The following is a 57,671-nucleotide window of genomic DNA, read 5'->3' as shown; positions in this document are numbered from 1 at the left end:
GATGATTTGCGCAGCGAATTCTTTGCCTTCTTCGAAAGAAACCCGACTACAGGTGTAGACCAAAGACGGGTCGAAGGGAATATCGTGTTTCTCCAATCCTTTTTTATAGCCCAAAAAACGGTCGATGGCATTTTGCGGATTTACGGGTCCGCGAATGTGTGCAATTTTCGTACAGCCTTTGGAAATCAAATGGGCTGTGGCTTCGAGGGCAGCTTTTTGGTCGTCGATGATGACTTTAGAACTATTTAATAACTTGGAGATTTTGTCAAATTGAACAAAGGGAACGCCACGGCGAAGGAGTTCTTTCAAATGTTCGTCGTCGTTGGATTCATTGGATAACGACATCACAATACCGTCTACGCGTTTGTTGAGCAACAATTCCACCTGACTCTTTTCCATCACCACGGATTCGCTGGATTGTTGGATGATAACGAGGTAGCCGTTCTTTTCGGCTTCGGCCACAATACCGTCAATGACACTGGAGAAAAAGTGGTGCACCAATTCGGGAATAATCACTCCGATGGTTTTGGACTCTTTGGTGCGAAGGTTCACGGCAAACGAATTGGGGGTATATTGCAACTGATGCGCAAGGTCATGTACAGCCTTACGGGTTTTGTTGCTTACATCCGGATAATTCTTTAATGCTTTGGAAACCGTAGTAATGGAAATTCCTAAGGTTTCGGCAATTTGTTTGAGTGTCGCTTCTTTCATTGTAACAAATATGGTGAAAAAAATCGATTTCGGAAATCGAAAACGTTTTCGGTATTTTCGAAAACGTTTTCGGTGTGAAATTCTTAATATTCTGTTAACCAAAAAATTAATTTCGAAATAATAATCAACTCAAATTAATAATCAATTAAAAACTGAAAAATGAAAAAAATTACTAATCTTTTGCAGAAATCGCTGTTACTAGCTATGCTATTGCTAGTGTCGCAAGCTTTTGCTCAAAGTGGTGTTTTGTCAGGAAAAGTTACCGATGCGAAAGGTAATGCGGTGGTTGGGGCCAACGTAGCTGCCGGTTCAAAATCGACAACAACTAATGAAAGTGGTGCTTATAGCATCGGTGGATTGGCTGACGGCGCAACTTCAGTAACCGTGTCATTCATTGGTTACAAAACCATTAAAAAAGAAGTATCGGTAAAAGGAAACACGACGGCCGATTTTCAAATGGAAGATGATTCCAAAAGTTTGGATGAAGTAGTTGTAACAGGGGTTGTACGTCAACGTACAAAATTGCAATCGAGTGTTTCGGTGAGTTCGGTGAATACTGCGCAAATCGAACAAGCGGCTCCACGTTCAACTGCGGAGATCTTCCGTTCTATTGCGGGTATTAAAGCTGAGCCAACAGGTGGTGAGGGTAATGCCAACATTACAGTACGTGGTATTCCAATTGCATCTGGAGGAGCTAAATTCTTGCAATTGCACGAAGATGGTTTGCCTGTAATGCAGTTTGGTGACGTAGCGTTTGGTAATGCGGATATTTTTGTTCGTAACGATCAAACCTTAGCACGCGTAGAAGCAATCCGTGGAGGTTCGGCTTCAACGGTTGCGAGTAACTCACCAGCAGGGATCATCAACTTTATCTCAAAAGATGGTAAAAAAGAAGGCGGTACGTTAATGCAACAAGTTGGTTTGGATTTTGGTCAAACCCGTACTGATTTTGAATACGGTTCTCCATTAACTGAAACATTGCGTTTCCACGTAGGTGGTTTCTACCGTCAAGGAGAAGGACCTCGTAATGCAGGATATACAGCGAATTTAGGTGGTCAGTTCAAAGCGAATTTAACCAAAGAATTCAAAAATGGATACGTTCGTTTGTATGTAAAATATTTGAACGACAAATCAATTGGTTATTTGCCAATGCCTGTAAAAGTATCAGGTACCAATGCTAGTCCGAACTGGAGTTCTGTAAGTGGTTTTGATATCTTACACGATACACCGCACAGTGCTTATATGTTAGACAACCTTACTATCGGTGCTGATGGTGAGCGCAGAAGAAGTAATATGGCAGACGGTATGCACCCAATCAACACGTCGTTTGGTGCAGAAATGTCGTTCGATTTAGGTGATGACTGGAAAATTGAAAACCGTTTCCGTCAAAACTTTATCAAAGGTCGTTTTGAATCTTTATTCCCAGCAGAGATTTCTACAGGAGGTGCTTTAGCGAGTGCTTTTGGTGTAGCGAATTTAACGTATGCAAACGGACCTTCAGCAGGTGGAAACTTCAGCAACAATGCGTTGGCAATGCGTATTCACACCTTTGACACTGAAATCAACAACTTCAACAACTTCACAAACGACATGAAATTGTCTAAAAAATTCGGTGATGTTGATGTAACTTTTGGTTACTACAGAGCGTTCCAAAACATTAACATGTCTTGGTTATGGAATTCGTATTTGATGGAAGTAAAAGGCGATAATGCCGCTTTATTGAATGCAGGTTCTGCTACTTCAAACGGTTTATATGCTTACGGTGTGCCACTTTGGGGTAACTGTTGTACGCGTAACTACGATGCCAACTACGATATCACTGCTCCTTATGCAGCGGTACAATGGAAAGCTTCTGAAAAATTAACGGTTGATGCGAGTGTTCGTTTTGATTCAGGTAAAGCAAGAGGAACCTATGCTGGTGCTACTCAAGCCGCTAATTTAGATGTAAATAACAATGGTGTAATTGATGGTCCTGAGGTGAGTGTTTCTGTGGTAGATAATGCCAACCGTAAACCAATCAACTACGATTATGATTATACTTCCTACTCTTTAGGTTTGAACTATTTAATGAATGAAAACCAATCGGTATTTGGACGTTACAGCCGTGGTGGTAGAGCTAATGCTGACCGTTTATTGTTTGGACCAAACATCTTAAACTCAGGTGCTGCCATCAATGGATTAAGCGCGGATATGGTTGATCAAGCAGAAATTGGTTTCAAACGTAAAGGAGAAAACCACACCTTCTATGCAACAGCTTTCTATTCTAAAGTTTCTGAACAAAACTGGGATTTCGGTGGAGGAGCTGGAGGAATTCGTCAAATCCAACGCGAATACAACGCTATGGGTCTTGAGTTAGAAGGAAGCTACCGTGTAAGTGACTTCAACATTATGGGTAACGTTACGTATACCAAAGCAAAAATTGCTTCTGATGCGTTAAATCCATCTGTAGAAGGAAACCGTCCACGTCGTCAAGCGGATTTCATCTATAACATCGTACCTTCTTACAAATTTGGAGGTAAAAAACAACATAACGTAGGTTTCTCAGTAATTGGTACTACAAAAGCTTACGCACAAGATAATAATCAGTTAGTTATGCCCGGTTATGCTTATGTTAACCCATTCGTAAGTGTTGAATTGACAAAAGGTCTTTCGGCTACTTTGAATGTAAACAACGTTTTTGATACTATCGGTATCACTGAGGTTGAAGAAGGAAGCATCACCGAAAATCAAGACAATATCTTACGTGCACGTTCTATCAACGGTAGAACTACAACGTTAACAATCGCTTACCGATTCTAAGATATTTTTCATGTTTATTTTGTTAGCAATTCCTGCGTCAGAAGATGGCGCGGGAATTGTTTTTACGTAAATTGGTAGTCTAAAAATCAATATCATGCGCATTCTATACTTCGTATTCTTTTGTTTTTTGTTTAGCGGATCTGTTTGGGCTCAAACACCTTCAACGGCTGTAACCACACAACCCGCCAAAGAAAAAGTAATGATCATATACGGCAGTGCCGATTGCCATTATTGTATCGACACCAAAGCTTATTTGGACAAGCGCAAGATTGCGTATGTGTTTTATGACATCGATAAGGATACAGTGGCGCTTCGCGAAATGTTGGCGAAGTTGAAACAAGCGGGTATGCCTACGTATGGGCTATCCATTCCTGTAATCGATAAATACGGAGTGTTGTTTATGAATGACATTCCCTTTGACGATTTCCTCAAAAAACTGGACTAATCCATGAATTTGAAACCCCATCTTAGTTTCTGGCAAATTCTCAACATGAATGTCGGCTTCTTCGGCATACAATATAGTTTTGGATTGCAACAAAGTGCGGTCAATCCCATTTACGATTTCTTGGGTGCTAGTCCGGATGAAATTCCGTTGTTGAATCTGGCCGGACCCGTAACGGGATTGCTCGTTCAACCCATCATTGGTGCTTTGAGTGATAAGACTTGGCACCCGCGTTGGGGACGTCGTAAGCCGTATTTCTTAATCGGAGCACTTTTGTGTAGCTTGGCTTTAATCGCCTTTCCGTTTAGCAGTTCGCTCTGGATGGCCGCAGGTTTGCTCTGGATTTTGGATGCGGGAAATAACATGGCGATGGAGCCGTATCGTGCATTTGTAGCCGATAAATTGAATGACGACCAACGTCCGTTAGGGTTTCAAATGCAGAGTTTCTTCACGGGATTTGGGCAAACCTTGGCGAATTTATCCCTCTTTATTTTCCCAATGATTATTGTGGGTAAAACGGGTTCGTTGCCCACTTGGGTATTTGCTTCCTTCTTTTTGGGTGCAATTTGTTCCGTGGGTTCGATTTGGTGGAGCATGCGCACCACTCAAGAAATTCCGCCCAGTGAAGAAGAAATGGCACATATCCATGCGCAAAAAGGGGGCGTGCTCGAACCTATACAAGAGATTTTTTCTGCCATTGTGGATATGCCGAAACTATTGTGGCAATTGGCTTTGGTGTATTTGTTCCAATGGTATGCCTTGTTTTGTTATTGGCAAAATTCCTCAAAGAGTATCGCACTTTCCATTTGGAATGCCACTCCGCAATCCGATCCAGAAGCCTATGAACAAGCGGTGAGTTGGACCGGTTTGGTCAACGGTTGGTACAACATTGTGACTTTTTTGGTGGCTTTTGCTTTAGTAGGATTGGCCAAAAAATACAGTCCGAGAATCACACATGCCTTGTGTCTCACGGCAGCTGCCATCGGATTTCTATTTTTCCCACATATACACGATAAATCGTTACTGTTTTTTGCCATTACCGGATTTGGGATTGGCTGGGCGAGCATGATGGGAATTCCCTATTTGATTGTTGTTTCTGAAATACCCAAAGAGCGTTACGGCGTGTACATGGGCATTATCAACATGATGATCGTTGTCCCCATGATTATCCAAAACTTGACTTTTGGTTACATTATGAAACACTTCTTACACAACGATGCCCGCCTAGCGATTACACTCGCAGGAATCTTGTTGTTATGCAGTGCGTTGTTAACCCTACGAATGAAACCTAAAACTACGACTCAAAGTGCCTAATACCGTTTACCAAAAAGCGCTCGAATTGCTGCATCAGGCTTCGGCACCCCAAGGATTTTTAGCCTCGGTGCAACCCATTACCAACTACAATCGGGTATGGGCACGCGATGGCGTCATCTGTGGATTGGCTGCGCTAACTACGGGCGAAGCTACGCTGATTGAAACCTTTCGAAATACCTTAGAAACGCTTGCCCAACACCAACATGAAACAGGGACTATTCCGTCCAATGTGGCTTTTGGAGAGCAGGGGACTTCAGAAGTAAGTTATGGCGGTTTAGCAGGACGCGTGGATGCGGTGACTTGGTTTGTTATTGGAGTTACTCAATATACGTATGTCACTGGTGATTTTTCATTTTATAAAAAAATGGAATCGGCAGTGCAAAAAGCATTAGCCTTATTACAAAATTGGGAGTTCAACAACCGTCATTTGGTGTATGTGCCTTTGTCGGGCAATTGGGCCGATGAATACATTACCGATGGCTATGTATTGTATGATCAGTTGTTGCGCATTTGGGCTTTACGGGGCGTCCAACATTGTGCTCCAACTGAAATGAATGCAGCTAAAATCGCGGCTATTGAAGCACAAGTACTACTTAATTTTACCCGCAATACTGCAGAAGACCATTATCATGAGCGTGCCTATCAAGAGGTGACTTGGAACCGTTATATGCCGTGTTCGTTTAATCCGGCAGGATACAAAAACCGGTATGATGCGTTTGCCAATGCTTTAAGCTTGTTGTTGAACTTGGGTTCGCCCGAATTCCAGAACAATCAAATTGAATATATGATGGAATTGGCTGGGCAACAACCGCTCGGACTCGTGCCTGCCTTCTGGCCACCTGTTTTTGCCGGGGAAGAAGATTGGCATTTGTTGAAGAACAATTGCAAATACGAGTTCCGCAATCATCCCTATGAATTCCATAACGGCGGGTCATGGCCAATGGTTAATGGTTTTTGCGGAATGGCCTTAGTGCAGCGTGGTTTTATTGCCGAAGCGAATCAATTGCGGGAACAATTGGACGATGCCAATGCCTTGGAAGATTTTGCTTTTTATGAAAATTTCAATACCCAAACCATGGCCCCCAATGGCGTACCGCAATGTACCTGGAGTGCAGCGGGATCGGTATTATTATACACTCATTTATTCTCACAAAAACCCTTATTATTTTAACCTAAATCATGGAATCAAAAACCATAGATATTATAAGTATGGGCGAATTGCTAATCGATTTGATTGGGCATGAAGTCAACACATCGATTAATCAAACTAAAGATTACCACCGTTTTTTAGGAGGTTCACCCACGAATGTCGCTGTTAACGCTGCACGCTTAGGCTTACAATCGGTATTGGTGGCTTCATTTGGTCAAGACGGTTTTGGCGATTATGCCATGCGCAAATTGAAAGCGAATCAAGTGATTACTTCACAAATTCGACGCTTAGAACATTTACCAACCTCCGTTATTTTTGTATCAAAATCGACAGAAACCCCTGATTTTATTCCGTACCGACAAGCCGATTGTGAAATCATTGGCGAACAATTACCGGATGCTGTTTTGGCGCAAGCTAAAATCTTTCACACCACTTGTTTTGCGTTGAGTAAAAAACCGGCACAAGAGACGATTTTAGAACGGGCAAGAGCGGCAAGTGCCATGGGCTTGCAGTTGAGTATCGATTTGAATTTTTCAGAACGCATTTGGCCCAACCGCGAAGAAGCCAAAGCAGTGATTAAAGATTATTTATCGAACAATCCTTTGGTGAAAGTTAGTGAAGACGACTGCTACCGCTTGTTTGCTGAGGTCAAATCAGAAGATTTCATTTTTGAATATTTCCACAGTTTTGGGGCACAAACGGTGTGTTTGACTAAAGGAAAAAAAGGCGTGGTACTCTCCGACACCCAAGAAGGATTGATTACTCAAAAAGCCATGGAATTAAACGATATCAAAGATACAACTGGAGCGGGTGATGCTTTTTGGACCGGATTCTTATATGCCGGTTTGCAAGGTTATTCCTTAACCGATCGTATTACCATTGCGCAGAAGTTAGCCGCAATCAAATTACAAAATGTGGGGCGCTTACCCGAAAACATCGACATTCGATCGTTGTTGCATGTTCACTAAATAAACAGGTCTATTTATAGAAAGAGAAGGCGTTTCTGCGAGGGAACGTCTTTTTTTATGAGATAGAATTAATGCCGTTTTTCGTTGCGAATACGAGCTAATTATTTTTTAGGTAAAGCACAATGGGGAATGTTCGGACTGTTCTTTTGTTTCAGAATTAATTGGCATAAATCTTTGGTAAATGCCACACCGCCAAATTTGTCAATGTGATTCCCGTCGTAGGTTTTGTACTTGTTGTTTTTCAATAAATTGAAATAGGAAACGTTAGTCGTTTTTGCCAATTTCTCGATAGTCGTATCAAATTCGGGCCAAAAGTTGGTTTCAATTTCTTGCAATTTTTCATCGACAGGCATACGCACAAGCACCACCGTTCCGTGTTGTTCTAGGAACTGAATCATTTCCTTTAAGGCCCTTATGCGGTAGTCGCATTTTTTCCAACGTTGGGCAAATCCGTTATAAATTTTGTATTGGTTTTGTTTCCAACCCACAAATGTAGCGCTGTCTTTAGGGAGATTGCGTTCTTCCATCCAACCGTCGGGATGCAATTCTGAGTTTTGTTTGAATAAAGCCCGAATGTGTAAGTAGTTGAAATTTTTCACTACATATTCAAAATTGGGATTCATATTCACCCACCGCATATTGTGGGGCGGATGGTCGGCTTCCATGAAGATGCCGTTCTCAAAATCGTCTTTTTCGCGTTGTGCCAAAACCCACGGATTCACATTGATAATGAACAATCCGTTTTTGGTATCGGGGTCCATTTTACGTTTCACACTTTCTGTGTAAGCCGGTCCATAAGCCGCTTGTGTAATGGTAAAACTGTAATTGAACATGGGGAGTTCGAAGCCTTTGTCTTTTAATTCTGCATCGACAATTCGGGGTTGGATGCCTTGAAAACTTCGGGAATCGCCAAGAATAAAAGAATGTTGTTTTGGGGTGGTGAATTTTAAATAAAAATAATCGATATAGCCTCCGTATTTCATCAATACCAGACTGGTCGCTAATAGGGCGATGCAACTAAAAAGGCTTAAGCGAATTAAGAATTTTTTCATCAGAACTGGAAATAGATAAATGTATCGGAGCTCACTCCAAAAATTAGAAGCATTAAAAATACGAATAAGTACAAAAGCCATCGCACCCAACGTTGGGAGATGTAACTAATTTCAAAACCGTGATTTTTATGACGGTGTAGCCATTCGACAACTAATAATACCGCTATAAATCCTAAAGAGGAAAGACTTACTTCAGGTTTAAAACCGCGAGAAAAGTCAAACAGTTTTGTCAAATAACGGATGGCTTCCGTTACATTGATGGCTCGGAAAAAGACCCAAGCAATTACGGTAATACCAAAAGTGATCGCTATTTGTAAAGTTTCTTTTATCGAAGGTAAAAAAGTGTTTTGGGCTACAGTGTCGGTATTGGCTCGGTTAAGTTTGAATACGACCAACGGAATAAAGCACAAGGCATTGATCCCGCCCCAAATGATAAACGTCCAATTGGCGCCATGCCAGAGTCCGCTCACCAAGAAAATAATCAACACGTTTCGGAGTTGACTGTAGAGTCCGCCTTTACTTCCGCCTAAAGGGATGTACAAATAATCCCGAAACCAGCTGGAAAGGGAAATGTGCCAACGCCGCCAGAATTCGGCGATATCTCTTGAGAAATAAGGGAATGAAAAGTTTTTTAGCAATTCAAATCCCAATAAACGTGCGGTTCCCAAAGCGATATTGGAATACCCTGCAAAGTCGCCATAAATTTGAAAAGCGAAGAAAAGTGCGCCAATCCATAGACTTCCCGCATTGTATTGGTTGGGATGGTTGAACACTTCGTTAACGACCATTGCGCAATTATCAGCCACCACCACTTTCATAAACAAACCCCACAGAATTTGACGCAAACCATCTGCAGCTTTGTACGGGTCAAAAGTCCGGTCTTGTTTAATTTGCGGGAGTAAATGTGTAGCGCGTTCAATGGGTCCGGCCACTAACAACGGGAAAAAACTCACGAAGACACTGTAGTCTACAAAGTCTTTTTCGGCTTTAATTCGGTTGTAGAAAATATCAATAACATAGCTTAGGCCATGAAAAGTATAGAAGGAAATCCCCACAGGGAGAATGACATTGAGTGTAGCGGCATGGCCTTGAATGCCGAAAAGGGCTAGGAAGTCAATAAACGAACTTACAAAGAAGTTGTAGTATTTGAACACTCCTAAAAATCCAAGGTTAATGAGGACACTGAGCCAAAACCAAAAGCGCTTTTTTCCTAATGACCCTGATTTTTCCATTTGGAGTCCGGTGTAATAATCCAAAAGGGTTGAAAAAATCAGTAAAAAAAGGAATTTATAGTTCCAACAGGCATAAAAATAGTAGCTCGCAACCAGCAATAAAATATTCTGAGCTTTCCGATATTTCTGGGTAAAAAACCAGTACAGGATAAACACTGCAGGGAAAAAATACAGAAAACTGAACGAGTTAAAAATCATGCAGGATTGGTTTTGGTAAGCCCGCTACAAACATATAAAAAAATATGGTTTTGGAATTCGTTTAACCGTTTCTTTATACAGGTAGTTTTACAACAGCAAACCCATTGATTAGATATACAAAAAAACCACCCGTGAAGGGGGTTCTTTTGTGTGGGTTTAATTATAGCGATACACCGCATAGCCCCAAGCGGGTAGGGTGCGGGTTTTTGCATCGAGCTCTAGGGTTTTTTGGGTAAAAATATCGGTGACCTTGCCGTGCAGTTTAGGGTCGCTCAACTGTAAATTTTGGGGTGTTTTCGAAAAATTGAGCAGTACTAGGATTTTCGCACCGTCTTTTTCTCGAGTATAGGCATAGACCGCTTTGGGGTCGCCTGTTTTTACTTTTGCGAATGCGGCATTGGCGGCTAAGGCTTTGCAGTTTTTGCGCAAGTCTTGTAGGGTAGTGTAAAAAGCGGCACGTTTGAATTCTTTAAACGACATGGGGTCTTTATCAAAGAATTTTAGGGCGCGCAACACGGGTTCTTCTTGGCCGCTATATACCAAAGGAACGCCGTTTTGCATGGTTTGGGTAAATACCGCAAATGGTGCGTGGACTTCTTTAGGGAAGGTGCCGAAGTCGGCGTGGTTCCAACTGTTTTCATCGTGGTTGCTAGTAAAATAGAGTTGAATGGTATTCTTTGGGTACATTTTTGCATTTTCAGCAACGATACTATCGAGTCCGAATGCGGGTCGGTCGCCTTTGGCAATTTTCTCCATCATTTTAAACATGTGCCAACCGTACACGGCATCAAAACCACTTTTGGGAAGGTAGGTGCTGTCACCTTCTGCGAGGAAGAACATGTTTTTCATTTTCTTAAGTTGGGGAATTGATTTTTTCCAGAATCCGGCAGGGACATTCCACGCCACATCACAACGGAAACCATCGATATCGGTTTCTTTTACCCAGTATTTCATGGCGTTAATCATGCTGTCCTGCATGACCGGGTTTTTAAAGTTCAACTGACGAACATCGGCCCAGTCAAATGCTACGGCAGCCTTTCCGTCTTTGCCTTGCACATAAAAATCAGGATGGTTTTTTAGCCAGGCATGGTCGGCACCGGTATGGTTGGGTACCCAGTCGATGATAACTTTCATGCCGCGATCGTGAATGGCTTTCACTACGTTTTTAAAATCGGCCAAAGTCCCAAACTCGGGATTGATTTTACAATAGTCGGATACTGCATAATAGCTACCGAGCGACCCTTTACGATCCACTTTACTAATGGGGTTGATGGGCATAAACCAAATGGTTTGCACGCCCATTTTTTGGAGACGGTCCAAATGTTTGGCAAAGGCATTGAGGGTGCCTTCAGGAGTATATTGACGAATATTGACTTCGTAGATATTGCCCTGCATGATCCAAGTGGGATGACCGTCGGTGCGCTCAGGCACTTCAGCTTCTGTTTTGTTGGGTTGGCACCCGATAGTAGCGAGCGTTAAGGCAATGGCCAGGAAAGAAAAATAGAGGTTTCGCATATTTAATGTTTTGAAGCTCTAAGATAGGGAATTTTTCGTGACTAGTCTTTATACATTGGACGTTAGACGTTAGACGTTAGACGTTAGACGTTAGAGTGACTAGTGATTAGTGACTAGTGATTAGTGACTAGTATGATTGTGGATTTTAATTTGCGCTAAAGATTTATTGTTTTATCAAAATATACTCCCCAAAAGGCAAACTAAAGCTTGTGAAATTAAAAGGATTTCCATTTTCATCTTCGGGCTGAACCTGAATTTGACTGTAAAACCATACTTTTAATTTATTAACGCCACCGTCTTCATAACTCCTAATAACAAAACTATTTGAAAGACCACTAATGTTTGAAAAAATTGGTTCTGATAATCTCATTTCTAATCTTTTCTCATGTTGCGCACATTCATTACACTTTGGTTTATAATTGGCATGATAAAGACAACCTTTTTCTAGTAAATTATATTTCCTCATGTCAATAACGTTTGATCCAAAATCAGTATTGATTTGATTTAGGGTATTCACTTTTTCAATTCCATTTTCTATAAACTGATATTCACCAACCAGTAAGTCTGTGTAATAAGAAATTGTTCCAGGCATATATTTATGTTCTCTTTTTTGAAAAATAATTTTTAGAGAGGTATTACCATTCGTATACAGCCATGTGCCTACATATTGATTAAGAAAACCGTTTACATCTTTATAATAGGCGTTGTTGACTGTACCAAAAGGTTGGTTTCCATACAGTTCTATGACTTGGTTTTGAGCTGTACAGAATGTAAATAGCAATAAACTAGATAGATAAAATATTTTTTTCATAATGTTCTTTAATTACAAGGTTGTTTAATTGGATTTTCGTTTGGGTTTTGAGGATCAAGAATTAATTCTTGCCAAGATGTAAATCCCACTGTGCAATTCCTCCAGACTTTATGCTGTATTTACCGTTTCGAAAATATACGAATTAGCTGTTTGTTTTTTGCGATTAGCAAATTATCAATACAATTTGATATACGCTTTAATAAGTATTGCGAAAAGTTTCCTGACTTTGCGCAACTGGGATGTTTTTCTGCGCTAGCAACCGTTAATCATTTCTCCGCCATGGATTTGGTTGCGGGGTTTTAGAGAAAACTTAATGAGGAGGCTATTTTTTTATTTAAATTACTTTAATTCAATATTTTAGTATTACAATTTATCGTTTCAATTTATATTATTTTAATAAATTTGTTACAATCATAAATCGTATTTCTTTCAGGCAAATTATATAGCTCATTTTATGAAATATTTATTTTTTTTATCAACAGTATTAATTACCTCCTGCACTAAAAATTCAAATGAAAAACTAGAATTGAACAATTTGAATTGGATTGATTTAACCTATAGTTTTGATAGTACAACCTTATATTGGCCAAATAATAAAACGACTTTCGAACATCATACAGATGCGAATGGAATTACACGGCAGGGCTATTATTATTCTTCCTATTCTATTTGTGCACCAGAGCATGGAGGAACGCATTTAGATGCTCCAATTCATTTTGCAAAAGGCAAATACACCGTAGATCAAATACCTTTAAAAAATTTAACTGGAAATGCAGTGGTTATTGATGTTTCGAAAAATGCATTAGCAAATAGAGATTATCAAATTTCAATTGCAGATATTACAAATTGGGAATTGGAAAACGGGGAAATTCAAAAAAACACAATTATTTTATTTAAGACCGGATACGGAAAATATTATCCCAATCGAGGCGATTATTTTGGTACTCCAAAAACTGGAATTGAGGCTATTCCTGAATTACATTTTCCAGGAATTGATCCCGAAACAACATTATGGTTAATTAAAGAAAGAGCTATAAAAGCCATAGGTTTAGATACCCCAAGTTTAGATTACGGTCAGTCGACAGATTTTAAAACCCACCAGATTTTAATGGGCAACAACAAACCCGGCTTTGAAAATCTAGCAAATCTGGACCAACTTCCTGCTACTAAAATCTATGTAGTAGCTCTGCCTATGAAAATCGGTAAGGGTAGTGGCGCTCCATTGAGAATAATTGCAGGAATTGCTAATTAATTGTATTAGTGCCAAAAAACAACAAAATTCGAATTTTCAAATACATTACCCATAATTAGAAAGAGTTACTATAAAATATAATATTGTATTGTGAAAATGGGACAAACACGAAAAAATAAAAATCATTTATTTATTCTAACTTTAGTTACTGTTATGGGTTTAAAAAGCTGTAAAACAATTGACGAATCACTTACATTAAATGTCCGAAAAACAGCATTAGAAGTAGTACAACAGATCCCAATAAATCACGAAGGAAGAGCAAAAAGTGCTTTGTATTTACCACCAAGAAGAATAACGGAAAAAGAATTTAATTCCCCTATGCTGAATGAATTAATTGACAGTATGTATATTGTGATGGTAAAAAAATCAGGGGTAGGTATAGCAGCAAATCAATTGGGTAAACGATTACAAGTTTTTATTATTGAGGCAAAATCGGACAATCCGCGTTATAAGATTTTAGGTCCTGTGCCAAAACAAGTATTTATTAATCCTATAATTACTAAAGTTTCCCCAAACAAGAAGAATTTTTGGCACGGATGTTTGAGTGCTGATGGAGAAAAGAGAGGTAATGTGGCCACCTATGAATGGATTGAATACCAATGCCAAAATGAAAAAGGAGCTGTCATAAATGGACGACTTGATGGATTTGCGGCTGTAATTTTTCAACATGAATTTAAGCATTTAATGAACGGGACGTATCTTGATGTGGCGAACCATTTTTTATCAAAAAAACAATTGGATCTTGAGGTTGAAATGAAAAAAGTACCTTTTTTTGAAACAGCATCAGATACTTTACCACTACTAATCAATGGCTATGTAGTGGGAGAAACTTTAGAAAAATACCACTCAAAACAACAATAAAAACGTACGATACCGAAATACTAGTTCGCTTTGGGAAACAAGTACGTGCTTATGTAAAGATAATTGGCGCAAAGATTAATAGTTTACTTTTTGTTACTTACAACTTAATTTTTAACTCATAACCATTAACCAAAAAAAGCCCTCACATCACTGTGAAGGCTTTCTGTTGCTTTCTATAACTGACGAGACAAACTAAAGTTCGTGGTACCTGACTGCCACTGGCAGTCCTCCTTTTAATTTCAAATCCCTCTTGGGCTCCCCGAATCGTTCCTCTCGGGGTAAACTTCTCGCCCTGCGAGGGAAATAAAAAAACCCGACACTTTCGTATCGGGTTTTTTGCTCCCCCTCTTGGGCTCGAACCAACCCCGATAGCTATCGGGGCTCTGATTAAAAGTCAGATGTTGAATTTTAAAAGAAGTTTATGCTTTATTTCGGGATACTTGACAAGATTTTGAATATAGGTTTTGCTTTTCATGGATTTTATGTGTTTTTCAATCGCAAGAGCTTGTTCTTTAGATTTGCATTCTATAGTGAAATAAAGAATCCAATCATCCGCTTTGTAAGTGAATTTTCTAGCTTGCGTATCATTGTGATGAAAATTTAATCTTTGGTCAAGATTAGACGTGAAACCGATATAATAACGGTTGAGCTTTTCTGAAAAAAGAATGTAGACAAAAAACATAGGCGAATAGATTACATAAACCAAAAAAGCCCTTACATTTCTGTAAAGGCTTTTTCTGTCTGCTCCCCCTCTTGGGCTCGAACCAACCCCGATAGCTATCGGGGCTCTGATTAAAAGTCAGATGTTGAATTTTAAAAGAAGTTTATGCTTTATTTCGGGATACTTGACAAGATTTTGAATATAGGTTTTGCTTTTCATGGATTTTATGTGTTTTTCAATCGCAAGAGCTTGTTCTTTAGATTTGCATTCTAAAGTAAAATAAAGAATCCAATCATCCGCTTTGTAAGTGAATTTTCTAGCTTGGGTATCATTGTGATGAAAATCTAATCTTTGGTCAAGATTAGACGTGAAACCGATATAATAACGCTTGAGTTTTTCTGAAAAAAGAATGTAGACAAAAAACATAGGCGAATAGATTACATAAATCAAAAAAGCCTTCACATTGCTGTAAAGGCTTTCTGTTGCTTGCTCCCCCTCTTGGGCTCGAACCAACCCCGATAGCTATCGGGGCTCTGATTAAAAGTCAGATGTTGAATTTTAAAAGAAGTTTATGCTTTATTTCGGGATACTTGACAAGATTTTGAATATAGGTTTTGCTTTTCATGGATTTTATGTGTTTTTCAATCGCAAGAGCTTGTTCTTTAGATTTGCTTTCTAAAGTAAAATAAAGAATCCAATCATCCGCTTTGTAAGTGAATTTTCTAGCTTGGGTATCATTGTGATGAAAATCTAATCTTTGGTCAAGATTAGACGTGAAACCGATATAATAACGGTTGAGTTTTTCTGAAAAAAGAATGTAGACAAAAAACATAGGCGAATAGATTACATAAATCAAAAAAGCCCTCACATTGCTGTAAAGGCTTTCTGTTGCTTGCTCCCCCTCTTGGGCTCGAACCAAGGACCCTCTGATTAACAGTGGCTTTTTAGGGATATACTGTAATTGATTTCCACTCACTTAACACAAAACTTTACTACAAAACTTGACATTTTTTTACAAAAGTGCACTTAGAAAGTACACTCAATAAATGAACTTTAATATTACACAAAAACTATACATTATGTTATCAATTACAAAATGCAAACAGATTTTAAATCGAAATGGAGTTTATTATACAGATGAAGAAATCGTAGCCGTCCGAGAAACACTTTATAAATCGGCAGAAATAATATTTGAATCTTGGGAAAAAAAAGATAAACTTAAACAATCGTAAATGAGTCTAAAACAAACATGTTATTGTAATAATTTGATAATTTTTCTTATTTTCGAGAAAAGTAATTAACTATAATACTTCGTTAAGTTCTTATAGTTTATACATTAGCAATAAAAATACAGTAAGCAAAATTCCCATTTAATTTTATGAATAAATTAAATTATATAGACCTCTTTGCAGGAGCTGGTGGGCTCTCAGAAGGATTCATTCGCCAAGGGTTTGTGCCAATTGCTCATGTTGAAATGAATAAAGAAGCATCCGACACATTACGAACAAGAGTTGCTTTTCATCATTTGCAACAAAAACAAGACTTAACAAAATATTACTCGTATTTAAAGCAAGATATTCCAAGAGATAAATTGTGGAATTCTATACCTGAAGAGTTGCTGGAATCAGTCATCAACGAAGAAATAGACGATAATAGTATCAAAAACATTTTTTTTAAAATTGATACTCTTTTAGATTCTAAAAAAGTAGATATAATTATAGGCGGACCACCGTGTCAAGCCTATTCTTTAGTTGGACGAAGTCGTGACCCGAATAATATGAGAGACGATAAAAGGAACTTTCTCTTCCGCTACTATGCAAAGTTTCTAGTTCATTATAAACCGAAATATTTTGTTTTTGAAAATGTCTTAGGCCTATTAACGGCTGGTAATGCGAAATATTTAAATGAGATGCTAGAGTTATTTTCTGAAATTGGATATTCTGCGGACTTTAAAGTGCTAAAAACAGATGAATTTGGGGTGTTACAGAAGCGTAAACGTGTAATTATTATTGGAAGAAAAGGAAAGAAAAAATTTAATTTCCCAGAACTTAATACAATCGAAAATAAATGGGAAATTAAAAAAGATTTATTTTTTGATTTACCCGTCCTGAAACCAGGACAAGAAATGTCGGTTGCCAAATATACAAAACAGGCAAACGAGTATTTAAGTAAAACCGAAACTAGAAATGGGATTAATTATACAACGCAGCATATAACTAGAAATCACAATGAGAGAGATTTAGAAATTTACTCCCTTGCTATTGATAGATGGCTTAACGACAGAGAGAGACTAAAGTATAATGATTTACCAAAAAGATTACAAACTCATAAAAACACAACTGCTTTTTTAGATAGGTACAAAGTTATTGACCCTGTTGGACATTCGCACACTGTTGTTGCTCATATTTCTAAAGATGGTCATTATTACATATATCCTGACGAAAACCAAGTCCGTTCCATCTCAGTTCGGGAAGCTGCAAGAATTCAATCTTTTCCAGATAATTATTTTTTTGAAGGGGGGAGAACAGCATCTTTTAAACAAATTGGAAACGCTGTACCTCCACTCATGGCAGAAACCATCGCTAATAAATTAAAGCATCTATTAATGAATGGATAAGTAATTTTGTATAAAAACAAGCTAAATATATGAATGAGGAAGTGATTCAAAAAATGTTATATAATTGTAAGGGAGATAAAGTAGTTCATCCCCTTGCAATGCCACTTAAGGAATCTCTTCAACTAATTTCAAATTTTTTTACTAACAATTCCAACAATAAATTGTGTTTAGTTTTTCCTGTTAAGGAATTTGCGGCACAATGGATTGCAATTCCTTCTGCTTTATTTCTTATTGAATCTGATTTTGACCAGTTCAAAAATGAGATATTAGAGACTTTGAATAAATATAAAAAAGGAGATAGATTAATCTTAAACAATGACGCAATTGTTGAATGGAATGGAAGAAATACAAATGGATTTGTTTTTAAACACAAAGAGTATAACAGCGTTGATGAAATAACAATAAATGTAAAAAAAATATCCAAAATCCAGCCCGCTCCATCAAATAGGAAGGCATTATCAAGCTATTCAAAAGTCGTTGAGGCTATTAATAAGAAGAATGTAAATCCCACAGATAGACTTTTAGGAATTCAGACAGAAGGAAACAAATTATTTAACAAAAATTCAATTTGTTTAATTAGTAAGCATATAGCGTTTGGAAATTCAGTTTCAGAAATTTTAATCAATGATTTTCTTATCGAAGAATACTTTAAGTTAGGTAAAATTGATGATAGTGGGCAAGCTAGTAACAAAAGTCCTCTTTTCATTTCAAACAATCTTTCAAATCTAGCATTATATGTTACATTATCGGAATCCATTTCTAAGATTATAATTGATGGTTTCTCAGCTATTAGAGAGCGTGGAACTGATTTTTCAGATATTGATGTCAAAAACATTCCAACTATTCTAATTACAGATTTGTCAGAGATTGAACATTTCGAAACAATTGCTGATTATGGCTTTGAGTTTTTCAATTTTACAAAAGAAAATTTGGTGCTTGATAATCCAACTGAAAACTCACCTTTTAACTTTCTTAACAAGAAATTAGAAAAATACAAATCATTTCATATCGTAAAAAATATTAGTGAAAATAGTGAGTTAGAAGCAATCGTAAAAAAAATCCATTCAATCCAAAAAGATGATTCTAACAACGATTTGATTTCTTTGAAAATTTCACTTATCCAACTTATAAATTCACTTTCAAGAGTAGTGCATGTTCTTGAACCAAATGAAATTAGTGGTTTCAAAGCCAAAATAGATAGCATTGAAACCTTTTTTAACCGCTCTAAAATGTGGCTGGGTGATTCAAAACAACTAATTGAAGAGAGTATATCACTATTGAAGTCTGTAATAAAAAAATTTACTGAAAACCCATCAGAAAAGTGTTCTCGATTAGAAGAATTAATCCGTAAAAAACAATATGATTATATTATTTGCCCGACTGAAGAGGAGACTAAATCTCTAAAGAATTTTTTTAGAAATTCTTATCATTCAAATTACCCATCGATAATTTCTATTGCTGACGTAAATGACAATTTGATTTCATCAAAACCATTAAAAGCAATTCTGACAGGTTGGGCTAAATCAAATAACATTAACAGAATTCTTTCGTGTTTTCTTTTCTCGGAGCTGACATTTTTGTTTTATCAATTTGAAAACAGATACTATAATTCTCTTCAAAAAAGAAATAAAGTACACTCTGAGAAAGTTAATTCTACTGTTAATGTGAAAGGTCTTCCTTCAAGAAATGAAGCAATAAAATCGAGAAGCTTTGCGGCGTTGTATTCGAACGATACGATAGACGACCCAAGTTCTGAAGATTTAATTGATATCGTAAATTTTGAATTAAGACTAGATAATGCACAATATTCAAAATACTATGCCAAAGGAAATATTATTGAAAGTATTAAAGCTAAGCGGATAGATTTTGAAAATAGTTATTTTATATACACGAACGAATCACACAAATTCTTGGTAATAAATGAATATTTTGATAAAAAAATAGAGCATGCAAATCTTTATAGAAAAAAAATAGAGGGATTAAAAACGGGTGACATAATTGCGGTTATAAATACGGATAGGGATATTCTAGTAGAATTAGTAGAAAAACATACAAAACCAGAAGTTTTATCGTCATTAAAACAATGGACAAATCTTTGGAAAAACCTTTTGAGAGACCACTATGCCTCTACAGGGAATGACTTTAAAAGATTAGTAAAAGATTTGCGAAAATATGATTGCATCAAGCATGAAGTTACTATTAAGACTTGGTTGCAAGACGAAGCTCGGATAGGCCCCGATGATGATGCTGATTTAATTAGTATTGCCTTACTCACAAACTCCGAATTATTAAATGACAATATTAAAAGAGTTCGAGAATCAATTACAAAAATGAAAGGGTTGAGACATGATGCTTCCGAATTTATTATAAATAAAATCAAGGCTCAAATTTACACTTTAGCAGACAGTTCAATCATCAATACGAAAGTAACGATAGAGGGATTGGGAAGCGTGTTTATTTTAAAAGTTGTTGAGGTTTCTAATAGTTTTGAAAATATTGATGTAAAATACGTAAATAGGTTATTGGAAAAAGAGATTATTTAATGGCAAAATTATTACCCCCATATATAGACAAAAATTGTAAAAGTACTGCTGAGAAGTTGATTTTTGATATTTTCAAAAATAGTCCTTTTACCAAAGACTGGATTGTCCTTCATTCTTTAAATCTTTCACAACACACGGTTCGATTGTACGGTGAAATTGATTTTTTGATTATGATTCCTAATGCTGGTGTCTTTGTAATGGAAGTAAAGGGTGGTGATGTAAAATGTATTGATGGTGTTTGGCATTTCACTAACAGGTTCAAAAACACAAACACAAGTAATATAGGTCCTTTCAACCAAGCAAGAGATGCTATGTTTTCCTTACGTTCAGCAATTGAAAAGGAATTTGGGAAAAAGCATAAGTTCTCAAAAATATTATATGGATTTCTTTGTGCATTCCCACATATAAATTTTGATAAGCATAGTGTTGAATATGAGTCATGGCAAATATTGGATAAGGATTCTATGCAAATTAGTATAGAATCGTATTTTAATAATTTCATTCAAAAATTCATCCAAAAGCACCAGTCTCAAAAATGGTTTTCAGAAAAAGATTGTTTACCCAATAAAAATGATTTAATTGTGCTTTGTGACTTTTTGAGAGGAGATTTCGAAAGAATTAGAACTGTTAGAGAACGATTAGATGAATTTGATAATCAAATAAAAACATATACAGAAGAACAGTTTAGAATCTTAGATTCTATACAATTTAATGAAAGAAGTATTACCCAAGGAAGTGCAGGAACTGGAAAAACAATGATTGCGATTGAATCTGCCATAAGAGCAGCTGAAGAAGGCAAGACAGTTTTTCTGACTTGTTATAACAGATTAATTGGGGAATGGATGGAAAAGCAACTTGAAAATTGGAAAGATAGGATAACTGTTTCAAATTTACATAGCTTTCTATTTGAACAATTAAGAGGTTTTGACTATGACCAAACCCAAAAAAATAAACAAGATTTTTACAGTAAATATTTGCCACTTTTATTGAGAGATTTTTTTGAGAAGGGAATTAAGGAAAAATTTGATTTGTTAATAATTGATGAAGGACAAGACCTGATTCGAGAAGAATATTTGCAATTGTTTAATTCAATGGTAAAAGGTGGATTGTCTAATGGGAATTGGGAAATTTATGGAGACTTTGAAAGACAAGCAATCTTTGCACAACTGGATAAAGAAGAAATGTTTTCTCTAATCCATAAAACTTCACATCCTACAAAATTTCTTTTAAAAATAAATTGCAGAAATACAAAACAAATTGGCGAAGAAACTGCCTTGATTTCAGGGTTTGAGAAATCCCCTTTCCTACTTGAACATCTTGAAGGAATTCCTGTAGAATATATCTTTTATAAAGATAAGTCAGAGCAAAATAAATTACTAGCAGAACAGTTGAAAAAACTTTCTGGAAATAAATTACCGTTAAGTGAATTGATTATATTATCTCCTAGAAAATTTGAGAATTCAACTTTAAATTTAATAGATGATTTCACAATAAAAGAGATTAAAAACACTAATGAGATAAATACAGAGCAGGACTTTATTGGTTTTTCAACAGTACAATCCTATAAGGGAATGGAAAGTAATTATGTATTGATAACTGATATTGAAGATATGTCGAGCGAAATTGCTAAGTCTCTGTTGTATGTTGGAATGAGTAGAGCAAGATATGGTTTGATAATGATGCTTTCTGAAACAATGCGAAACGATTACAAGGAAATCTTAAGAAAAAAATTCAATTAAAATGAGAGAGGATATTCTAAATTTTATTAAGCGTGAATTAATCGGTCCAGACCCTATAAAACCTCATCTCCAAGAGAATGGAGAGGAAATACTTTTCAATGAACCACCTAGGTTGAGGTATGGTGCAGGTATTCTATTTCCTAAAGCAGCTTTTTTTGATTTGGCGGATTCAACATCTACCGAAGAAAAAGCTGTTTTAGACAAAGACGAAGATGATAAGAAGAACAACGAGGACCCAATAAAGACTGGAGATAGTATGTCTCCTGTTGATATGAGTGAGGACTTTGAAGAAGAAATAGGTTTAGCTAATAGCTTTCTACCATCAGCTATGGGATTTAGTTGTTTTACTCAAATTCCACAGGAGGGTTTTAATATTAAGGTTAACGTTGCGACATATCACATTAAAGATTATACGTATTCAAGAGAAGACCGAACTATGGTCACGAGAAAGGCATACTATAGAGTTCCTTTAGACCAAGAATTTATTGTCAATAATAATGAAATTCCATCTGAATCTGGCAAATCAGTTGATAGAATTCTACTTGATAAAGATGGTAAAGAAATAAATCTGAAACTTAATATAAGAAATAGAACGCACGAAGAAGGTCTTGGAGACAAAGTACATTTATTAACTTTCACTTTGATAAATTTCAATACAGGAGGAGCAGAAAACATAAAAAATGAAGATTGTTTTTTTCAAGTTTCCTTTTCGGTAAGTGCGACTAAAAAGTGTTTTCATCCATACAAGATTGCTTCTGCAAGCTCTGATAAAGAAGATGAAAAATCTAATCTACTACTTTTTAGAAATAAAAAAACCTTTGCTGTTGGTCACGGCTGCTCTCCTTCATGGAATGACAATGATATTGATTTAACGAATGTAATTACTACAAATGCAATTCCATCCTATGAAATAAAACCAATAGTCCCTAATGAATTAAAAAGTGTTGAACTGAAAATGTTTGACCTAAGCAATCTCTCATCAAATGATGTAACAGTCAATCTAATCAAACTTAATTCAGAATATGAAAAATGGATTGATGAACAAGAGGCAATTGCGAATAAAGAATTCCAAGGGATGCCAGAATTTTTAAGTACAGCTAATAGACATATCGAAAGTTGTCGATTGTGTTTGTCAAGGATGGAAGACGGAGTTCAATTATTAAAAAGCAATAAAAAGGTTAATCGTGCCTTTAGGTTGATGAATCACGCAATGTTACTTCAACAACTTAATTATAGTATTGAAACTAGAAATTGGATAATCGAAAAAGGAAATATTACAGGACTTAAGGATGCAATTATACCTAACATACTTGATTCTTCAACATGGAGTCAGGGCCTTGGAGCGTGGAGACCATTTCAACTAGCGTTTATTTTAATGAATTTGAATTCCATGTTTGATGTAAATCATCAAGATAGAGAGATGGTTGATTTAATATGGTTCCCAACAGGTGGTGGAAAAACGGAAGCATATCTCGGTCTTTCTGCATTTACAATTTTTTTAAAAAGGCTGAAAAACAAAGGCGATTCTGGTACAACTGTACTAATGCGTTATACATTAAGACTATTAACAGCGCAACAGTTTCAGCGTGCAGCATCACTAATTTGTGCATGTGATAAAATTAGAAAAGAGAATGAGGAAGAATTAGGAACGGAAAGAATTACAATTGGTCTTTGGGTAGGCGAATTAACTCCAAATAAAAGAGATGATGCAAAAAAAGCTTTTTTAAAAATGGAACAAGGCAGAGAGGAAGATAATCCATTTATTGTGTTGAAATGTCCGTGTTGTGGTACTCAAATGGGTTATTTGAAAGATGCTAAAATGAACAAAGTTAAAGGTTACAAGAGAAGAAAAGTCGGAACTAAAGAGTCTATTGTTTATCAATGTGATAATGTAAAATGCGATTTTTCTAAAGCTGATTTCAATTTACCTTTATTAGTAATTGATGAGGATATTTATGACTATCCTCCAACTTTATTAATTGGAACGGTTGATAAATTTGCTATGCTCACTTGGAAACCTGAAGCCAAAACACTTTTTGGATTCCGAGGTAATGATAGACCATTTTCACCTCCCGAATTAATTATTCAAGATGAGCTGCATTTGATTTCAGGTCCTCTTGGCTCTATGGTTGGGCTTTATGAGACGATGATTGAAGAGTTGTGTACTGAAAACAATATAAAACCTAAGATTATTGCATCATCAGCAACAATCAGTAGAGCAAAAGAACAAATCAATTCACTTTATGGTAGGGGTACAAATAATGTAAATATTTTTCCAGCCCAGTGTTTGAATGCTGGAGATTCATTTTTTGCAAAGGAGGATAGCTCAAGTACTGGGAGAATATATGCTGGTATATTTGCGTCTGCTCTACCTTCCCATGCTACAGCTCAAGTAAGAGTAATATCCGCTTTACTTCAATCAGTCAAGTCAATTCCTGTTCCAGATGAAAAATTAAGAGACCCTTATTGGACTTCGTTAATTTATTTCAATAGTATCAGGGAATTAGGACATGCAGCAACTCTTATAAGAGCAGATATAAGAGAATACATGAATTCTATTTGGATTAGGAAAGGGATTAAGGGTGATGAGAGGAGATTCATTAACCGAGATATTGAGTTGACAAGTCGTATTAATAGTAATGATATACCCGAATATCTAGAACAACTTTTGAAATCTTGGACAGGAGATAAATCTGAATTTCCAGTAGATGTTTGCCTTGCTACAAATATGATTTCTGTTGGAGTAGATATTCCACGTTTAGGATTGATGACAGTTATTGGACAGCCTAAAACAACATCTGAGTATATCCAAGCAACAAGTCGTGTTGGTCGCTCGAAAAAAGGACCTGGAGTCGTTTTTACAATATACAATTGTTCTAAACCAAGAGACCGCTCTCACTTCGAACATTTTCAAGAATATCATTCTAAAATTTATAGTAAAGTAGAACCAACAAGTGTAACTCCCTTTTCAGCACCAGCAAGAGAAAGGGCGTTACATGCAATTCTAATTGGTCTGATAAGATATTATTCAACTGACCAAAGCTCAACTTCTCCTAGACCATTTCCAAACAAAGAACTTGTTGATAGGGTTACACAAATAATATATGATAGGGTTAATTTAATAGATGAAGAGGAATATGATAAAACCTATGAACTAATAGAAGAAAAATTAGAGTATTGGAAAAATGAATTACCTCTCATTTATGGTTCATTTGGACAAATGATAAATATCCCTTTAATGTATCCTGCAGGAACAAATCCTTCAGAGGACATAAAAGAAAGAGCTTGGTCGACACCAACATCAATGCGAAATGTTGATTCTACTTGCGAAGCTTATGTTATACCAGCCGAATATATTAACATAGACGATTAAATTATGCCAGCAAAAAAACCAATTAGAAGAGCTCAGCTAATCTCCCCATGGGGCGTTGGACAAATGATAAATTTTCCAAAAGATGAATCGTTAATGGTCTTAGGACTTGATATGTGGGAGGAAAAGTTCAGAACGATATCAGAATTAGAAGAGTTTAAAATCCAAGAGCCTAGACTTGCAAAACGATTAGGTGTAAAAGATTTTAGGCTACCCCCTGATTTCAGAGACCCTGGACAAGGAGTAACCAATCCGTCTCTAAAAATCCCTTTTATTAGATTCCCACGTTGGCATTATTGTACAAGATGTGGTAATATGGAAAAAGTTTCAATCTATAACTCCGTTAAACCAACCTGTTCTGGAATTTCATTTGACTCAGGAAGGTCATGTTCGGAAATACCTGAAAGCAAACGACAAAGATTGATTCCTGTTCGTTTTATTGCTATTTGTCATGAAGGGCATATCCAAGATTTCCCCTTCTCAGAATGGGTTCATGGAGGAAGTAAGCCTGAGGGTCATCATCGCCTAAGATTAAGGGCGGGAAGAAATTCAGGAGCATTGACAGGTATTGAAATTACATGTAGTTGTGGAGCATATAAAACAATGGCTGGTGCGTTCAACGAAAAATCGTTAACTAAAATCGGAGTTAGTTGTTCTGGTGATAGACCATGGTTGGGAGAAGAATCAGAGAGAGGCAATTCACATCATTGTGGTCAAGATTTAATTGTTGTCCAAAAAGGTGCATCCAACGTTTATTTTTCTAACGTAGCCAGTTCTATTTATTTGCCTCAATGGGAAAAAACTGTTGATAGAAGACTGGTTGAGGTTCTGGAAAAAAATTGGGTGTTTCTTTCTGCAGCTATGGAAAATGGGGATTTTCAGAGAATGAGGTTTGAATTAGTCGCTGAAAGAAATTTTGGAGATGAGAATAAAGAATTTTTCACAGAAAAATTATTAGACGCAGCAACAAAAAGAATTTCACGAGATGAAAACACAAACTCTGATGATTCCGAAGAAAATTACAGAAGAATGGAATATGATGCTATCCTGTCAGAAGCTGGAGGAGAAAATCAAGATTTTTATGTCACCAAAAACCAAGCAACAAATTATGATGATTCAGAATTAGGTGGGTTAATTAGCAGAGGGTTAAAAAGTATTGGATTGTTGCATAAATTAAGAGAAACTAGGGCATTTTTTGGGTTTTCAAGACTCTATTCTTTTGATGATAAACCGCTTGAAACAAAAAAAGATTTTATTAAGTTAGGAAAAAGTATTAATTGGTTGCCTGCAATTGTAGTTAAAGGAGAAGGGGTGTTCTTCGAATTTAATGAGAAGAAAATTAAAGAATGGGCATCTAAAGAAGAGGTTAAAAAAAGGGTTCAATTTCTTTCTCAAAATTATAATAAGCCAAGACAAGCGAAGGGACAAAGTATAAGAGAGATAAAGCCAGAATTTGTTTTAATTCACACTTTTGCCCATTTGGTTATAAATCAATTCAGCTATGAATGTGGATATGGGAGCTCAGCTTTAAGAGAGAGAATTTATTGCAATCTCGAGACATCCAATGAGAATATGAACGGTGTTTTGATTTATACCGCATCGGGTGATTCAGAAGGGTCACTAGGTGGTCTAGTACGACAAGGGAAACCAGGTAACCTCGAAACAATCGTTTTTAATGCAATTGAAAATGCAAAGTGGTGCTCAAGTGACCCTATCTGCATTGACAGCCATGGTCAAGGGCCTAATTCTTGTAACCTTGCCGCATGTCATAATTGTGCATTATTACCTGAAACATGTTGTGAAGAATCAAACATGCTGTTGGACCGCGCAATGCTAATAGGAGAATTAGACAACCCTTCAATTGGATATTTTAATTTTTTGTGATTTATTTCACCAAATTTTCATTAAATACTTGCGATGACACGTATAAGAATTAACCTTTTAGCAATCCAAATTTATACAAAAGCATCGCAAATAGCTTAAAATGTAAGGCAATACTCCTGTATTCGCTCTTAATACCAAAATAGTATTTACTACATTAAGCACGATTAAAAGGTTATTATATCAAGGTCTTCAAGAGGTCTGTGATTCTTTTATTTTAAATTAGCTACTAGACCAGCAATGACATCAACTGTCATTGCCAATCCTATAGCTTTTAACCTATTGGTTTTTGAAACATTCGTAACATTTGAAACATAACCATCAGGAATCGTCATAAGCCTTTCACATTCCAAAATACTTGGTAATCTATAACAACCATTAGGAAAGTCGTATTCGCCAAATCCACTCCTCGATTTACCTAAATATTTAGATTGCTTTAGTATTAACGGATATGTCAATAGTTTTTCTTCGGTTGTTGAGTTAGCAAATTCTTGGTCTTTATATACAAGGTTTCCAATATTCATTTTATAGTATCTAAAAATACCATTGGTAAGTGTGATATTGCTTCCTAATAACACATTCGCTTTTTCTTTATCAACATATCCATTCACTACAATATCTTGGTATTTGATATCTTTAGGTTCAGGAATTCCAACATTGGGAATATTGGTCCAGTATAACCTTCTTCTGTTTGCTGGTGCTATATCAGCTGAATTTATCATAACAAGTTTGGTATCATCAAAAATTGATGTGAGTTCTTTGGTTATATTATCTTTATCTTTCTTGTACATGCTAGCAACGTTTTCCATCAGAAAGTATATTTTTTTTCTAACTGGAGCAAACACATATATATCTTTTAGTATTCTTAATGCTTCGTAAAATAGTTTAGACTCATTTCCTTCAAGACCGCTTCGGTCCTTAGAATTAACACTTGAAAGTTGGGTGCATGGTGAACCGAAAATTATAAAGTCAATTTCTTGACTAAGTGTTATTGCATCAATCTTGCAAACATCACCTAATTGGATATGGTTTGTATCACCTGAATAGTGATGATTTTGAATTGCTAGAGCATGTGGACAAATTTCACTACTGTAGTATTTGTTGATTTTGATACCAGCTTTCTCTAAAGCTAATTTGGCGCATGATATGCCATCGAATAATGATAATACATTTATTCCATCTTGGTTGATTTGGGTTGTTGTTGACATGATATTTATCTGTTTCTAGATAAATATTTGCCCAAGTCAAAAAAGACAAGTTTTGCCGTGGGGAAATGCAATCAATTTTCAACAACTCCCTAATCACGGGGGATACAGGGTGGAAAAAAATAAAAATATTTTAAGAAAAGCTGGCGTGGGTTATATATTCCTTGTACACTCGCGGTGTTGTTATAAAAAAAGGTTTACCTTTTCATATAACAACAAATGAGTGAAAAACAAGCTTTGAAGTCAGCAAAATGACCTCAAAAAGTATAGAACCTTTTTTTATAACACTTATGAGTAAAATACCAGTTGCAATTTTCGGGAGAGTAAGTTTAGATTCGATGGACTTTCAAAGACAGATTAGTGATTTACAAAAAGTCGCTGATAGATTAAATTATGAAGTAGTTAGTATTATAACAGAAAAAATTTCGGGAGCTAAAAATAATGATGAACGAATGGGCGTTCAGCAATTACTGCAAGAAGCCCGACAAGGAAAGTTCAAAAAAATATTATGTACAGAGGTTTCTAGATTAGGGAGGTCAACCATTCAAACTTTAAGTCTTTTGGAAGAGTTACATCAATTAGGGATTAGTGTTTATCTACAAGACCTAAATTCTGAAACCTTAAATGAAAATGGAGAAATAGGTTTTCAAACAGAAATTATGCTTCATATGTTAAGTTTGTTTGCAAAAAATGAAAGAAGAAATTTGATTGATAGGATTCGCTCTGGAATGTTGCAAGCCAAAAAAAATAATATTCATTGCGGGAGGCCCAAAAATATTAAGGAAAGTAAAAATGAATTCTTATCTAAATATCCCAAAGTTATAGATGGTCTTATGAGAGGTTTTAGTGTTAGGGAGTGTGTTAAGCTATATGACACTTCTTTGGGAACTGTTGCAAAGATTAGAAAAATGATTGAGATATGAGAAAAGCAGATATCACAGGTATTCACAGAATACTCACTCGATATTATGGTAGCCGTCACATGACCATGGAAACAAATGTCGAGGATAAAAATTTTATAAATCCCTATAGTATGAAGTTGATATTCGACTATAACCCAAAGATTGAGATTGACTATATAATTCTACTGAGAAAGTTAAGAAGATACATTTTTGGAGTTCATTTCAACTTAAACATTATCCAAGAAGAAAACAAGATTCAAATCTATGTGATAATGTATGATAAGTCAGAGTATAAGGATTATGATTTTGAATTTAGCCAGAACTAGGTATGAAGAAGACAAGAATAACAATCACGCATCAGCTTGAGAAAACCCAGCATCACTTTATGGTGGTTAATCCTGATAAGCTGACCAGTTCGGAAGTTTATACGATTATGATGGTAATGGGTAGAGATGGTGTTCGTGAATGGTAAGTTATATAATTACTAATCATTTACGATTAAAAATAAGTATATTTGAAATATTAAATTAAGAAGTAAAATGGGGATTTTTAAAAATAGAACCGAACACGAAAATTATGTGAATTCAATTTTAAATCAGCAGAAAAACACTATGTCTGACAAATTATTACATTTATTTTTGTGGGAAAAGATTAAACTTATTTTTAAATATGATGACTCTGTAAGAGAGGAATATCTAGACAATGATGACAATATTATTATATTGAATGATGAGAATGGAATAATGATAATTGGCTATCTTCAAATTGACAAGAAGTGGAATTTCAATAGTTCTCATGATTCTAATACAATTATCAATGCTCTAATTGATTTTATAAGTGATATTAGAAAATTAGCAGTAGAAAAAGAAATTACTTCATTTAGATTTATTATTATTACAACATTTAAATTAAGTAATTTTAAGAGTAATATTTTTTCTAAATTATCCAAAGATGTATCGTACTTTTATTTAGCAGAGACCGATGAAAACAATAACTTACTTTTAGACTTAAATAGGGATGAAGAATTGATTGAACTTATCAATGAAGATTTTAATATAAAAGGTTTTTTCGATTTTATGTTAAATAAAAATAAAAAACACGATGCAGATTGGAACTGTGAAATATGTGACGGTAATAATTATACTGGATGTCAGTTTTTTGACCCAACAGAATGCCCTAGATTCTCATAGTTAATAATTTATGATTTCAACTTATCCCTTTTTCTAAAGTACCGAAATCATCATTATTATATAAAAAACTATTTTCCCCAAGTTTGGTTTTATAAGATATTTCATTTACAAAAACATTTCTCTGCTCTAAATGATACTTTAGAGAAATATGTTTTTCAACATCATCTCCAAAAGGAGTAAAATTATCTTTCTCCTCAATTTCTACTTTATATTTATCAAACATGATATAATAATGGGTATCTATAATATTTTGAAAGTGAATACAATTTTTTAAGTAAATCAAATCAATTGAAATGTTTAGCTCATCATTAAAAACTAATTTTTTCAATTCACCTGACTTTTCATCTGCATATTCTGGATAAAATAAAATTAATTCATCCTTTAGATTTTCATGTTCCGCGAGCCATTTAAGCAAATTCATTTCAATATCCTTAATCAATGTATTATACAATTGCATTGCTTTAGCACATTCATGCTCAAGTTCTAAATATTTTTTTATTTCATCTACTTTATTATAAACTTTATAAAATCTATGCTCATTTTTGAATCTAAAATCAAACAAAGGCTTAGAAGCATAGAAATCAGAATATTTCTCATACCAATTCAATAATTCAGCTTTTGATATAGTTTTATTCTTAAAAATTGATAACTCAGTTATTGCTTCTATTGATTTTCTGTTCAAATACTCATAGTGAGAACTTGGTCGAAACTTAACCTTTTCATCTTCATAGATGAACAACTCTAAAGATTGACCGTTTTTATTTACTTTATCCTCAAAATTGCATTTAAAGACATTGCAATAGTATAAATCCTTTACGTTTTCATTCTCATCTTCTTCAATTATTAAATTGAAGTGATTGCCTGAATTTCTGCCACAAAACAGCATTCCATTTTTATCAAAATTTGAACAATCTTTTGAACCGCATCTCCCTGAATATGATTGTAAAGTATCATTCTTCTTTTTGAATTCATAAAAGATTTCTTCTAACTTAATTAGAAACATTTCTTTCGAAGCATCTTGATATGTCAAGTTTTCATCTAAAATTAGATTTAATGACTCTAAATTCATTTCTGTAATTGCTTTAACAATAGTTTCCTTTTTTCTGTTAAACATAATAACATCTCCCATTTGCAATAATTTGGACAATAATTTTCTTTGTTCTGGAGTCATTCTATTTCATAGATATAAATTTCTTAAAAATACTATTTTTTTCTCATCTAGAAAAGCTTACCCCTCCTACCCCTGAGTGTAGGTTACCAGCCCCTACCTCCCTGCTTAATATCAACCTTAAGCGACACCCATAATACCATTCGAGAAAAAATTTTTTTCCAAAATTTTTCACCCAAAAATTTAAGCTCCTTTCCATATCCACTGATATTTATAATAAAACACACAAAATATTATGGGAACACCAAAAACTTACTCAGACAAACTAACTATTGTTATCCCATTAATTGAACCATATGGAGAGTCGATGGAATCAGCAATTCAAATAAGTGGGATTCATATAAATTATTTGATACCCATCCAGAAGAAAATAATTCAATACCTATTTGATAATGAACCATGGACAAAGGTGGGGCAATCACTTGTTTTTGCTAATCAAAAAACTTATGATAAAATTGAGGTGGTAAGGCTATTATTGGAGGATGGAGAAACCAAACGATATGAATTTTGGTTTGATATCTCAGAGTGCTATGGCAGATAATATCCGTAAATAAAAATCAATCATGGACATACAAAAATATATCTACAACCAAACAAACGTAATCCTACCCATTACAGGCTCTGGCAATGGCTCATCAAAAGACAAAGCAGTTATAATGACCGTTGATGCTAAGCATATATTTGTTGGGGTTCAGAACGAATACATAAGCACCATTCTTGATGATGTACATTGGGATAAGGTGGAGCAATCACTGATTATTGAGGATGATAAGAAATTAGACAAGATAACCATCCAGCACTTCACGAGTGATGGTGAAGTTGTTGAGAGGTTGTTTTGGTTTGATATTACAGAGTGTTTTGGTATTTACATCTCTACTTAACTATTAAAGTCGATTTATAAGATATTTGGATAGTTTTGATTTGAGTTAAGTCTGTTCTTTCTAAAATCCAAATCCTGTCAGCTAGACGAGATACATTCTCAATAGTAGTATAAACTGAGGATTTTAAACAATACATCAAAAAGACTGAGTAATAAAAAAAGTTGCTATTTTGAAATAAACTTCTACGTTTTGTATTAGCTTTAATAAATAGTTACTTTTATTATATAAAATAAAAACAAGTAGTGAAAAAATCAAACAGCAATGGAGAATTTAGATGACATATTAAAAAATGGATTAAGTGACTTTGATAGAGAATATTTAAAAGAGCTAGAAAATAGAGATGAGTCTGAAGAAGATAAATTGTTTTTCAACCTTTTTGCTATTTTAAAGAGTAAAATTATCCTAGCTGATAAACTTTCTATTATAATGAAGAACACTATGGACAAGTGTGATGATGAGATTATATCAAATTCGTCCGATGATTTTTCAATAAAACTTACAGAAAGTATTTCATCTTATAGTAATATAACAAAAGACATCAATGATATTGTTATGCTTATATATAAGGTAACTGATGATATTAATTATTTTTGGAAAGATTGCTCTATTGAAGTCTATCAAAATAATTACAATTTAATTAAAACAAAATATCTTCAAAAGTATGATAATGCAAATGAAATAGATTTTCTTTTATACGAATACCAATATTTTTTAGATGAAGAAAATATCGAAACTAATACTGCTCATTCTGAAGTTAGAAGTAACGATTATATGAGTTTACTTAACTACCGAAAATTTCTTAATTATGATAACAAACAATTTTTTTCGTTATTAAATAAGAAGAAAATGGATTTCCTAGAAACAGAGATTGATAAATTGGGATATTCAATTAAAATAAAAGGGAAAGGAGATAAACAAAAAATAACATTAATTAATACTCCTAGCATTTTAGAACCAGATTTACAACTTAAGGACTTACCAAATTTTAATGTTCAACAACGATACGAACTATTTAGAAGATTAGGTTTTGATAAAATAATCGATACTTTAGATACTAGTCAAATGTCTAAATACAAAATAATGGGTATTATTTTGAATCTTAGTCCAGACAATACAAAGAAATTATACAACAGAAGTTACAAAGAACTCACCGATAAAGATATAGAAGTTATTGAAGAATACCTTGAAAAACAAGCAGTTAAGTTAAAAAAATAAAAAAGGGGTCGACCCCTTTTTTGACCCCACATACATTTGCACCATAGAAATTGAAAAACAAATAAATATGGTGCAAATGAAAAGACAACGTACTTAAGTTTCATATCTGAAACAAAAATTCAACTAGTCGGGAGATAGATTGAATTACTTCAAAATACTTTCCTAATCTGGGAAGTTATTAATCAGAAATTTTATTAAAACAAAAAAAATCTATTTGAATATGGACAGGAAGAAAACTGCCATAACTCAAGTATACAGAATTAACTTTTAAAAATTATATGTTATGGCTAAAAATAGCAAAATCGAGTGGACCCACCACACTCTGAACTTATGGATGGGATGCACTAAGGTTAATGAATTGTGCGATTTATGTTATGCATGTGATGCAGCAAAACGAACAGGCAATGACATTTGGGGAGATGAAAATCCAAGACGTATGGTAATAAGTACTTTGAAATCTCTTGCTAAATTTCAAAAAGACGCTGAGAAAGCAGGTGAAATCCATCGTGTTTTTGTAGGCTCAATGATGGATATTTTTGAGAAGCCCAAAGAAATGATAAACCATAAAAAAAGGCTCCTTGTTGAAGGTCAGGACGAATTTTGGAATACTGGGCAACTCAGAGATAGGTTTTTTGAAATAGTTCCAAACTATCCGAATCTTATGTTTTTGTTGCTAACAAAACGGGCGTCCAACATTAACAAATACATTCCTGAATCTTGGAAGGAGAACCCTCCTAAGAATGTAATGTTCGGAATATCAGTGGGGAATCAAAAAACTGCTAACGACTGGATTCCATTGCTTAACAAAGTAAACGGACAAAAATTCTTATCAATAGAACCACAATTGGATGAAATTGACCTTACAGTCAAAATGCGAGGTTCTGACCTACGCTTGATTGATGTGCCGAACTGGATTATCAACGGTGGTGAATCAGGACACCACAGAAGACCATTCAACACAGACTGGGGCAGAATTCTTAGAGACCAATGTAAAGAGAATGGGGTACCGTTCTTTTTTAAACAAGTAGATAAGAAAATTGCGATTCCCGCAGATTTAGAAGTAAGACAATATCCAAAAAACCACACTTTAATAATTAACAATAATATGAAAACTACATTAAAAACCGCTTTAAGCAAAGAAGAAAGAATTTCAAACAACAACACAAAATGTGCATTGGCACTTGAAAAAGGTTATAAATATGACCGAGAAACAGGTAAAATAATTGGGCAAAGAAACAAAGAGATTAACGCTCAAATCAATGGATATACCATTATATCTTTTGTTGTTAATGGTAAAAGAATATACTTATATGGAACAACATTCATTGAGTATATTCTAAAGAGCGAAAATGAATCAATTTCTCCTGAAGACATTGAATTAGCTAAGGCTTATGTTAAGCCATCAGCCTCATATTTAGCTAAAAAGAAGGCTCTAAAAGAAGCAAACAAGCAAAAAGCATTGGATGTTACTAATGAAGAAATAACTCCTCAGGTTCCTGAAATTAAATTAAAAGATAAGAGCCTTGATTTCAATTGGAAACATATGAAGTTCAGAAAAGGGGTAAAGAAAAATAGAAGACAAAGCAGACGTGTGGCTTAAGCCAAACAATTAGTGGGTGATTATCTAGTCCGCATCTAACTACTTTCCAAGTCTGGAAAGGAGCAAATCAAATTAATATAACGGATATGTTTAATAGTTCATTTTTAGTGAACCTAGAAATCTATTGCCTACAGTTTACGGTAAAATCCAAAGAAAATGGGAAAAGAAATTTTTAAAAAAACACAAGATTCAATTGAGAATCTAAAAGATTTAAAGGTTAGAACAGAATACAATGTCTGGTATTTAACCAATATTGGGACACAAAATGAAAATCTAATGTGTTATTTGGAACCACCATAAGGGGGAAACAAATAAAAATTGTATTCAGGTTTTACGTTTGAAGTCATCGAAAGTCTCTTGCCATTTTATCCTTCCTTTTTAAATATATATCAAAATTTGGCAAGACTAAAATTAATCATAAAACATTGAATAACAATGCTTTCCAATAAATAAGCTTGATTTTCGTGATGCGAATTATGCATCAGTAATTCTTTGATTTTTAATGCTCAAAACTATGGCGCCGTAGTTTTGTTATGGCATTACTATGCTTATTGCAAGGGGCTTTATGTATGTTATAATCTCAAAGAAATCGAATGATTCTGATTATTTAAAACAATAACAAATGAAATAAACCAGATGGAAACAATAAAAATAAAAAGTCATGTTAGCAATGACACATATGCCAATGGCATCATAACCGACTTCACAAATAACAAATTAATTATCAAAGGTGATACAGGTATTGGAGGAACTACAGCTGTTTTAAACATAACAGACCAAACCATTATAATAATTTCCCCAATATCGGGAATGATAATGGGTAAAGAGAAAATCAGACAACCTCACCAAATGTTTATCTATCAGGATTCTAAGGATAGATGGCATCATTTTGAAAGTGAGTTAAGACGCGGCAACAATGTTGTTTTGAACACAACCCCTGAACAAATCATTGAAGTCAAAAAGAACAATAATTCATTGTATGATAAAATCATGCAAATACCATTCTTTATTGATGAATCACAGGTTTACGCTGAAAGTGATTACCGTGCCAGCATGAGTGTTTTCTATGATATCCTATTCAATGAGCACAAGGCTAATTTCACCCTTTCAACAGCTACACCAACGTATAAAAACTTAGATATTCCGAAGTACATTCTAAATGACATGCGAGTTTACAAGATAGAGCGTGAGGTGAAAAGAGTAAAAAAAATAACCATCTCACCCTTGAATAACTATTGGAATTTCATCAAATCAAACTGTGATAAAGGCAATAAGGTGGTGCTATTTACCAACGACTTGAATAAGATTAAAAACGTTCTGAACGAAGATAACCTAGGTTATAAAACCCAGATACTTGTTGGTGATACCCTAGCGGTAAAAACAAGTGGCGTTAAAACAAAAACCTATCAAGAGTTTGATGATATTGTTAAAGCCAAGATTGACGAAACGGCTGATGTTTACATTTTATCAACCAAATACCAAATCGGTTTTGATTTAGACTTTGATGCAAGTATAGGGATAATAATGGATGAGTTCTCCAATGTTGATTGCTACAACGTTAATCAAGTAAATCAATCTTATGGCAGAGTTAGAGGGACTGTGCTAGATGCACAAATATTTTATAGAAGCTCTAAATCCAATACCACCAACATAAATCAGCTTGAGAGACAAATTAACCAAATTGACTTTGATAAAGGGTATTTGAAAATAATTCAGCCACTTATCAATGAAATAAACCATGCTTTAAGTTACCCAAAAGCCAACCTAATAAACTCTTTGAACGATTATGGATTTACGGTTAATGATGAAGACACTCAAGGAACAGTAGTTGAAACATCGGTCAACTTCCCAATCAAATATCGAAATCTAATCAACCAAGAGGACCAAGATGTTTATATCATCAAAAAAGAACTAGAGAGAGTCTACAGCAATATCAAAGGCGATGACACGAATTTTAATGGCTTCGGCAAAAAAGATTTGTTGTTATGGGCAACAGCTTATATGGCGGTGGAAACGCAATCAGATTATTTACTTAATGCAACAGCGGACCGATACGAAAGACTTTTGAACACTGCAAAAACATTTATTGATGTAAATGACCTTGCCAACCCTGATAAAATGAGTGAAATGGATAAAATAACCAAGTTTAGGGTTTCCAAAACGCAAATGGATATTGCAATAAAAAATGGTGCGTTGTGCCAATTAAAAGAGGATGAAACAATGGAGTTTGGTTTGGTATTTAGCTATAATTGGGATGATGCCTATTTCAAAGCAAAACAAGTCATCAACAGCTTATATGTTATACAAATGATTGAAAACGGTCAGTATAGTGAAGAAACCAAGAGAATTGTTTATGGATTTAGCGTGGTTAGCGAATGTATTTTAAATGATTACATCAAAGCACTATCAACGGAATCCAATCAGGATGTCAAAGCATTGATTAATGGTGATAATAGAGAAGCTTTGGATAAACTGACCAAGGAATATTCAAAATCGCTGATAGGTAAAAGAGTATTCAACAATACGAACAGAGCGATTGTCAACCAATTATCAAAACTAGATGGCTATTCACAGTTAGAGTTCAACCAAATAATGGATAAAGCTGAAAAAATTAAGAATTCTTTGTTGGCTTGTAAGCATGGTATTAGAAATACGGTAAAGATGAATACATATTCAATAGAAAAACAAGTGGAACGCCATAAATACTATATTCTTTCGCTACTCTCTTTGTCTTGTGCTGGTCACATGTTCGGTTTTAAGACAACAAGTATTGATAATAGAGTGTTCAACACAGCTACCAAAACAACAAGGCAGCTTAGAGGTTATACGCCATATCAACTCATTCAATGCGACATCAAGAGTGCATTTGCTTCCTTTTTAGACACACTAGTAGGAAGCAATATTGCACAAGAGGTTTATTGCAATTTGGAAAAGAAGTACAAAATTGAAAGAAGTGAAGCCAAAATATGGTTCAACATGATGCTAAATGATAACAAGAGGACTGTACATGACGCCAAGACATTTTTCAAGGCTTGTGGTTACACCAAAGACCAAGTGGCGAAAATTATTGAATTAACGCTTGCTGAAAAAGGCAGTTTTTACAAAACCATGACCAAGATGGAGGATAATCTTATTGAGGATTTTAAATATATCAACAGGTTAGATTATACCGCTGTTAGGTTGCATGATGCAATCATTATATACAATACCCCTGAATTTCAGAATTTGACTTCTGTAATAGGAAAATATGAATTCGATATCAAATTAATTTAATAAGAATTAATGCTTTCAACACCAATAAATAGAATGTATCTCAGCGAGATATCCTCCTTTATAAACAGGAAGGATAAGAGAACTATTCGTGATTGGTGTGCCAAAAATCACTTGCATGTATACAAAGACTCATCAGGTGAGTTTGTTATAAGAGCAGAATTTGAATTAGCCTATAATATGCCTCTAATAAAGAATCTGAAACAAAAATATGGTAACAATTGGGTTGATTATTACGAGGCATACAATAAAGGAGAGTTATATAAAATATTGGATTTTAATAACAATGCAAGCAAAGCTCAAACTGGTTACATCCCAAAAGGGAATTTGTCTAAAAGACTATTTGATGGGTCACTAAAATAAATTACACTCGCATTAAAATAAATTATAAATGAAAACACTTAAATATAAAAAATTCTCAGGGCTCCACATAGTTTGCAAGAAGTGTAACAGACACATAGAAATATCTCAGACGCCATATAAGGGCTGTAATCACCCATTGGAGCGTCAGAAGTACAAAGCGATAATAAAATCAAATGGAGGTCGCAAAACGAGGGATTTGAAGTCGTTGGACTATGATGAAGCAGTAAAAGAACTATTGGATTTTAAATGTGAGTTATCCAATCCAATCAAACTTATAAAGCTTAACGCTCAACCCGAAATCAAATATGAATTGTTTACAGACTTTATGTACATGTTTGGTGACTGGTTGGAAAATATCGGTATTCCACGACATGAGCAAAAAATACGTTCACCAAAACACATCAAAGAAACTATTGGTTACATCAATAAGTTAGGTGGGTTCTTAATGAAAAATGGGTATGATTTGAAGAAGCTAACGATATATCAAGTAGACAAACACATGCTTGGGAAATACTATGAATATTTAGAACAAACAATCAAAAGCAATGCAACCTTTAATCACAATATAAGAGCCTTAAAGAGCTTTTATAACTTTCTCACTGGTGAAAAACAATTGGGGTTACCAAATATTCCAAAAAAGATGAAATTGAAATATGAGAACCCTAACCCAACAAGTATTTCTGATGAAGATTTTTTAAAATTACTTTCGGTAATAAACGAAAATGATTCTATTGAAATACTTAAAAGTGGAGTAAAAAAGAATAGATTTAGACCTTATACAAAGGATGGTATTGAGCTATGTGCTTATACAGGTATGAGACTTGAAGAAGTTACTTCTTTGAAGTATTCTGACATTGTTGTGGATTCAAATGGAGAATTGGAATGTATTATTGGAACTGATTTGAAGTTTGAACGTGCCCATAATTGGGATAAAACGAAAGCAACCAAAAGTGTTTACATACCTATTTCAAAAGAATTGGAAGATTTGTTGAATAGATTGGATTATAAGGCTAATCTTGGGGTTGACAAGTTTTTAATTGCTGGTAATGAAAACATAGACAGAAAGACCTTAGCAAAGCAATTAAGCCACTCCTTTACTTTCTACAGGAGAAAGGCTGAATTGGGAAATGACTTCAGTATAAAACACCTTAGAAAGACATTTTTGACAAAACTACATTTGCAAACTGGTTTAACAGAGTCAATGGGTTATCAAAAGACATCGAGTGTAGTTCTTAAAAATTATATTGATAAAAAAGCAGTTGTCAAAGAGGTAAATAAAAGAGGGTTCAGTTATTTTTAAACTTGTACTCACTACTTATTTTAAGATTACAATTTTGCTTTAAATACTCTAATTACTCGTGACCAATTTGTACCTATCCATTGTCCTTTTCTTTCTGTTATACTTAGTATAATTTCAAAATCACTATATTCTTCAAATGATGTCACAAAATCATCTAGTCTTTGTGTCTTATAATCGGAAACAAAAGGACTAACGCATACAAACAATTTTAATCCTTTAAAATTGTTTTTTATATTATTTATAAGGTCACTCATTGAGAATAAGTCTATGTCAAGAATATTCGAAAAAAGCTGAAATTTTGTATTTGTTGACTGACTGTTAAAATCGGCTGTGGTAAGGGAATCTAAATCTTTATTAATAGTAATTATCTCTGACACCCTATTAAACTTTCTCACGTGAAGTGCTGCTCTTTTTAAGGCAATTTCAGAAGGTTCAATCAATGTAATTTTCTTAATTGAAGTTGATATTGATTCATTTTTTAAATACTCCAAAAAGCATACCGAAGCTAATCCCTGCCCACAACCCCAATCATAAATCTCTAAATCTGCATTGAAAAATTCTTCAGTCAATGAGCCAAAAGCAGACATGACTTTAGCATAGTGCATTTGTCCATAACTATTAATATAAGCTAGTAATTGATTTTGCTCGGTTAAAACTTTTACTCCTCTTTGTAATGACCAGAATATTTCATCACTTCCAACTTTAGAATATAGTTTTGCGCATAGTTGTCTAATCTCCAAAAAGCTTGCTTTTGCGGATTCAATTATACCTGCATATTCTGTATCTAACTCAATTAAATCTGGTTCAATATTAAAAGGCATGAACAAATTTGACCTTTCAAGTATTTCATCAAGTTTGTTATGAATTTGCAAATACAAAGAATCTATGTTGTCCAATGTTAGTGACAATACTTCCTTTATTTGATTAGTATAAATGAAACTTCTTTGCTCTTGACTTAATTCATGAATCAATGCTTTTCTAAACTCAACGACTCCGTTTATATTAGAGTGTCCAAAATTGTAAAACACTTCAGTATAATAATGAATCAAAGTAGCTATTACTTTATGTTCACTGTCTTCTTCCATTAAAAAACTGATAGATAAATCGTCTAAGATATCCGAGATTCGATTTGAGTAATCAGAAATATTTCTAATTCCAACAAGAAATTTTGAAGCGGCTTTTAACCTACTGCTTATCTCAATCTTTTTAGAATTTGCTAGATTAAATAATTGATGGAACTCTGTATGAAGTCCGAATCTTTCAGACACATCTAATAAGCACATTATAAAGGTACAATTTTTGCTTATTGTAAAATCGAGATTTCTATAGATTCCATAGTTAACAAGAATATAACGCCCTATCTGCTCTCTATAAGGTGAGATACTTGTATAACTCTGACTAATAAAAAAGTCATACAATTCGATAGAATTTTCTTCAATAAATAAATTTAATTCTTGGACAGAATTAGAGAAACTATTAAGGTTATCTAAAACTGGCATTTAAAATTCAGTTTTTAGTATTTCTATAATTAATTGGGGCTTTGAAAACGAATTGTATTTATTAATATTCCGTTTTTTTGCGATTCTTTTTAATTCGTCAAGTTTAAATTTCTTAAGTTCAGATTCTCTAGCTTGTTTTGTTATTTCAGGCATATCAGGAAACAAGATTGGTATTTCAATTTCGTTTTTAGAAATATCATCACGAGTCGATTCAAAAGATTCATTTTGTTTTCGCACCTCAGACACATCTTCAAATTTGCTTTGAGCTTCAAGATTTACCTCTGTCGAAAAAACTTGCTTTTGGTTATCTTTTGATTCCTTTACTTGTCTATTTAATGAATTGATTATTTCATCTTTCTCTTTAATAGTTCTATTTAAATTTTCGATGATTGCGTCTTTTTCTTTAAATTCTGCTTTAGTTTCATTATAGATATAATTAGCAAACTCTTCAATACTTGAATCAATATAAACTTTGAAATATTCTTTTAATTGTTCTTCATCTAGCTTTATGAAATTTGGAAACCATTCATTGATTTTCTGATAAATGATATCATAGATTTTATTTCTTTTTCCCAAAGATGAGAGAAACAATTCTTTGAAAATATCCTGTTTTTTTTTTTGTATAATAATCTTGTCTAAAACTTTATATGTTACAAAATCAGAAGTATTTATTTGTTCTGATTCGATTTTAACACACCAGCTATCTATGTATTCAAAACGACTTACACTATTGGATGAATTATTAAAAACGTTCTGATAAATGCTTTCAATAATATAATAGTCAAGCTGACTGTCTAATTTAAATTTAATAGTTGTTTCAAAATTTTCTGTTTTATACTTATTTCTGAAACTTTTATATCCTTTGTTTAAGCCGAATATCAGTGCCAAACCTTCCTTTTTGTTTTCAATAAATTTTCCAGAAATTAAATCCGACACGAAAGAATCCACTTGTTTTCTTTTCCCTGGCCCATAACTTTCAAGAATTGCGACCAAATATGTATAAGTATTATAAGGGATTTTATCAATTTGAATTAATCCATTTCTAGTTTCTAGTTTGACTTTTTCACTAGATGCATAATTTTGAACAACATTGCTTGTTATTTCATTATAAATTGTGTCGTGAAATGCTTTAGATTTTCCATTATCCTTAAATGCAAATTCAAAATTATTTTCAACTTCGACTTTCTGTTTAATGAGTATTTCATTAAATAATTCATTAATGTAACCTAATGACTTAAAATAGTGAGTAGGATAGTTTTGGAAGGCTTCTTTAGCAATTTTCATAGCTGCAAACCCTCCCATTAGTTGGTCATATTTTTTCAAAAAATGACTCCAATCAACTCCAGTTGATTTTGAGTCTACATTTTCAAGTTCAATAATACTAATACCATCTTCTTTCAAATCCTTTAAGAGTCCTTTAGGGATAAAGGCTGCCCCGCTCGTGATATTAAATTCAGTGTTTATTTTTTGCTCTTCATCAGAAAAATAAATAGCTTTTATCCTTGAAATAGGTATAGGCATATCAAATAAAAAGAAATTTTGGCTGATTTTTCGAGGAGCTTCTTCTACTGAATTTAATACTATTTCAACAGCACAATTCGTTTCACTAGTATATTTAAAAGTGCTAAGTAAAATATTGTTTTTAAATCTATCTTGAATATCTGGATTCCGATTATCAATATATATTGAAGGTGCAATAATTCCACTACTCAAATAATGAGCAAGATTAACTGACTTTATTGAGATATAATATATTGACTCCATCTTATTCTATTGTTACAGTATTAATGTCTCCAATGTTAGGAAAATTGTTTCTGCAAATTAAAAATAAATTTGTTTTGGCACGTGTAAATGCAACATAATAATCATTTTCAGTTACAATATTTGGTCTATTTGCTATGTTCCAAGAATAACTATCAAATTCTGGAATAATCACTGTATCGAATTCTGTTCCCTTTGATGATTTAAAGGTTGTAATATGAACTCCAGCTAGACCTTCAAAGTTTTCATTTTCGTTCTGATATTTGGTAACTTCAATATCTTCATTAAGATTTTCTCTTATTTGGGCGTAAAATGTTTCTACTTGCGCAGCAAATGGGACAAGAATTGCAATATTATGCGTGTCGCTATTGAAATCATTAATTATTTCTATAATTTCATTGACTTGGTCTTCAATGTCCCAACCAAGATTCAATTTCATAATTGGTTTTAAATTCGTCTGATTTGCACCATTTATTGTATTCTGAGGAATCATAAAATTTGGAAATACCGACCTCGTAAAAAGAAGTATTTCTTTTGAATTTCTGAAATTTCTATTTAAAGTTATTACTACATTGTCATTAAACTTTGTGTCACTTGAAAACCATGTTAAAAGTTCATCGAGCTTTTCTTTAGTTAAGTACATACTCTGTCTTTCATCCGCTCCATATGAAATATTTGTTGAATAGTTAAAAAACCTTTCGAGTTTAGCCTTTTCAATATCTTGTCCTTCGTCAATTATTATTTCGTCATAATCTGTAGCATTATGCGTTAACCACCAAAACACTCTATCTATATTATCTCCAGCATCTTCATCTTGTGTATTAGCAGAAGCTCTTAAATAATGTTCGAGAGTTTTTGTGTAAGTTAGTAATAAGCTATTCCTTATTCCTGTTGAATGATTTCTTATGTGTCTCCAAAGGCATACGACACTTTTACCTGTTCCAGGCCCGCCCGATAAAGCAAGTGGAGAGTTTTCATCAACTGCTCTTTGCTGGTCAATTGTTAATTCGGTTATTAATGGTAAATTGAAGTAATATGGCATATTATTTTTTTATCACTCTAAAGGTCAAATTAATTCTCTCGTTTACTGGTTTTTTAGTTTTAGGTACCTGATGTTGCCAATAGTGCTGTAATTCCCCTTCCATTATAAGTAAACTACCATGTGTAAGCTCAATAGAAATTTTTTCTTTTGTTTCTTTATGTCGAAGTTGGAATTCTCTAGTTGCTCCAAAATTAACAGAAGCAATAATAGGATTCAGCCCTAGTTCTTTTTCTGCATCAGTATGCCAAGAAATTGAGTCACTTCCATTTCGATAACGATTTAGAAGAACACTATTAAAAATTACATCAGTTTTTGATTCAACTTGATTTTTAATATCTAACAGTTCCTTTGTCCATTCCAATGATTTTAATGTAATTCCTGAAAATGAATAAGGTTTATCATTATCGCCATACCAAGCGGTAAGTCTAGGGAAAAGTAATTCTTTCCCATACATATTCATTTTTTCCTGTTTCCATTCAATAGATTCGAGTAATATTCTAAAATAATTGTCGCTTAAACTTTTATTGAAAAACTGTTTAATGAGCAGATATTTCCCATTACGAATTAAGATTCTTTCGTTTTCACTTTTTGGAGAATTAAACAAATCCAGTTGGTCCATATTTCAAATGTACGATTTTAAAAATTCAAACCAAATCAAGCTCATTGAGTTCGATAAAACTATTTATATGGTTTAACAAATATAAGTAAAAAAGATAAGTGGAAAATAAGAGTACACTTAGAAAGTACACTTAAGGAAATAAAAAAGGGTCTACATTTCTGTAAACCCTTTCGAATTAAGCTCCCCCTCTTGGGCTCGAACCAAGGACCCTCTGATTAACAGTCAGATGCTCTAACCAACTGAGCTAAGGAGGAAGATGTTATATCTTTTAAGCGGTTGCAAAGATAAGACGGAATTTCATTTATGCAAACATTTTTCGAAAAAAAATCAAAAAATTTTACTTTCCAAAAATGGCTTTGTACACGTCGTTACCATTAGCAAACAGTAGTAATCCAATAAGAATCACAAAACCAACCATTTGGGCTTTTTCCAAAAATTTGTCGCTGGGTTTACGGCCGGAAATCATTTCGTACAATAAGAAGATCACATGACCGCCGTCTAAGGCTGGAATGGGTAATAAATTCATAACCCCCAACATAATCGACAAGAACGCAGTGATGCCCCAAAAGGCTTGCCAGCTCCATGTAGAGGGAAATACTTTGAAAATCGCACCAAAGCCTCCCACGCCTTTGTAGGCGCCTGTACTCGGGTTGAAAATGGCTTTCAATTGACGGCCATAACTCGTTAGTTGATTAATGCCCGTTTCAATACCAATTGGAATGGATTCGAAAAAGCTGAATTTTTCATGTTGGATGGTATAAAGTCCCATTTTTTCCATGTCCTCAGCCGGAATCACAGAAGCGTAGGCAATCCCCATTTTCCCTTCTTTGTTGATGGTTACGTTAAGAGGTGTAACTACATTATTTCTTTTTACAACCACAGCAACCTTTTTACCCTTGTTTTCTTTTAAAAGCGGCAAAACTTGGTCTACATAAGTTATTTTTTGACCGTTAAATTCGGTCACAATATCTTTTTCTTTTAAAACCGATTTGTTGGGTGAATTGGCGGGAACTTCCGAAATAATGAATGGAATACGCAAGTTGACCAACACCCCTTTTTCGGTTTTCATCAATTGGTCGATCAGATTTTCAGGCATTTTCAGCACGGTATCTTTCCCTTGACGGTTGATGGTAATCTCTTTGGCCAAAACCAAATGTCCGGCAATTTCATTGTAGCGTTCTATCGGTGCTTTGTCAATACTCACAATTTTATCCCCATTACGAAGACCGGCTTTCTCAAGTACAGGGTTGGTAATCCATAAACCTTGTTTGATGTCGCTAGTGGCAATGTATTCTTGGCCATAGTAAAACGTCATACCAATGTAAATGATAAAGGCTAAAATGAAGTTCACGATCACACCACCCAACATGATAATTAAGCGTTGCCAAGCCGGTTTGGAGCGAAATTCCCAGGCTTGAGGTTCGCCCTGCATTTGCTCGGTGTCCATCGATTCATCGATCATTCCGGCGATTTTGACATACCCGCCCAGTGGCAACCATCCAATGCCGTATTCGGTTTCCCCGATTTTCTTTTTCAGTAACGAAAATTTGACATCAAAAAACAGATAGAATTTTTCTACCCGTGTTTTAAAAAGTTTGGCAGGGATGAAGTGCCCCAATTCGTGAAGAACGATTAATATCGATAAGCTCAGTAAGAACTGACATAATTTAATTGCAAATTCCATGTATCCTTTTCCTAATTCAATGAGGCGCAAAAATAGTATTTTTTGCCCCCTTTATTTTTATGCGTGTAATGAATTCTAATTTTTTATCAATTTTTTATGAAAGACGCCCTCGTTGGTCGTAATTTTCACTTGATAGGTTCCGCTGGCCAACGCACTCATATCCCATTCATAGGCCTTGGTTTCCAACACCATTTGTCCCAAGGTATTGTAGATTGTTACGGTTTCTAAGGTAAAATCATTCGGCATTTGCAAATGGGCCGTTTGATGTGTTGGGTTGGGATAAACCGCCAAGGCATTGCTGTTGACAAAAGTTTCATTGCCCAAAGTAGCCGTACTGTTTTTGGAAATGATATGTTTTTTAGGGTCAAATTGCACACCTGTTACGGTAAAAGGCACATTCACTAAAAACTCTTCTCCGTCAAAAGTATTATTCAATACGACATCCAAAGTTTGTCCACCACTTCCGGTCAAACGAACAGGAACGGGCATTTCAAAATAGGTTACACTCGCATTGGATTGGGTTTGATTAATGGTGATTTTGGCTTGACCACCGCCCCAGTTTTGAGCGGTAATGCTGTAAATAGGATAACCTTGGTTGTACACCCAGTCGTTAAAAAATTCGGTTAGACTGCTGCCATACACCGTTTCCAAATGCGCTTGTAATTGCGGGGTTTGTGCATATTTAAAGGCCAATGCCGGATCTGCCAAGTAATTTTTTAATCCTTGAAAAAAGACGGCATCGCCCAATTTGAACCGCAACATGTGTAAGACCATGGCGCCTTTGTTGTATGACAAACGACTACTAAAAATACGGTTGGCATTTAAGGCTTCGGTATCGGTTAAGTACACCGCTCCACCCGTTTGTGAAGTAATGTTGTTAATCATATTGGTTTTGTCTGCGATGAACGCCGACTCGCCGTCAAAATTCTCAATAACCATTGAGGCCAAATAGGTGGCAAAACCTTCATTTAACCAAATGTCTTTCCAAGTTCCACAGGTCACTTTATCGCCAAACCAATGGTGCGCGAGTTCGTGGGCAATCAATTGACGACTGAAATTATTCATGAAAGATACGGTAGTGTGTTCCATACCACCGCCCCAACCAAACTGGGCATGTCCATATTTTTCAGTGTGAAAAGGATAGGTTTCAAATGTTGTTTCAAAAAAGTCCATAATGCCAATTGTTTCATCCATTTGTGCTTGGGTGTTGGCATTGAAGTTTTCAGGATAAACATAATTTACGATCGGGAAAGTATTGGGAGGCGTTCCTGCCGTTTGGGTATATACGGTATAATTGGTCACCGCAAAGCAAATTAAATAAGCCGGAATCGGATATCCATGGTGAAAATGGGTGGTTTTTAATGAACCATTTATGGTTTGGGATTGCTCTAAACCATTCGCCACAGCTACATATTGTGAAGGTGCCGTGATGAAAATGTCAACGGATTCAATTTTATCATTCAAATCTTGTTTACACGGCCACCAATCGCGCGCGCCAAAGGGTTCAGATAAAGTCCACATTACCGGAGTTCCCGCATGAGTAGCTGCTTCAAAAGAATCAAATCCGCTGGGCGGCGGAGTGCCGTTGTAGGTGATTTCTACAGTTGCAGAAGTCCCTGCTGTAACGGTTGAAGGCAACGTAATGACCAATTCTTCGGAGGTATTTTGCACAAAGGCCAAGTTGGTCGTATTCTGTTTTACTGCCGTTACGGTCAACTCGTTCATCAAGTCAAACGTCACGGTATTCATGTTTTGTAAGGCTGTAAACGTGGTGGTGACTTTCCCGCTCACAGTGGGTGAGGAGGGGTTTACCGTCAATTCAATTTTGTGGTAGGTTACATCGTAGTTAGCCGTGTTGGGATTAATAGCCACGCTCATTGTTGCCGAAGCCGCTTTACGCTCAGCATTCACCATTTCGTTAAATTCTTCAGAATTGGTTTGCGCTAGTCCAAAAACACTACTAAACAATAGGGGTAAGAAGTAGATTTTTCTCATGGGTTTATTCAGAAATTTTTGCGAATGTATGAAAAATAACAGCATACTATTGATAATCAATTGCTAAAATGCGGTATTAAATTGACAAATTTCAATTCTACAGCAATCAAAAAATGGCCTGTTTTACATAAACAATTATCGGAAGCAATTCCCTAACTTTGCCCACTGAAATTTAACACCCATAATCACATGTTACAGATTGCTGTTATTCGAGAAAATCCTGAGAAGGTAATTGCGGCGCTGAACCGCAAGCACATGGATGCCAAAGGTATCGTAGAGGAGATTTTACAATTGGATGAAAAACGCCGCAGTTCGCAAGCGTCGTTAGATAACGTATTGGCCGAATCCAACAAGCTGTCCAAAGATATCGGGATGTTGATGAAAAATGGCGAAAAAGCCAAAGCGGAAATTCTAAAACAAAAAACGACGAATCTTCGAGAAGAAAGTAAAGTTTTATCCGAGCAATTGGATGCATATGCCACTCAATTAACGGAGAAATTATATTTATTACCCAACCTTCCTGCAGATATTGTGCCTGATGGAAAAACGCCTGAAGAAAACTTGAATGTATTCCAAGAAGGCGACATTCCCGTGTTGCATGAAGGGGCATTACCGCACTGGGAATTGGTAAAAAAATACGATATCATCGATTTTGAATTGGGCGTAAAAATTACGGGTGCAGGTTTCCCTGTGTACAAAGGTAAAGGCGCGCGTTTGCAACGGGCTTTGATTTCGTATTTCTTAGATAAAAATACCGAAGCGGGTTACCAAGAATACCAAGTACCGCATTTGGTGAATGAAGCCTCAGGCTACGGAACGGGTCAGTTACCCGACAAAGAAGGTCAGATGTACCATGTGGGTCTGGATGATTTGTATTTAATTCCGACTGCTGAAGTTCCTGTAACCAATTTATTCCGAGATGAGTTGTTGAATGAAGCTGATTTGCCGATTTTGTGTACAGGATATACGCCTTGTTTCCGTCGTGAAGCGGGTTCGTATGGCGCACACGTTCGTGGGTTGAATCGCTTGCACCAATTTGATAAAGTGGAAATCGTGCGCATCGAACATCCGGATAATTCCTATGCGGCTTTAGACGGAATGGTAGACCATGTAAAAAATATTATGCGCGAATTGAAGTTGCCGTACCGTATTTTACGTTTGTGTGGTGGGGATATGAGTTTCGCTTCGGCCTTAACCTATGACTTCGAAGTGTTCTCAACGGCGCAAGATCGTTGGTTGGAAATTTCTTCGGTATCAAATTTTGAAACTTTCCAAGCGAATCGTTTGAAATTGCGTTTCAAAGGAAAAGACGGCAAAACGCAATTGGCACATACATTGAACGGTAGTTCGTTGGCGCTTCCTCGCGTGATGGCCGGAATCATCGAAAACTACCAAACTCCCGAAGGGATTGTAATCCCTGAAGTATTGCGTCCGTATACCGGATTTGATATCATCAACTAATATTCGTTAAGAAACCTTAAAACATGTACTAGACTGACACTTTTTGTGTTATTTTAGTACATTGTTTTTTTATCCTATGAAACGATTTCTATTTTTCATTGTTTTCGGTCTGTCCCTGACTGCCTTCGCTCAAAACGAGCAGTTGGCCCAGAATTATTTTGACCGGGGCGAATTTGAAAAAGCGCTCGTGAGTTATGAGGAATTATTAAAATCACAGCCACACAATTTCAATTATTTTCAACGCACGGTGGAATGTTATCAGCAATTGCAGCAGTTTGATAAAGCTGAGAAGTTGATTTTGGAACGCTTGGAAATGTATAAACAAGGGAGTTTTTTGGTAGAATTGGGGTATAATTTTCAATTGCAAAAAAACACCGAGAAAGCCAAAAAGTACTACGAGCAAGCCTTGGATAAGATTCGGAAAAACCACAATGAGGTGTTCCAAATTGCCTATGCATTTGATAAAAAAAGTTTGACCGATTACGCGATTCAATCCTATGAATTGGCGTTGACACTCGAACCCAAATACAACTTTAATTACCAGTTGGCGTTGCTGTATGGACAAAAAGGCGACTTGGATACCATGATCGAGAAATTTTTGACGGAATCCTACAGTAATCCACAGAGTTTAGTGATGGTGCAAAACCAATTGTCGCGTTTTATGAATGAAGAGGCAAATGTAACCTTCAACGATGCCTTACGCAAAGCTTTACTTGGTCGCATTCAGAAAACACAGGATTTGTTTTGGAATGATTATTTGAGTTGGTTTTATGTCCAACAAAAAGAATACAGCAAAGCCTTTATCCAACAAAAAGCCATTTACAAACGCAGTCCGGAATCGTTTTCCAATATTGTGAATTTGGCGCAATTGGCGATGACGGAAGGCGATCAAGAAGCTGCCCAAGAGATTTTGCAATTTATTTTGGAAAACACCAAAGACTTGGATTTGCAAATCAAGGCGCATACGTATTTGATTGAGTTGCGTATCAAAAAGGCACAGCCAGCCGACTATCCCGCGATTGCTCAGGAATTGGATTTGCGCATCAAGCAATTTGGGGTAAGTCCGTATTCCCTTTCGCTTTTACAATTGAAAGCTAAATTTGCTGCTTTTCAGCAAAATGATACTGAAACCGCCAAGTTCATTTTGAAAAATGCTTTGGAAATGCCTTTGAAACGCGAGGAAATTGCTGAGGTAAAAATGGATTTAGCGGATATTTTATTGTTGGAAGAAAAGTTCAATCAAGCCCTAATTTATTACGCGCAAGTTGAAAATGAAGGTGGTAATAGTCCGACAGGACAAGAAGCGAGTCTGCGTGTAGCTAAAACCAGTTATTACAAAGCCGATTTCAAATGGGCCGAGCACCAATTGAATGTGTTGAAGTCGGCGTCTACCCAGCTGATCGCCAATGATGCCATGGATTTGTATTTACTTATTAGTGACAATACCGTGGCGGATTCGACCCAAACGGCCTTAAAGAAATTTGCCCGTGCTGATTATTTGCTGTACCAAAATAAAAAGGCAGAAGCATTGCAGGCGTTTCAAACGATTTTGAAAGAACACAAAGGGCAGGAAATCGAACCCATTACGCTTCTTCGCATTGGAAAATTAGAAGAAGAACAAAACAATATTCCGCAAGCCATTGCGAGTTACCGTCAAATTATTGACCAACATAAAGAATGCATTTATGTAGATGAAGCGACGTATTTTGCTGCAGAATTATACAATAAAACAGGGGATGCTGAAAAAGCCAAACCGCTTTATGAAGACCTTATTTTGAACCATGAAGACAGCATTTATTATGTGGATGCCCAGAAGAAATTCAGACGTCTTCGCGGAGACAAAGAACTCTAAGGAATTATACATTTTGAATTATAAATTGGAAATGTAAATCGGGACGAAAACGCCCTTTGCATTAAAGAATTTAAAAAACATACATGATACTATACAATGTAACCATTAACATTCACGAAAGCGTTCACGACCAATGGATGCGCTGGATGCAAACCAAACACATCAACGACGTATTGGCGACAGGAAAATTTTCTTCGGCGCGTATGGTCAAAGTATTGGTGGAAGAAGAAATGGGCGGGGTTACTTACGCCATTCAATACACTACCGATAGCATTGAAACGTTGCAGCGGTATTACGACGAAGATGCCGCACGTTTACGTGATGAAGGTCAAAAATTGTTTGGTGACAAAATGTTGGCCTTCCGCACGGAATTGCAATTGATTTCGGAGCATTTTCAAAATAATTAAATCCTATGGAAATTCGTTTTACCACCAAAGAAGAAAGCAACGCCCAGCGACAACAGGATTTTTTGAATCGCTCCAAAGCGGAGCGAGTACAAGCTTTTTTTGCCTTATGTAGACGAATGAAATCATTTCCTCTAAAGCATGAACATGCTTCAAAAAAGGATAACTTTGTAATTATAATTAATTCAAAATGAACCGTAACTGGGTACATAATATCGATCAATTTATTGCGTCTGCTCAGCGTAATGGAGTGCGGATGCTCATGGTTGGCGGTGGAGCTGTAAACTTTCACGGTTACCAAAGACATTCTGCAGATGTTGATTTTTGGATTGAAACTACAACTGAAAATTTCAAACGATTAATTGCTGTTTTCCAAGAACTCGGTTATGAAATAGATGCTTTTCCTCAAGACGTATTGGAAGGCAATCAAAATATATCTGTAAAATTTTCTCCAGAAGATTTGGATTTGGAATTGATTACACGTTTTTCCGTTAACAAATCCTTTGATGAAGCTTATGAATCAAGTGAGTTGGTAGTAGTTAATGAAAATGAATTTTTGCAATGGAATGTACTGTCCTTAGATGATTTAATTACGAGCAAGTTGAAAGCTGCTCGCCCTAAAGACTTACTGGATGTCCAACAGTTACGTCAAATAAATTCTTAATACAACCTACCCATGAATCAAGTTAGAGCCAAAAAACATTTAGGTCAGCACTTCCTGACCGACGAGACCATTGCCTGTCGCATTGGTGATACCTTGACTTTGGAAGGGTATGATACGGTACTGGAAATCGGACCCGGAATGGGTGTTTTGACCAAGTATTTGTTGGAAAAAGAAGTGGATACTTATGTGGTGGAAATCGATACCGAATCGGTTGACTATTTGGAACAACATTATCCCAAATTACACGGAAAAATTCTGTCTAAAGATTTCTTGAAACACGATTTTTATAAAGAATTTGATGGAAAACCTTTTGCCATTACCGGCAATTTCCCCTACAATATTTCGACGCAAATTGTATTTAAAATGTTGGAAATGCGCGCGCGTGTTCCCGAGTTTTCTGGGATGTTTCAAAAAGAAGTAGCCGAACGTATTTGTGAGAAAAAAGGAACGAAGGCCTACGGAATTTTGTCCGTCTTAGTGCAAGCCTTTTACGACGCCGAATACCTGTTTACGGTTTCCGAAGACGTCTTCAATCCACCTCCAAAAGTGAAGTCGGGTGTGCTTCGTTTGATCCGAAAATCCAATTACCATTTGGACTGCAATGAAAAAATGTTGTTCAATGTGGTAAAAACCGCCTTTAATCAACGCAGAAAAACGCTTAGAAACAGTTTAAAATCCTTAAATTTGCCCGATTCTTTGCGGGAAGATTCTATATTTGACCTTCGACCGGAACAATTGTCCACCGAAGATTTTATCGAATTGACCCGAAAAATTGAGGCCTATGCAGTTTAAAATCAGTAAAGAATTACTGGATCAAATCGACAATTTGATTCTGCACAATAAGGAGCGTGAACTGCACGACCTCCTTAGCGAACTGCATTATGCCGATATCGCCGAGATCATGGAAGAACTCGATGATAATCAGGCTTCCTACATCTTTAGCATCCTCGATTCTGAAAAAACAGCCGATGTCCTCATGGAAATCGACGAGGAACTCCGTGTAAAAATTCTTAAACGGATGTCGGCGAAAGAGATTGCCGAAGAAATCGACGAACTCGATACCGACGACGCTGCCGATATTATTGCCGAACTCCCTCAGAGCAAAAAAGAAGAAGTAATCTCCGAGCTCGAAGACGTTGAACACGCCAAAGACATTGTGGATTTGTTGCGCTATGACGAAGATACTGCCGGGGGTTTGATGGGTAAAGAGCTGGTGAAAGTCAATGAAAATTGGAATGTACTAACCTGTGTCAAGGAAATGCGCTTGCAGGCCGAAAATGTTACGCGTGTCCATTCCATTTATGTGGTCGACGATGACAACCGACTAAAAGGACGTTTGTCGTTAAAAGATCTATTGACCACTTCGACCAAAACACCCATTAGCGACGTCTATATTAAAAAAGTAGATTACGTTCGTGTGAATACGTCCAATACTGAAGTGGCGCGGATCATGCAGAAATACGACTTGGAAGCCATTCCCGTGGTGGATGAAATGGGCCGACTCGTAGGGCGTATTACCATTGACGATATCGTAGACGTGATTAAGGAAGAAGCCGACAAAGATTACCAGTTGGCGGCCGGTATCTCGCAAGACGTTGAAGCAGATGACAGCATCTTGGACTTGACACGAGCGCGTTTGCCATGGTTGGTACTTGCCTTGTTTGGCGGATTTATCTCCGTACATACACTTGGGTTGTTCGAACCCGCCATGAAAGAACACGGACAGTTGTTCTTTTTTACCCCATTAATTGCCGCGATGGCCGGAAATGTGGGCGTACAATCCTCTGCGATTATCGTGCAAGGTTTAGCCAATAACTCCATTAGCGGTTCGTTGTGGAACCGACTACTTAAAGAAATTTCTCTTTCGTTGTTAAACGGAATCATCTTAGCTACTATCTTGTTTTTGGGAAGTCATTTTCTCCTAGGTTATGCCACGCAAATTGGCGAAATCATTGCCGTAGCTTTGATTTCTGTGATTGTTATTGCTTCGTTGATTGGAACGTTTATTCCGTTATTATTGGATAAAATGGGGATCGACCCGGCATTGGCCACGGGACCTTTTATCACCACAAGTAATGACATTTGCGGGATTTTGATTTACTTCTCCATCGCTCGTTTGATTTTAGGATTCTAGGTCCGATTTCCAATTCCCCTTTCTTATCTTTGTTTGGAATCAAAAGCACATGTTTTGAAACCATCCGCTATTCGTATTTTACATTTGGATTCCAATCATCCCTTGCTTTGGGAACAATTGGAAGCTACCGGTTTTTTGAATGAAGCCGATTATACCTCAGACAAAGCCACTGTGGAAGCCAAAATTGCCCACTACCACGGCATCGTTATCCGCAGTCGTTTTACAATTGACAAAACCTTTCTCAACGCAGCGACCCAACTGCAGTTTATTGCTCGGGTTGGCGCCGGATTAGAAAGCATTGATATCGAATATGCCCAACAAAAAGGCGTTCATTTAATTGCCGCTCCTGAAGGGAATCGCAATGCGGTGGGCGAACAAGCTTTGGGGATGTTGTTGTCCTTAATGAATCAATTGAATCGTGCCGATCGTATGGTGCGCCAAGGGCAATGGGTGCGCGAAGGAAACCGCGGGTATGAGTTGGAAGGCAAAACTGTTGGGATTATTGGGTATGGGAATATGGGGAAATCGTTGGCCAAAAAACTGCAAGGTTTTGAGGTTAAGGTGCTTTGTTATGACATCCAAGAAAATGTAGGCGATGCATTTGCCCAACAAGTCGATTTGGCCACCTTACAAGCCGAAGCCGATGTGTTGAGTTTGCACATTCCCTGGACGCCCGAAACAGATAAAATGGTGAACGCTGCTTTTATACAGCAATTTGCCAAACCCTTTTGGTTGATCAATACTTCGCGTGGGAAAAATGTAGTGACTGCCGATTTAGTCACGGCCTTGGAATCGGGGAAAATATTGGGAGCAGGTTTGGATGTGTTGGAATATGAAAAACTCTCGTTTGAAAGTTTGTTTACCGAGGACAACCGCCCCGAAGCATTAGCCTATCTTTTACAATCAGAAAAGGTTTTGTTGACGCCGCATATAGCGGGATGGACTTTTGAAAGTCATCAAAAATTAGCCCAAACCATTGTAGATAAAATTAAAATGCACTACGGATTGGCCGAGCAAATAGTACCCGAACAACCCCGTGTAACCGGCTTGGGTGGGTTTTTCTTTAAATCCAACGATCCAAAAGCATTGCGCGAATGGTACGGAACACATTTAGGAATTCCGGTGGATGATTACGGTTGGTCATTTTGGTGGAAAGACGCTCAAGGGCAAGATGCCATGACGCAATGGTCGCCTTTTGAGGCGGGATCGGACTATTTTCAACCCAGTGAAAAACCGTTTATGCTAAATTATCGAGTAAGTGATTTGGAAGGATTGTTAGAAAAATTAGCTGCCCAAGGTGTAACAATAGTGGGTGAACCGCAGTCGTATGACTATGGAAAGTTTGGTTGGATTATGGATCCTGAAGGAAACAAAATCGAACTTTGGGAACCAATAGATCGTGTTTTCAAATAATTTTCTTACTTTAGAACCGACAAGCTGAAAAATTATATCAACCTAAAAACAAAAATTATGGATTCACAAAAAGTAGACATGTTCATGATGGCTAATTCAAAATTCTTCGAAGCACATCATTTACCTGCTATTCGCGAGCGTTTATTAAGTTTGGACGAGTCAAAATGGGCTATGGTTCAAACTACTCAATTCAAAGACCCAACCACAAGTTTAATTATTTCTTTATTAGCGGGTGGTTTAGGAATTGACCGTTTCTACATTGGAGATACGGGATTGGGTATTGCGAAGTTATTAACCTGTGGTGGATTAGGAATTTGGAACATTGTGGACTGGTTCTTAATCATGGGTGTAACACGTGAGAAAAACATGGAAAAATTCCAAAACGCTTTATACTAAAAGCTAAAAAAATATGACCCGAAATCGGTTGTACACTATCGTCATGATTGTCTCCATTTCGGGTTTGTTTTATTTAATTTACAGTTATTTTAGAGATCCAGATACCGGTGTTGGTTTATGCCTTTTCAAAAATGCAACCGGTTATCCTTGTCCGTCTTGTGGTACAACCCGTTCAATAAAACATTTGTACCAAGGCGAATTTTACAAAGCCATGATGACCAATCCATTGGGTTATGTAATGGCAATTGTTATGCTTGTCGTACCGTTTTGGGTAGGCTATGATTATGTTACCCGTAAATCGGGATTCTTTTATTTTTATCAAAAGTCAGAGGCTTTCCTTCGTAAACGCCCTGTTGCAATTGTATTAATTGGCTTGGTTCTTGCCAATTGGATTTGGAATATTTATAAACAGCTATGATTCAAAACCTCAATTTTCCCTACAAACCCTCTGAGCACGAAGCCGAAAAAGCATCCAACAGTTATTTGATGTCTTTAGTTGCTTTGGTTGCGGGTTTGCCGTTGCCTATTATCAATTTA

General features: G+C 35.7%; 48 protein-coding genes, 1 tRNA gene and 1 pseudogene (2 of these 50 only partly in view). 33 read left to right on the top strand and 17 right to left on the bottom strand.

Annotated features, from left to right (window positions below):
* Positions 1–711, bottom strand: partial view of a LacI family DNA-binding transcriptional regulator gene (locus tag OLM45_RS02450; RefSeq protein ID WP_264511678.1) — the 5' portion only. The gene continues 312 nt to the left of window position 1, outside the view; only the first 711 of its 1,023 coding nucleotides appear in the window; its start codon is at positions 709–711; its stop codon lies off the left edge, out of view.
* A 159-nt stretch (positions 712–870) separates the two neighbouring features.
* On the opposite strand from OLM45_RS02450, the gene OLM45_RS02445 reads away from it, so the two are divergent.
* The 5 genes from OLM45_RS02445 to OLM45_RS02425 all read left to right on the top strand — a co-directional run bounded on the left by OLM45_RS02445 (position 871) and on the right by OLM45_RS02425 (position 7,384).
* A complete protein-coding gene (locus OLM45_RS02445) occupies positions 871–3,510 on the top strand; it encodes a TonB-dependent receptor (protein WP_264511676.1) in 2,640 nt (879 codons plus the stop codon).
* Positions 3,511–3,604: 94 nt separating this feature from the next.
* Entirely contained in the window at positions 3,605–3,955 is a 351-nt protein-coding gene (locus OLM45_RS02440) for a glutaredoxin family protein (protein ID WP_264511674.1), read from the top strand.
* Between the two features lie 3 nt (positions 3,956–3,958).
* Positions 3,959–5,266 (top strand): MFS transporter, encoded by a 1,308-nt coding sequence (locus OLM45_RS02435; RefSeq protein ID WP_264511672.1) that lies wholly within the window; start codon positions 3,959–3,961, stop codon positions 5,264–5,266.
* On the top strand, positions 5,259–6,437 hold the full coding sequence (locus tag OLM45_RS02430; RefSeq protein WP_264511671.1) for a glycoside hydrolase 100 family protein: 1,179 nt from the start codon (positions 5,259–5,261) through the stop codon (positions 6,435–6,437). The genes OLM45_RS02435 and OLM45_RS02430 overlap by 8 nt, the downstream gene beginning before the upstream one ends.
* 8 nt (positions 6,438–6,445) lie before the next feature.
* Entirely contained in the window at positions 6,446–7,384 is a 939-nt protein-coding gene (locus tag OLM45_RS02425) for a carbohydrate kinase family protein (RefSeq protein ID WP_264511669.1), read from the top strand.
* A gap of 101 nt (positions 7,385–7,485) precedes the next feature.
* Here OLM45_RS02425 and OLM45_RS02420 read toward each other — a convergent pair whose 3' ends face one another.
* The 4 genes from OLM45_RS02420 to OLM45_RS02405 all read right to left on the bottom strand — a co-directional run bounded on the left by OLM45_RS02420 (position 7,486) and on the right by OLM45_RS02405 (position 12,192).
* Positions 7,486–8,436, bottom strand: coding sequence for a hypothetical protein (locus tag OLM45_RS02420; protein WP_264511667.1), 951 nt, complete (start codon positions 8,434–8,436; stop codon positions 7,486–7,488).
* Positions 8,436–9,866, bottom strand: coding sequence for an MBOAT family O-acyltransferase (locus OLM45_RS02415; protein WP_264511664.1), 1,431 nt, complete (start codon positions 9,864–9,866; stop codon positions 8,436–8,438). Before OLM45_RS02415 ends, OLM45_RS02420 begins: the two co-directional genes overlap by 1 nt.
* A gap of 156 nt (positions 9,867–10,022) precedes the next feature.
* A complete protein-coding gene (locus OLM45_RS02410; RefSeq protein WP_264511662.1) occupies positions 10,023–11,381 on the bottom strand; it encodes an alpha-amylase family glycosyl hydrolase in 1,359 nt (452 codons plus the stop codon).
* 163 nt (positions 11,382–11,544) lie between these two features.
* Positions 11,545–12,192 carry a DUF6705 family protein gene (locus OLM45_RS02405; RefSeq protein ID WP_264511660.1) on the bottom strand — a complete coding sequence of 216 codons (648 nt, stop codon included), beginning with the start codon at positions 12,190–12,192 and terminating at the stop codon, positions 11,545–11,547.
* Positions 12,193–12,646: 454 nt separating this feature from the next.
* Here OLM45_RS02405 and OLM45_RS02400 point away from each other — a divergent pair, with 454 nt between their 5' ends.
* Positions 12,647–13,444 carry a cyclase family protein gene (locus OLM45_RS02400; protein ID WP_264511658.1) on the top strand — a complete coding sequence of 266 codons (798 nt, stop codon included), beginning with the start codon at positions 12,647–12,649 and terminating at the stop codon, positions 13,442–13,444.
* Positions 13,445–13,540: 96 nt separating this feature from the next.
* Positions 13,541–14,305, top strand: a complete 765-nt coding sequence (locus OLM45_RS02395; protein WP_264511656.1) for a peptide deformylase — start codon at positions 13,541–13,543, stop codon at positions 14,303–14,305.
* A gap of 394 nt (positions 14,306–14,699) precedes the next feature.
* Here the strand turns inward: OLM45_RS02395 and OLM45_RS02390 are convergent, their stop codons facing one another.
* The 3 genes from OLM45_RS02390 to OLM45_RS02380 all read right to left on the bottom strand — a co-directional run bounded on the left by OLM45_RS02390 (position 14,700) and on the right by OLM45_RS02380 (position 15,942).
* A complete protein-coding gene (locus OLM45_RS02390) occupies positions 14,700–14,987 on the bottom strand; it encodes a GIY-YIG nuclease family protein (RefSeq protein ID WP_264511654.1) in 288 nt (95 codons plus the stop codon).
* Between the two features lie 117 nt (positions 14,988–15,104).
* Positions 15,105–15,392, bottom strand: coding sequence for a GIY-YIG nuclease family protein (locus OLM45_RS02385; protein WP_264511652.1), 288 nt, complete (start codon positions 15,390–15,392; stop codon positions 15,105–15,107).
* Between the two features lie 118 nt (positions 15,393–15,510).
* Positions 15,511–15,942 (bottom strand): GIY-YIG nuclease family protein, encoded by a 432-nt coding sequence (locus OLM45_RS02380; protein WP_264511650.1) that lies wholly within the window; start codon positions 15,940–15,942, stop codon positions 15,511–15,513.
* Positions 15,943–16,045: 103 nt separating this feature from the next.
* Between OLM45_RS02380 and OLM45_RS02375 the strand changes: the two genes are divergently transcribed.
* The 6 genes from OLM45_RS02375 to drmB all read left to right on the top strand — a co-directional run bounded on the left by OLM45_RS02375 (position 16,046) and on the right by drmB (position 27,119).
* Complete coding sequence (locus OLM45_RS02375; RefSeq protein WP_264511648.1) at positions 16,046–16,198, top strand: hypothetical protein; 153 nt, start codon at positions 16,046–16,048, stop codon at positions 16,196–16,198.
* 146 nt (positions 16,199–16,344) lie between these two features.
* A complete protein-coding gene (locus OLM45_RS02370) occupies positions 16,345–17,583 on the top strand; it encodes a DNA cytosine methyltransferase (RefSeq protein WP_264511646.1) in 1,239 nt (412 codons plus the stop codon).
* Positions 17,584–17,612: 29 nt separating this feature from the next.
* Complete coding sequence (locus tag OLM45_RS02365; RefSeq protein ID WP_264511644.1) at positions 17,613–20,126, top strand: DrmE family protein; 2,514 nt, start codon at positions 17,613–17,615, stop codon at positions 20,124–20,126.
* Positions 20,126–21,865 (top strand): nuclease-related domain-containing DEAD/DEAH box helicase, encoded by a 1,740-nt coding sequence (locus OLM45_RS02360; RefSeq protein ID WP_264511642.1) that lies wholly within the window; start codon positions 20,126–20,128, stop codon positions 21,863–21,865. Before OLM45_RS02365 ends, OLM45_RS02360 begins: the two co-directional genes overlap by 1 nt.
* A 1-nt stretch (position 21,866) precedes the next feature.
* Complete coding sequence (locus tag OLM45_RS02355; protein WP_264511640.1) at positions 21,867–25,238, top strand: helicase-related protein; 3,372 nt, start codon at positions 21,867–21,869, stop codon at positions 25,236–25,238.
* A gap of 3 nt (positions 25,239–25,241) precedes the next feature.
* On the top strand, positions 25,242–27,119 hold the full coding sequence (drmB, locus tag OLM45_RS02350; protein WP_264511639.1) for a DUF1998 domain-containing protein: 1,878 nt from the start codon (positions 25,242–25,244) through the stop codon (positions 27,117–27,119).
* A gap of 209 nt (positions 27,120–27,328) precedes the next feature.
* On the opposite strand, the gene OLM45_RS02345 is transcribed toward drmB, so the two are convergent.
* Positions 27,329–28,324, bottom strand: coding sequence for a DNA cytosine methyltransferase (locus tag OLM45_RS02345; RefSeq protein WP_264511637.1), 996 nt, complete (start codon positions 28,322–28,324; stop codon positions 27,329–27,331).
* A gap of 287 nt (positions 28,325–28,611) precedes the next feature.
* On the opposite strand from OLM45_RS02345, the gene OLM45_RS02340 reads away from it, so the two are divergent.
* Both OLM45_RS02340 and OLM45_RS02335 read left to right on the top strand, forming a co-directional pair.
* Entirely contained in the window at positions 28,612–29,244 is a 633-nt protein-coding gene (locus tag OLM45_RS02340; RefSeq protein WP_264511635.1) for a recombinase family protein, read from the top strand.
* 518 nt (positions 29,245–29,762) lie between these two features.
* Positions 29,763–30,413 carry a hypothetical protein gene (locus OLM45_RS02335; RefSeq protein WP_264511633.1) on the top strand — a complete coding sequence of 217 codons (651 nt, stop codon included), beginning with the start codon at positions 29,763–29,765 and terminating at the stop codon, positions 30,411–30,413.
* A 16-nt stretch (positions 30,414–30,429) separates the two neighbouring features.
* Here the strand turns inward: OLM45_RS02335 and OLM45_RS02330 are convergent, their stop codons facing one another.
* Positions 30,430–31,584, bottom strand: coding sequence for a hypothetical protein (locus OLM45_RS02330; protein ID WP_264511631.1), 1,155 nt, complete (start codon positions 31,582–31,584; stop codon positions 30,430–30,432).
* 232 nt (positions 31,585–31,816) lie between these two features.
* Here OLM45_RS02330 and OLM45_RS02325 point away from each other — a divergent pair, with 232 nt between their 5' ends.
* From OLM45_RS02325 to OLM45_RS02295, 7 genes are all read left to right on the top strand, one after another.
* Positions 31,817–32,122 (top strand): hypothetical protein, encoded by a 306-nt coding sequence (locus tag OLM45_RS02325; RefSeq protein WP_264511629.1) that lies wholly within the window; start codon positions 31,817–31,819, stop codon positions 32,120–32,122.
* 22 nt (positions 32,123–32,144) lie between these two features.
* On the top strand, positions 32,145–32,462 hold the full coding sequence (locus OLM45_RS02320; RefSeq protein ID WP_264511627.1) for a hypothetical protein: 318 nt from the start codon (positions 32,145–32,147) through the stop codon (positions 32,460–32,462).
* A gap of 261 nt (positions 32,463–32,723) precedes the next feature.
* Positions 32,724–33,677, top strand: a complete 954-nt coding sequence (locus OLM45_RS02315) for a hypothetical protein (RefSeq protein WP_264511625.1) — start codon at positions 32,724–32,726, stop codon at positions 33,675–33,677.
* 283 nt (positions 33,678–33,960) lie between these two features.
* Complete coding sequence (locus tag OLM45_RS02310; protein WP_264511623.1) at positions 33,961–35,277, top strand: phage Gp37/Gp68 family protein; 1,317 nt, start codon at positions 33,961–33,963, stop codon at positions 35,275–35,277.
* A 156-nt stretch (positions 35,278–35,433) separates the two neighbouring features.
* Positions 35,434–35,577, top strand: coding sequence for a hypothetical protein (locus OLM45_RS02305; protein WP_264511621.1), 144 nt, complete (start codon positions 35,434–35,436; stop codon positions 35,575–35,577).
* A gap of 336 nt (positions 35,578–35,913) precedes the next feature.
* A complete protein-coding gene (locus tag OLM45_RS02300) occupies positions 35,914–38,550 on the top strand; it encodes a hypothetical protein (protein WP_264511619.1) in 2,637 nt (878 codons plus the stop codon).
* Positions 38,551–38,938: 388 nt separating this feature from the next.
* Positions 38,939–40,210 carry a tyrosine-type recombinase/integrase gene (locus OLM45_RS02295; protein WP_264511617.1) on the top strand — a complete coding sequence of 424 codons (1,272 nt, stop codon included), beginning with the start codon at positions 38,939–38,941 and terminating at the stop codon, positions 40,208–40,210.
* Between the two features lie 26 nt (positions 40,211–40,236).
* Here the strand turns inward: OLM45_RS02295 and OLM45_RS02290 are convergent, their stop codons facing one another.
* The 7 genes from OLM45_RS02290 to OLM45_RS02260 form a co-directional block, all read right to left on the bottom strand.
* Positions 40,237–41,709, bottom strand: coding sequence for a hypothetical protein (locus tag OLM45_RS02290; RefSeq protein WP_264511614.1), 1,473 nt, complete (start codon positions 41,707–41,709; stop codon positions 40,237–40,239).
* The gene (locus OLM45_RS02285; protein WP_264511612.1) at positions 41,710–43,473 is read right to left on the bottom strand and encodes a Rho termination factor N-terminal domain-containing protein; all 1,764 of its coding nucleotides are present in this window, start codon (positions 43,471–43,473) and stop codon (positions 41,710–41,712) included.
* Position 43,474: 1 nt separating this feature from the next.
* Positions 43,475–44,512, bottom strand: a complete 1,038-nt coding sequence (locus tag OLM45_RS02280; RefSeq protein WP_264511610.1) for a 3'-5' exonuclease — start codon at positions 44,510–44,512, stop codon at positions 43,475–43,477.
* Between the two features lies 1 nt (position 44,513).
* Positions 44,514–45,131 (bottom strand): alpha-ketoglutarate-dependent dioxygenase AlkB family protein, encoded by a 618-nt coding sequence (locus OLM45_RS02275; protein WP_264511608.1) that lies wholly within the window; start codon positions 45,129–45,131, stop codon positions 44,514–44,516.
* A gap of 180 nt (positions 45,132–45,311) precedes the next feature.
* Positions 45,312–45,385: transfer RNA gene (locus OLM45_RS02270), tRNA-Asn, on the bottom strand.
* A gap of 83 nt (positions 45,386–45,468) precedes the next feature.
* Positions 45,469–46,815, bottom strand: coding sequence for an RIP metalloprotease RseP (gene rseP, locus OLM45_RS02265; RefSeq protein ID WP_264512906.1), 1,347 nt, complete (start codon positions 46,813–46,815; stop codon positions 45,469–45,471).
* A 75-nt stretch (positions 46,816–46,890) separates the two neighbouring features.
* The gene (locus OLM45_RS02260; RefSeq protein WP_264511606.1) at positions 46,891–48,810 is read right to left on the bottom strand and encodes a M1 family aminopeptidase; all 1,920 of its coding nucleotides are present in this window, start codon (positions 48,808–48,810) and stop codon (positions 46,891–46,893) included.
* A gap of 189 nt (positions 48,811–48,999) precedes the next feature.
* Between OLM45_RS02260 and serS the strand changes: the two genes are divergently transcribed.
* From serS to OLM45_RS02210, 11 genes and pseudogenes are all read left to right on the top strand, one after another.
* Complete coding sequence (gene serS, locus OLM45_RS02255) at positions 49,000–50,271, top strand: serine--tRNA ligase (RefSeq protein ID WP_264511603.1); 1,272 nt, start codon at positions 49,000–49,002, stop codon at positions 50,269–50,271.
* A gap of 76 nt (positions 50,272–50,347) precedes the next feature.
* A complete protein-coding gene (locus OLM45_RS02250; RefSeq protein ID WP_264511601.1) occupies positions 50,348–52,123 on the top strand; it encodes a tetratricopeptide repeat protein in 1,776 nt (591 codons plus the stop codon).
* 83 nt (positions 52,124–52,206) lie between these two features.
* The gene (locus OLM45_RS02245) at positions 52,207–52,530 is read left to right on the top strand and encodes a DUF4286 family protein (protein WP_129460463.1); all 324 of its coding nucleotides are present in this window, start codon (positions 52,207–52,209) and stop codon (positions 52,528–52,530) included.
* A 187-nt stretch (positions 52,531–52,717) separates the two neighbouring features.
* Positions 52,718–53,191: a nucleotidyltransferase gene (locus OLM45_RS02240; protein ID WP_264511600.1), complete on the top strand. Its 474-nt coding sequence runs from the start codon at positions 52,718–52,720 to the stop codon at positions 53,189–53,191.
* A 12-nt stretch (positions 53,192–53,203) separates the two neighbouring features.
* Complete coding sequence (gene rsmA, locus OLM45_RS02235; protein ID WP_264511598.1) at positions 53,204–53,983, top strand: 16S rRNA (adenine(1518)-N(6)/adenine(1519)-N(6))-dimethyltransferase RsmA; 780 nt, start codon at positions 53,204–53,206, stop codon at positions 53,981–53,983.
* Positions 53,973–55,325 (top strand): magnesium transporter, encoded by a 1,353-nt coding sequence (gene mgtE, locus OLM45_RS02230; RefSeq protein WP_264511596.1) that lies wholly within the window; start codon positions 53,973–53,975, stop codon positions 55,323–55,325. The genes rsmA and mgtE overlap by 11 nt, the downstream gene beginning before the upstream one ends.
* Positions 55,326–55,379: 54 nt before the next feature.
* Positions 55,380–56,327: pseudogene (locus OLM45_RS02225) on the top strand (2-hydroxyacid dehydrogenase); the annotation flags it as partial.
* A complete protein-coding gene (locus OLM45_RS13245) occupies positions 56,319–56,738 on the top strand; it encodes a VOC family protein (RefSeq protein WP_413614194.1) in 420 nt (139 codons plus the stop codon). The pseudogene OLM45_RS02225 and the gene OLM45_RS13245, both read left to right, overlap by 9 nt.
* Positions 56,739–56,795: 57 nt before the next feature.
* Complete coding sequence (locus tag OLM45_RS02220; RefSeq protein WP_264511594.1) at positions 56,796–57,134, top strand: TM2 domain-containing protein; 339 nt, start codon at positions 56,796–56,798, stop codon at positions 57,132–57,134.
* A 13-nt stretch (positions 57,135–57,147) separates the two neighbouring features.
* Positions 57,148–57,552 (top strand): DUF2752 domain-containing protein, encoded by a 405-nt coding sequence (locus OLM45_RS02215; RefSeq protein ID WP_129460468.1) that lies wholly within the window; start codon positions 57,148–57,150, stop codon positions 57,550–57,552.
* Positions 57,549–57,671, top strand: partial view of a hypothetical protein gene (locus tag OLM45_RS02210; RefSeq protein ID WP_264511592.1) — the 5' portion only. 324 nt of this gene lie beyond the right edge of the window; 123 of the gene's 447 nt are visible here — the first part of the coding sequence; its start codon is at positions 57,549–57,551; its stop codon lies off the right edge, out of view. The genes OLM45_RS02215 and OLM45_RS02210 overlap by 4 nt, the downstream gene beginning before the upstream one ends.

Origin of the sequence: Flavobacterium sp. N1719 (assembly GCF_025947045.1) — a bacterium.
Taxonomy (GTDB): domain Bacteria; phylum Bacteroidota; class Bacteroidia; order Flavobacteriales; family Flavobacteriaceae; genus Flavobacterium; species Flavobacterium stagni.
The sequence above is the reverse complement of the archived record's forward strand: the minus strand, read 5'-3'. Positions and strand labels throughout refer to the sequence as shown.

Coding starts and splice junctions, on each gene's coding strand:
- OLM45_RS02445 (WP_264511676.1), top strand. CDS start 871: ATGAAAAAAATTACTAATCTTTTGCAGAAATCGCTGTTACTAGCTATG.
- OLM45_RS02440 (WP_264511674.1), top strand. CDS start 3,605: ATGCGCATTCTATACTTCGTATTCTTTTGTTTTTTGTTTAGCGGATCT.
- OLM45_RS02435 (WP_264511672.1), top strand. CDS start 3,959: ATGAATTTGAAACCCCATCTTAGTTTCTGGCAAATTCTCAACATGAAT.
- OLM45_RS02425 (WP_264511669.1), top strand. CDS start 6,446: ATGGAATCAAAAACCATAGATATTATAAGTATGGGCGAATTGCTAATC.
- OLM45_RS02420 (WP_264511667.1), bottom strand. CDS start 8,436: ATGAAAAAATTCTTAATTCGCTTAAGCCTTTTTAGTTGCATCGCCCTA.
- OLM45_RS02415 (WP_264511664.1), bottom strand. CDS start 9,866: ATGATTTTTAACTCGTTCAGTTTTCTGTATTTTTTCCCTGCAGTGTTT.
- OLM45_RS02410 (WP_264511662.1), bottom strand. CDS start 11,381: ATGCGAAACCTCTATTTTTCTTTCCTGGCCATTGCCTTAACGCTCGCT.
- OLM45_RS02405 (WP_264511660.1), bottom strand. CDS start 12,192: ATGAAAAAAATATTTTATCTATCTAGTTTATTGCTATTTACATTCTGT.
- OLM45_RS02400 (WP_264511658.1), top strand. CDS start 12,647: ATGAAATATTTATTTTTTTTATCAACAGTATTAATTACCTCCTGCACT.
- OLM45_RS02395 (WP_264511656.1), top strand. CDS start 13,541: ATGGGACAAACACGAAAAAATAAAAATCATTTATTTATTCTAACTTTA.
- OLM45_RS02390 (WP_264511654.1), bottom strand. CDS start 14,987: ATGTTTTTTGTCTACATTCTTTTTTCAGAAAAGCTCAACCGTTATTAT.
- OLM45_RS02385 (WP_264511652.1), bottom strand. CDS start 15,392: ATGTTTTTTGTCTACATTCTTTTTTCAGAAAAACTCAAGCGTTATTAT.
- OLM45_RS02375 (WP_264511648.1), top strand. CDS start 16,046: ATGTTATCAATTACAAAATGCAAACAGATTTTAAATCGAAATGGAGTT.
- OLM45_RS02370 (WP_264511646.1), top strand. CDS start 16,345: ATGAATAAATTAAATTATATAGACCTCTTTGCAGGAGCTGGTGGGCTC.
- OLM45_RS02365 (WP_264511644.1), top strand. CDS start 17,613: ATGAATGAGGAAGTGATTCAAAAAATGTTATATAATTGTAAGGGAGAT.
- OLM45_RS02360 (WP_264511642.1), top strand. CDS start 20,126: ATGGCAAAATTATTACCCCCATATATAGACAAAAATTGTAAAAGTACT.
- OLM45_RS02355 (WP_264511640.1), top strand. CDS start 21,867: ATGAGAGAGGATATTCTAAATTTTATTAAGCGTGAATTAATCGGTCCA.
- drmB (WP_264511639.1), top strand. CDS start 25,242: ATGCCAGCAAAAAAACCAATTAGAAGAGCTCAGCTAATCTCCCCATGG.
- OLM45_RS02345 (WP_264511637.1), bottom strand. CDS start 28,324: ATGTCAACAACAACCCAAATCAACCAAGATGGAATAAATGTATTATCA.
- OLM45_RS02340 (WP_264511635.1), top strand. CDS start 28,612: ATGAGTAAAATACCAGTTGCAATTTTCGGGAGAGTAAGTTTAGATTCG.
- OLM45_RS02335 (WP_264511633.1), top strand. CDS start 29,763: ATGGGGATTTTTAAAAATAGAACCGAACACGAAAATTATGTGAATTCA.
- OLM45_RS02330 (WP_264511631.1), bottom strand. CDS start 31,584: ATGACTCCAGAACAAAGAAAATTATTGTCCAAATTATTGCAAATGGGA.
- OLM45_RS02325 (WP_264511629.1), top strand. CDS start 31,817: ATGGGAACACCAAAAACTTACTCAGACAAACTAACTATTGTTATCCCA.
- OLM45_RS02320 (WP_264511627.1), top strand. CDS start 32,145: ATGGACATACAAAAATATATCTACAACCAAACAAACGTAATCCTACCC.
- OLM45_RS02315 (WP_264511625.1), top strand. CDS start 32,724: ATGGAGAATTTAGATGACATATTAAAAAATGGATTAAGTGACTTTGAT.
- OLM45_RS02310 (WP_264511623.1), top strand. CDS start 33,961: ATGGCTAAAAATAGCAAAATCGAGTGGACCCACCACACTCTGAACTTA.
- OLM45_RS02305 (WP_264511621.1), top strand. CDS start 35,434: ATGGGAAAAGAAATTTTTAAAAAAACACAAGATTCAATTGAGAATCTA.
- OLM45_RS02300 (WP_264511619.1), top strand. CDS start 35,914: ATGGAAACAATAAAAATAAAAAGTCATGTTAGCAATGACACATATGCC.
- OLM45_RS02295 (WP_264511617.1), top strand. CDS start 38,939: ATGAAAACACTTAAATATAAAAAATTCTCAGGGCTCCACATAGTTTGC.
- OLM45_RS02290 (WP_264511614.1), bottom strand. CDS start 41,709: ATGCCAGTTTTAGATAACCTTAATAGTTTCTCTAATTCTGTCCAAGAA.
- OLM45_RS02285 (WP_264511612.1), bottom strand. CDS start 43,473: ATGGAGTCAATATATTATATCTCAATAAAGTCAGTTAATCTTGCTCAT.
- OLM45_RS02280 (WP_264511610.1), bottom strand. CDS start 44,512: ATGCCATATTACTTCAATTTACCATTAATAACCGAATTAACAATTGAC.
- OLM45_RS02275 (WP_264511608.1), bottom strand. CDS start 45,131: ATGGACCAACTGGATTTGTTTAATTCTCCAAAAAGTGAAAACGAAAGA.
- rseP (WP_264512906.1), bottom strand. CDS start 46,815: ATGGAATTTGCAATTAAATTATGTCAGTTCTTACTGAGCTTATCGATA.
- OLM45_RS02260 (WP_264511606.1), bottom strand. CDS start 48,810: ATGAGAAAAATCTACTTCTTACCCCTATTGTTTAGTAGTGTTTTTGGA.
- serS (WP_264511603.1), top strand. CDS start 49,000: ATGTTACAGATTGCTGTTATTCGAGAAAATCCTGAGAAGGTAATTGCG.
- OLM45_RS02250 (WP_264511601.1), top strand. CDS start 50,348: ATGAAACGATTTCTATTTTTCATTGTTTTCGGTCTGTCCCTGACTGCC.
- OLM45_RS02245 (WP_129460463.1), top strand. CDS start 52,207: ATGATACTATACAATGTAACCATTAACATTCACGAAAGCGTTCACGAC.
- OLM45_RS02240 (WP_264511600.1), top strand. CDS start 52,718: ATGAACCGTAACTGGGTACATAATATCGATCAATTTATTGCGTCTGCT.
- rsmA (WP_264511598.1), top strand. CDS start 53,204: ATGAATCAAGTTAGAGCCAAAAAACATTTAGGTCAGCACTTCCTGACC.
- mgtE (WP_264511596.1), top strand. CDS start 53,973: ATGCAGTTTAAAATCAGTAAAGAATTACTGGATCAAATCGACAATTTG.
- OLM45_RS13245 (WP_413614194.1), top strand. CDS start 56,319: ATGCACTACGGATTGGCCGAGCAAATAGTACCCGAACAACCCCGTGTA.
- OLM45_RS02220 (WP_264511594.1), top strand. CDS start 56,796: ATGGATTCACAAAAAGTAGACATGTTCATGATGGCTAATTCAAAATTC.
- OLM45_RS02215 (WP_129460468.1), top strand. CDS start 57,148: ATGACCCGAAATCGGTTGTACACTATCGTCATGATTGTCTCCATTTCG.